This window comes from Halanaerobium congolense (assembly GCF_004366375.1).
In the GTDB taxonomy this organism is placed as follows: domain Bacteria; phylum Bacillota; class Halanaerobiia; order Halanaerobiales; family Halanaerobiaceae; genus Halanaerobium; species Halanaerobium congolense.
The window spans coordinates 1-57,671 of record NZ_SOEF01000018.1 but is presented as its reverse complement, the minus strand read 5'-3'; the positions used below and the strand labels follow the sequence as shown (position 1 = coordinate 57,671).

Sequence of the window (57,671 nt, the reverse complement as noted above, 5' to 3'; positions counted from 1 at the left end):
TTATACGGCTATGGTTAGTGAGCCTAAAAGTCAGATCAGCAGATTGAAAAAAGTCGAGATTATGCAGTTGGCGAATAATTCGCTGCTCTTAGTTTTAGTTACTGATGCTGGAATGGTTAATAATAAAATTATCAATTTAGATCAAAATTTATTAGCTGAAAAGATTTCATATATTAATAATTTTTTGAGTGATAAATTAGAAAACAAATTATTAGCTAATCTAGATTCAAATTATTTAAAAAAAGTTGAGAAAGAACTTATGGCAAGGCTTGACCTTTCTGTTGATTTATTTAAGCAATTTTATAATGAGTTTGAAGGTGCATTTGAACCTGGTGCAGTTAAAGTTTATATAGGAGGGACCTCCTATATTTTAGAACAGCCGGAGTTTAATGATCTGAAAAAAGTTAAAAAAATGCTAAAATTACTTGATCAGGAAGAAATGTTGAATAAAATTATTAACAGTATTTCTGGGACTGATCTTGAAATAAAGATTGGCCAGGAAAATGAAGTGGAAGATATTAAAAACTGCTCTTTGGTTGTAGCTACTTATTATATTTCAAATCGAGCAGTTGGGAAAATAGGAGTTATTGGTCCCACCCGTATGGAATATCCGCGTGTTATTTCATCGGTTGATGTTATTTCAGATATTTTAGGTAAATTAATTTCAAAGGCTAGTGGGTGATAATAATGAATAAAGAAAAAGAAAATATTGATTTAGAGGAAAATTTAAAGTCAGAGAATGAGGAAGCTGCTGAAGTAAATGAAGATCTTAAAGCTCAAACAGCTGCAGCTGATAGCGAGTCAGAAGCAGCAAGCGAGTCAGAAACAGCAGGAAATGAAGGAATACAATTAGAGCTTTCTCGAGAAGAATTGATTGAAGAATTAAGAGAAAAGAATGAAAAAATCGCCGCAATGGATGCTGAAATAGATGATCTATTGAGTAGATTACAGAGATTACAGGCTGACTTTGTTAATTATAGAAAGAGAAGTGAAAAAGAAAAAGCCGAGATGACTACTAGAGGTAAAGTTCAGCTCTGCAGCAGTTTACTGCCTGTGATTGATAACTTTGAACGTGCTCTAAAAGCTGAAGATCAAGAAAATGATTTTTACAGAGGTGTAGAAATGATTTATAATCAACTTGTAAAAAGTTTTGCTGACGCGGGCATTAAAGAGATAGCTGCTCAGGGTGAGGAATTTAACCCTGAATATCACGAAGCAATTATGAGAGTTGAAACAGATGAATATGAAGAAGGTACTGTAACAGAGGTAGTACAGAAAGGTTTTGTTTTAGAGGATAGAGTTATTAGGCCGGCAATGGTTAAAGTGGCTGGATAATAAACTTTTTATCAAATAAATTTAGAATTTATGATTAAATTTTTTGGATTTTTATAAAAACTATTAATGAAAAAATTTATAAACAATTTTATAAGGAGGAATATAAAATGGGTAAAGTAATTGGTATTGACTTAGGTACAACTAATTCTTGTGTGGCAGTAATGGAAGGTGGAGAACCTACTGTTATCCCCAATAAAGAAGGTGCTAGAACTACTCCTTCTGTAGTGGCATATTCTAAAAAAGGAGAAAGAATTGTCGGTGAACATGCAAAACGTCAGGCGGTAACTAATCCTGATCAGACAATTTCTTCAATTAAAAGAGAAATGGGTACAGATTTTACAGCAACACTTAATGGAGAAGAATATACTCCACAGCAAATTTCGGCTATGATTTTACAGAAATTAAAAAGAGATGCAGAAGAGTATTTAGGTGAAGAGATTGAGGAAGCTGTAATTACAGTTCCTGCTTACTTTAGTGATGCTCAGCGTCAGGCAACAAAAGATGCTGGTAAAATTGCTGGTTTAAAGGTAGAAAGAATTATCAATGAGCCGACAGCTGCTTCTTTAGCTTACGGTCTTGATGATAAAGGTGAAGAAACTATTTTGGTATATGATCTTGGTGGAGGTACTTTTGATGTTTCCATCTTAGATATTGGGGATGGAGTCTTCGAAGTTATAGCAACTAACGGTAATAACCACCTTGGTGGAGATGACTTTGACCAGAGAATTATTGATTATTTAGCAGAAGAATTTCAAAATAGAACTGGTATTGATCTCAAGAAAGATAAGATGGCACTTCAGCGCTTAAAAGATGCGGCTGAGAAAGCTAAAATTGAGTTATCAAGTGTTAAGCAGACAAATATTAATTTACCATTTATCACTCAGACTGATGCAGGACCTGAACACTTAGATATTGATTTAACAAGAGCTAAGTTCGAAAGTTTAATCAGTGATCTAGTTGAACAGACAATGGAACCAGCTCGTAAAGCATTGAAAGATGCCGGTATGGATAAATCTGATATTGACGAAGTTATTTTAGTAGGTGGTTCAACTAGAATTCCAGCTGTTCAGGAAGCAGTTAAAAATTTAATTGGTAAAGATGCACACAAAGGAATCAACCCAGATGAAGTTGTAGCAGTTGGTGCTGCAATTCAGGGTGGTATTTTAGCAGGAGATGTAGATGATGTAGTGCTCTTAGATGTTACACCTCTATCTCTTGGTATTGAAACTCTTGGCGGAGTATTTACCAAATTAATTGATAGAAATACAACAATTCCCACTTCCAAATCTAAGATTTTCTCTACAGCAACTGATAATCAATCAAGTGTAGATATCCATGTTCTGCAGGGTGAGAGAAAGATGGCTAAAGACAACAAAACCTTAGGTCGTTTCCAATTAACTGATATTCCACCTGCACCACGTGGAGTACCTCAAATTGAAGTAGAATTTGATATTGATAAAAATGGTATTGTTCATGTTTCTGCTAAAGATAAAGGTACAGGAAATGAACAAAAGATTACCATTAAATCTACAAGTGGTTTATCTGATGAAGAAATAGAAGAAATGGTAAAAGATGCTGAAGAGCATGCTGAAGAAGATAAAAAGCGGGTAGAAAAAATTGAAACTCGCAACGAAGCTGATGCTTTAGTTCATCAAACAGAAAAGACTTTAGAAGATGCTGGAGATAAGGTTGATTCGGCAATTAAAGATAAAGTTGAAGCTGCTAAAGAAGAACTAAAAGAAGTATTGGAAAATGAAGATGCTAAAATTGAAGCAATAAAAGAAAAAATGGAAGCCTTAACTGATGAGTTAACAGAGTTAAGTTCTGAGTTATATTCTCAAGCTGAAGGAGCTCAGACTGGTGCTGGTGCAGCAGGAGCACAGCCAGGATCTGGTCAAGCAGGTCCTCAACCCGGAGCTGGAGCTTCTCAGGCAGATGATAATACAGTTGATGTAGATTTTGAAGAAGTAGATGATGAAGAGAAATAAATTAAGGGAAGAATAGTTCAGTTTAGGGAGAGTATTCCTCTCCCTATAACTGTTTTTCTTTCTTTTTTAGAGAGGTGATTTTAAGATGGCAAAAAATGATTATTACGAACTGCTCGGTGTTGACCGGGATGCCGATCAAAAAGAAATTAAGCGGGCTTATCGTAAGCTGGCCAAAAAATATCACCCTGATATGAATCAGGAAAAAGATACCTCAGAAAAATTTAAGGAAATTTCTGAGGCTTATGAAATTTTAAGTGATCCGGATAAAAGAGCACGCTATGATCAGTATGGACATTCAGGTATTAATGATCAGGACTTTAACTTTGATGATTTTGCTCAGGGTGGTTTTGGTGGTCTTGATGATTTATTTAATATGTTTGGCTTTGGCGGTGGTATGGGTGGCCGCAGAAAAAATGGTCCTCGCCGTGGAGCTGACTTGCAGTATAGAATGGAAATTTCGTTTGAAGAAGCTGCTTTTGGCGGCAAAAAAGAAATTAGAATACCTAGGGAAGAAGAATGTGATCGCTGTGATGGTAGTGGTGCTGAACCAGGTACAGATATAAAGACTTGTCCTGAATGTAATGGTCAGGGTCAGGTTCGTACCAGCCAGCAGACTCCATTTGGTCAATTTACCCAAAGTAGGGTTTGCAGCCGTTGTGGTGGAGATGGTAAAATTGTAGAAGAAGCCTGTCATAAATGTAATGGATCCGGTAAAGTGCGCAAACAGCGAAAACTGACTGTTAATATACCTGCCGGTATAGATACTGGAACCAGACTCAGAATGTCTGGAGAAGGCCAGGTTGGTGAAAAAGGTGGTCCAGCAGGTGACTTATATATTATAATTGATGTACAGGATCATAAAATATTTGACCGTAAAGGTGATGATTTATACTGTGAAGTTCCAATCAGCTTTGTTCAAGCAACTCTTGGTGATAAAATCAAGGTTCCTACTTTAGAGGGTAAGGTACAATTTGATATTCCTGAAGGAACTCAGCCTGGGACAACCTTTAGATTGAAAAACAAAGGCATAACCCATTTAAATGGTTATGGACGAGGAGATCAATATATTAAGGTTAAAGTAATGATTCCTAAGGATTTAGATGATAAGCAGAAAGAACTTTTGACAGAGTTTGCTGAAATAAGTGGTGAAGAAATCAACCCAGAGCATAAAAGTTTTTTAAAAAAGATAAAAGATGCAATTAATATTTAAATTGAGATTTAAAATAGATTATTATTAATTCAACTCTAAACTTTGGAGTGAAAAAAATGCATAGATTTTTTATAGATCAGAGTACTGAAGTTAATGAAAATGTAATTATTTCTGGAAATGACTATAACCATCTTAAAAATTCCCTGCGCCTAAATATAGGTGACAGGGTTATTCTTTCTGATGGTGATGGTTTTGATATGGAAGCTGAAATAACTAGTTTTAGTGAGGATGAAGTTTTTTTGAAGGTTTTAACAAAGGAAAAATCAGGAGTTGAAGCTGGAGTTAAAGTTTGGCTGGCCCAGGGTTTACCTAAAAAGAGCAAAATGGATTTAATAGTGGAGAAGGCAACTGAAATTGGTTTTTCTGGATTAATCCCTTTTGAAAGTAAAAGAACTATTGTTAAATATAATTATAAGAAAAAAGAAAAAAAGAGAAGCCGCTGGCAGAGGGTTGCTGAGGCTGCTGCCAAACAATCAGGTCGAGCTGTTATTCCAAAGATTGAAGAATTTTACAGCAGCAGTCAGCTAAAAAATTTAAAACAAAAATTTGATTATGTATTATTATTATGGGAAAATGAAGAAAATCTTTCACTTAAAAAATTTTTTACAGAAAACAATGTTGAAGCAGCAGCAGAGATTTTAGTAATTATTGGTCCTGAAGGAGGATTTTCGGCGGCGGAAGTACAGCAATTCAAATCCGAACTTGGAGCCCAGATAATCACACTTGGTCCCCGCATTTTAAGAACAGAGACTGCTGGGATAACTGCTTTAACGGCTATTTTGTATGAGAAAGGTGAACTCGGTGATTAGTATGATAAAAAGAGCAGCTTTTTATACCTTAGGTTGTAAAGTAAATCAATATGAAACTGAAGCTGTAATAGATATTTTTATAGATAATGGCTATCAAATAGTTAATTTTTCCGAAAAAGCGGATGTATATATAGTTAACAGCTGTACTGTAACAAATGAAGCAGCTAGGAAAACCAGACAGATAGCCCGGAGAGCAAAACGTCGTTCAGAAGATAGTATTGTTGCAATAGTTGGCTGTTATACACAGGCTTTTCCAGATGAAGTAAGAGATATAGAAGAAATTGATTTTGTAATGGGCAGTAATAATAAAGCTGATATTTTGGACAAAGCCGAAGAAATATTGGCTGGCAAATCAATTGAAAATGATGTCAAAGAATATAAAGAATTAAAAGAATATGAAGAATTGGAACTGAAGAGGCTGACAAATACAACTAGGGCCAATGTCAAGATTGAAGACGGCTGTAATCAGTTCTGCAGTTATTGTATCATTCCTTATGCTCGAGGACCTGTTAGAAGCCGCAAAAAAGAAGATGTTGCAGCAGAGATTAAAAGATTAGCTGAACAGGGTGTTAAAGAAATCATCTTAACCGGAACTCATCTGGGAGCTTATGGTAGTGAAAATGGAAATAATAAAGAACTAACTAAATTAATGGTGGATTTAACTGAAATTGAAAATTTAAATCGAGTTCGTTTAAGCTCAATTGAAGGAACTGAAATTGATAAAGGAATGATGGATTTAATTGCTGAAGAAGATATTTTCTGTCCTCATTTACATTTACCTCTTCAGAGTGGAAGCAACAAGATTTTAGAAGCAATGAACAGGCCTTATACTTTAGAAGAATTTAAAAAAACTGTAGCAGAGCTGAGAAATAGAATACCAGATTTAGCCGTTACAACTGATGTTATTGTTGGCTTTCCAGGAGAGACAGAGGAAACTTTTGCTGAGACATTAGAAGCTGTTAAAGAAATAGGTTTTTCTAAAGTACATGTTTTTCCTTATTCTGCTAGAGAAGGTACACCAGCTGCAGAGATGGAGCAGTTAAATGGCAATTTAGTTAAGGAATACAGTAAAAAACTGCGTTTAGTTAATGAGGCTTTAATGTTGGATTATCAAAAAGAATTTATTGGGCGGGAAAAAGAAGTTTTAATTGAAGAAGTTAGAGATCATACAACAGGTTTATTAACAGGTTATACTGATAATTATCTTAAAATCCTTGTTGATGGTTCAGATGATTTAAAAAATGAATTAGTTAAAGTTAAATTAAAAAAATCAGTTGATCCTTATCATTTAAAAGGTGAAATTATAAAATAGCAGGAATTTTCTTCTTTTAAGAGAATATAATTAATAACTCAAGTATAAAATATGGATTTTAAGTCTATATTGAAATTTAAAGGAGGGATTTTTTTGAAGGATTGTTTATTTTGTAAAATTGCCGCAGGTGAGATGGATACTGATTTTGTTTATGAAGACGAAAAAGTAGTTGTTTTTGAGGATATTAATCCTCAGGCACCTGTACATTTATTAATAGTTCCCAAAAGACATATTTCAGACTTAAATAGTTTAAAGCCTGAAGATGGTGATTTGATCGGACATGTTTATCAAATTGCTAAAAAAATGGCTGCTAAATTTAAAATTGCTGAGTCTGGATATAGATTGGTCAGTAACTGTGGTGACAATGGAGGTCAAACAGTTTATCATATTCACTTCCATCTTTTAGGTGGAAGAGAACTGCAGTGGCCGCCTGGATAGAATCAAATTACTAGAATGGGATAAATAGCTTAACTGAATTATAGATTGGAGTTGTAAAAATGAGCAAACTAAAAGAACAATTAATGGAAGATATGAAAAAAGCAATGAAAGCTAAAGATAAGGAAAGGCTTTCTGTGATTAGAATGACCAGATCAGAGATTAAAAACAAAGAGATAGAAAGCGGAGAAGAACTAGATGATCAAGGAGTAACAGCTGTAATTGCTAAACAGGTAAAACAGATAAAAGATTCACTAGCTGATTTTGAAAAATCAGGCAAAGAAGATGTAATGGAAAAACTGTATAAAGAAATTGAAATTTTACAGGAATATTTGCCTGAACAAATGTCAGAAGCCGAAGTGGATGAACTTGTAAATCAGGTAATCGAAGAAACAGATGCCAAAAATATGTCAGATATGGGTCAGGTTATGGGAGCAATTATGCCTAAAATTAAAGGTAGAGCTGATGGTTCAATGGTTAGTTCAAAAGTAAAAGAAAAGTTGAGTAATTAAATTAATTTCTAAAAAGAAAGGGGAAACCCTTTCTTTATTCCTCTTTATTGGAGGTATCATAATGAAAAAAATAATCTTAATTTTTTTAATGTTTTTATTGATCTTTAGTTTTTATAGTTCAGCAGCTGCAGCAGCTGAAGTTATTCATTTATATTTAAATAGTGAAATTAATAATGCTGAATTTAGCTTTATTAATAAAAATATAACTGAAGCTGAAAACAATAATTCAGACCTTGTAATTCTAGAAATTAATTCACTAGGAGGCTTTGTAAACTCAGCTCTTAAAATAAGAGACAGAATTTTAGAATCAGAAGTAAAAGTTATCAGTTTTGTAAATGGTAGAGCCTGGTCAGCTGCTGCTTTAATTGCTTTGGCAGGTGAAAAACTATATATATCTCCTTCTTCGAGTATTGGAGCAGCAGAAACAAGGCCAAATGAAGAAAAATATATTTCTGCTCTAAGAAAAGAGTTTGCAGCCACTGCAGAAAGAAGAAATAAAAACCCAAAAATTGCTGAAGCTATGGTTGATGCTTCAATGGAAATTGAAGGAGTTATTGAAAAAGATAAACTTCTAACCTTAACAGCAGCTGAAGCTCTTGAATTAGGTATTGCTGATTATAGTGTGTCTTCTTTGGCAGATTTAGCAGCTGCTGAAAATATATCTTTAAATGAGATAACTACAGTAGAAAAAAGTAATTTAGAAAAGATAATGGGGATAATTAGTAACCCCTATGCAAGCTCACTGCTTTTGATTATTGCTTTTTCTGCTTTAATATTTGAAGCTTTAACCCCTGGTTTTGCATTGGGAGGAACTGTTGGTATAATTACTTTATTGATTTTTTTTGCTGGGCATATTTTTACTGGCTCAATTGGAGCAGGGATAGTAATTTTATTTATTATAGGTATTATCCTAATCCTAGCAGAAATTTTTATTATTCCCGGCTTTGGTATTGCTGGAATCAGTGGTATTGCTGTTGTTTTAGCCAGTTTATTCTTCATCTTTCCTAATAGTTCAATTGCAGTTAATGTCTTGTTAGCAGTTGTACTTTTTACTTTAGTTATCGGAATTTTAATGGTTAAAAAATTTGGTACCAGCCGTTTTTGGCAGAAAATATCTTTAGACAATAGTTCTGAAAATTATTTTTCATCAACTTCTAAAAAAGATTATTTAAATCAAGAGGCTGTGACTTTGTCAAAATTAAGACCAGCCGGTACTATAAAAGTAGGGGAAGAAAGGATAGATGCTGTTAGTGAAGGTAGTTTTATCGAAAAAGGGAAAAAAGTTAAAGTAGTTTCGGTATCTGGATCTCGGGTTGTTGTTCGCAAAATATCAGAGGAGGAATAAATTATGGAACTTTTTTCAATATTGATTTTAGCTGCTTTAATTTTATTTTTTGTTTTGCTTTTTTATTTTATACCACTTGGGTTATGGATTTCTGCAACTGCAGCGGGAGTAAAAGTTGGTTTTTTTAATTTAATTGGAATGCGTTTGAGAAGGGTAGTTCCTTCTTCAATTGTAGGTCCAATGATAAAATCTCATAAAGCCGGTAAGGGTTTGAGTAGTGATCAATTAGAGGCCCATTATTTGGCAGGAGGGAATGTTGATCGAGTTGTAGATGCTTTAATTGCTGCGCAAAGAGCAGAAATTGATTTAACTTTTGAAAGGGCAGCTGCTATTGATTTAGCAGGTAGAGATGTTCTGGAAGCTGTTAAAATGAGTGTTAATCCTAAGGTTATTCAGACCCCGATTGTTACTGCGGTAGCTATGGATGGTATCCAGGTAATGGCAACTGCAAGAGTAACAGTTCGAGCTAATATTGAGAGGCTTGTTGGTGGAGCAGGAGAAGAAACGGTTTTGGCAAGAGTTGGGGAAGGAATTGTTACAACAGTTGGTTCAGCCGAATCACATAAAAAAGTATTGGAAAATCCTGATTCTATTTCTAAAACAGTCTTAAATAAAGGTCTAGATTCTGGAACTGCTTTTGAAATCTTATCAATTGATATAGCAGATGTTGATGTTGGTAAAAATATTGGAGCCCAACTTCAGACTGATCAGGCTGAAGCAGATAAGGAGATTGCTCAGGCCAAGGCTGAAGAAAGAAGAGCAATGGCGGTTGCTGAGGAACAAGAAATGAAGGCAAGAGTTCAGGAAATGAGAGCTAAGGTTGTTGAAGCTGAAGCTGAAGTACCTCTGGCAATGGCTGAAGCCTTGAAAAAAGGAAACATGGGAGTAATGGATTATATGAAGCTCAAAAATGTTGAATCAGATACAAAAATGAGAACAAGTATTTCAGAAACTTCAGAAACGGAAACTAAAAATCAAAATGAAAATTAACTTAAAGTAGTTTTGAAAGCTGAGGTGAAATATGCAGGGATTAATATTTATACTTCCAGTCTTTATTATTTTATTTGTCATTTTATTTCAAATTTTTTCGATTATAAAAAAAGTTTTTAGTACTGTAATGAAAAAGTTTGAATTAACTATTGAGCAGGCAGATCAAGATAGCAAAAGAAATTCTAATCAGTCTGATCTAAGTTATGAACAATATGATCAGGAAGAAGTAAAGCAAAGAATTACTGCAGCTGAAAAGGAATCTTTAGCTAAAACAAAGGCAGAGATGTTAAACAAGAATAGTAAAAGTACTGAAAAGCCAAAAAAAGTTGGGAATGTTGATGATAAAAACGAAAAGAAATTTAAAGGAAACAGCAATTCTTTTGCAGAAGCATTTGCTCAATACAATGAGGCAGAAAAATTAGTAATTTATAATGAAATATTATCTAAACCTAAGGCCTTAAGGAAAAATTAATATTAAAAATCATAAAAACTGTGGCCACTCTCCGGCCGCAGTTTTTGTTAAATTTGTTTAAAGATATAAATATGATATAATAAATAAGTAAAAGTACTAAGGAGGAGTTATAATTTGAGTCAAGAAGAAAAGACAATTGAAATCAATGATTATCAGCTTGCCCAAAATTTCTTTGGTCATAATGATCGCAACTTAAGATTACTAGAAGATTTATTGTCTGTAAAATTAAGTGGCCGTGGTAATCAAATAAAAATTAATAATTATAATCAGAATGAAGATATTGATAAAATAATAAAAAAATTACTATCTTTAACAGACAGCAAAGAAGAATTTTCACCAAGAAAATTAAAATATGCAGCTGAACTTTTAAAAAGAAATCCAGCTGTTGATTTAAACAGAATTTATGATGAAGTAGTGCTTGAAAATTACAAAGGTAGAAAAATCAAAGCAAAGACTATGGGTCAAAAACTTTATTTAGAATCAATTAAAAATAGAGATATTGTTTTTTCAATAGGACCGGCTGGAACCGGCAAAACCTATTTGGCTATGGTTATGGCAGTAAAAAGCCTTTTAAATAATGAGATAAATAGAATTGTTCTAACCAGACCAGCTATTGAAGCTGGAGAAAATTTAGGTTTTTTACCAGGAGATATGCAGGAAAAAGTAGATCCTTATCTGAGACCTTTATATGATGCTTTATATGATATTTTGGGTCCTGAAAAATCAAAATTGTATCAGGAAAAAGATATTATTGAAGTTGCACCACTGGCCTATATGAGAGGGAGGACCCTTGATGATTCTTTTGTGATTTTAGATGAAGCTCAAAATACTACTTTAGAACAGATGAAGATGTTTTTGACCAGGATTGGCTTTAACTCAAAAGCCGTAATAACTGGTGATATTACTCAAATCGATTTACCAAGCAAAAAGCGTTCAGGTTTAGCAACTGTTCAAAAAATATTAAAAGATATAAAAGGCATAGATTTTGTTTATTTAACCAGACATGATGTAGTAAGACATGATTTGGTTAAAGAAATTATTAAGGCATATGAAAGTTATGAAAGTGGGAGCTAAAAATGAAATTTATGAAAAAATTAAGAGTTACCCTCCGCAAATGGAGAAGAGAATATCTTGATTTTTCATCTAACAGTTATAAAGTGATTTGGGCTGTGATTTTCTTTCTCCTTATTGCTTTAACTTTAAATCTTGATTTAATTCCAAATCAAGTCGATTTAAGAGCAGGTCAGGTTAGCCAGAATGATATTACTGCTCCAAGAACAATTACTTTTATTGATGAAAGCAGAACTTCTGAATTGAGACAGAGAGCTGCAGATACCGCTCCTCGAGTTTACGAAGAAGATTCTACTGTGGAAGAAGAAGTTTTAAATAAAGTAAATGCTTTATTTGATACTATAAAAAGTGAAAGAGAGTTTTTCTATTTCAATAAGATTAATTTATCAGAGAGTGAAACAGATGAACAAAATGATTCTAGAGTAGAACCAGATCAAAAACAGGGTAATACTGAGAAAAATGTTTTTGGTCAGAATGAAATTGATAATTTAAATGAAGACGAAATAAATGAGATAATTAAGTTAATAAATAGTGAAATAGATCTCGAGATCAGCGATCAAAATTTAGCAAATTTGATAAAATTAACTGATTCTGAATTATCTGAACTTCGCGAAAGGGCTACCAATCTTATTCAAAGTAAACTGCAGAGCCGAATTTTACCATCTGATTTGACTTCTGCCCGTGAAGATTTGCGGCAAAGTGCGATGGAATTAGATATATCAAGAGAAAAAAGGTTAATATTAGCAGATCTGACTGAAAGTGTTATTGCAGCTAATATGTTTTTAAACCAAGAAGCAACTGCAAATAGAAGAGAAGAAGCAATTGCAGAGGTTGAAGCAGTAGAAAAAACTGTGCGCCAGGGAGAAATGATTGTTCGCAAAGGTGATGTAGTTACTGAAGCTGATATTGAAATATTAGAAAAACTAGGATTACAAAAAAGTGGGATTAATTACTACAATATAAGTGGTAGAATATTAATAAGTTTAATTTTAGTTTTGCTGTTGGGCTTTTATTTTTATAAATATCAGCCAGATATTTGGGATGATAACAGCAAACTGCTGCTGATTGAGCTTCTTATCTTTATTGTGGTAGTTTTAGCTAAGATCTTAACCTTATTTCACAATCCTTTTGTAGATTATATGGTGCCAACAGCAATGGCTTCAATTTTATTAACTATTTTAATTGGTAGTGATACAGCACTAATAACAACTTTGTTTATTAGTTTACTAATTGCTCCAATTTATGATATGAACTTTAATATAGTTCTTACCTCCTTTTTGGCTGGATTAATTGGTATTTTCAGTGTATCAAAGGTTAAGGCAAGGGGAGATATAATAAGAGCTGGTTTAAATGTTAGTTTTATCTTAGTGTTTTTAATTGGAGGTTTATCATTACTTCAGCAGAATCAAGATTGGCGTAATCTGATCTGGTCAGTCGGAGGCGGAATAATTAATGGTTTGCTAGTCGGGATATTAGCAAATGGTTTATTACCTTATTTGGAAGATTTATTTAATATGACAAGTTCTGTAAAATTGTTAGAATTATCAAATCCGAGCCAGCCTATTTTAAAGAGAATGCTGGTTGAGGCACCGGGAACCTATCACCACAGTATTATTGTAGGTAATTTAGCTGAAACAGCTGCCGAAGATGTTGGAGCTGATTCTTTACTAGCTAGAGCCGCTGCCTATTATCATGATATTGGCAAATTGAAAAGACCATATTTTTTCTCTGATAATCAATTTGGAGGGGAAAATCCTCATGATAAAACGTCTCCTAACTTAAGTGCTTTAATAATTAAGTCACATGTTAAAGATGGAGTGGAATTAGCTGGCGAGAATGGTTTGCCTTCTAAGATAACTGATATTATAAAACAACATCATGGAACCAATTTAATTTCATATTTCTATCAGCAGGCGCTTCAGGATAATAAGCATGATGATATCGAAAAAAAAGATTTTCGTTATGATGGTCCTAAACCTCAAAGTAGGGAAGCGGCAATAATTATGCTTGCCGATATAACTGAAGCTGCTATTCGCTCTAAAAACTTCAACAAAAACAATCATGATCGGATAGAAGGTTTTGTCAGAGGTTTGGTTAAAGATAAATTAATAGAAAATCAATTAGATCAATCTAATTTAACTTTAACTGATTTAGATACAATAGTTAAAAGTTTCGTTAAAGTTTTAACCGGTATCTATCATCAAAGAGTTGAATATCCTGAGAAACTGCTGAAAGAAATGAAAGGTGGTAATAAAAGTGATTAATGTAGAATTTAATAACCAACAGGATAAAGTTGAAATCCAACAGGAAATTCTGGAACTTCTAAAAAAAGTCGCTGCAACCGCTGCTGAGTTAGAGGGGTACAGCGGCGGTGAAGTTAGTATTGCTTTTGTTAGTAATCAGCAGATAAAGGAATTGAATAATAAATATCGAAATAAAAATGAAGCTACAGATGTTTTATCATTCCCAATTGATGAAGAAATGCTTGGAGATATTATAATATCAGCTAAAAGAGCTGCTGAGCAGGCTGTAGAATACGGCCATTCGTTAAAAAGAGAATTAGCTTATCTTACTGTACATGGGATGCTGCATTTATTTGGTTATGATCATTACAGTAAAGATGAAAAAAATGAAATGCGTCAAAAAGAAGAAAGAGTTTTAACCCAATTAGGCATAAGTAGAGATTAGGTGTTAGGATGTGGATTATTAAAATAATTAACAGCTTCAATCATGCAATAGCAGGTTTGATTCATGCAATCAGAACTCAAAGGAATATGCAAATTCATCTAGTGGCAGCAATTTTTGTTTTAGCTTTTAGTCTTTTATTTGACTTAAGCAGAATTGAGGTGGCTCTGGTGATTATTGCTATTTCATTTGTCATATTTGCTGAATTAATTAATACAGCTGTAGAAGTTATCATTGATATTCTAACCCAGGATTATAGTTTTAAAGCTAGGATTGCTAAAAATATTGGAGCGGCTGCAGTAATTATTGCAGCCGGTAATGCTATTTTTATTGCTTACCTTGTTTTTTTTAAAAAAGCACAGGAATTATCTTTAAATTTAATATTTAACTTAAGACATGAGCCGCTTCATTTGGTCTTTATTAATTTATTTTTGATATTCATAATCGTTATTACCTTGAAGTCAATATTCAGCAGCGGCACACCTTTAAAAGGTGGAATAATTAGTGGCCATACAGCACTTGCAACTTCAGTTGTATTGATTATTTGGTTTTTAACAAAAAGCCTGCTTGCATTTTCATTGGCTTTAACGCTTGCTTTTTTAACCGCGCAGAGCCGATTAGAAGCAGGAACTCATTCTTTAAAAGAAATATTGATAGGTATTTTACTGGGGGGAGTTATTACTGTAATTGTATTTTATTTTTTTAGAATTTGATAATTTAGTTGACTGTGGAGGAGATTTAAAATGTATTTAGAGTTATTTTCATTATTTATATTAATATTATTATCTTCCTTTTTTTCTGGCTCAGAGACTGCTTTTATGTCTGTCAATAGAGTTAAGATTAAGGAAAAGGTTCAACGAGGTGACGAACAAGCAGCTAAGGTTGATAAATTACTGCATGATCAAACTAAGTTATTAACTACTATATTGATTGGTAATAACCTGGTTAATATTGCTGCATCCTCCATAGCAACAGCTTTATCCATAGAATTGTTTGGTAGTAAAGGGGTAGGGATTGCAACTGGTATAGTAACTTTATTAATTTTAATTTTTGGAGAAATAACACCAAAATCTTTAGGAAATAATCATTCAATTAAATATGCTAAAGCAGCTTCAATTCCACTTTATTATTTAGAAATAATTTTATCCCCATTTATTTTTATTTTCACAAAAATTGTTAATTTATTTGTTAAAGATAAAAATTTGATTTCTTCTGCTTTTTTAAGTGAAGAGGAAATCAGGCGTTTTGTTGATGTCAGTCAAAGAGAAGGAGTTATTAAAGAGACAGAGCAAGAAATGATTCAGAGTGTTTTTGAATTTGATGATACTTTAGTTAAAGAAATTATGATACCTAGAATTGATATGGTTTGCATTGAAAAAAATGCATCTTTAAACGAATTGATAAAAATGGGGGTTGAAAAGGGTCATTCCAGGATTCCTGTTTTCGAAGAATCAATTGATAATATTATTGGTTTAATTTATATTAAGGATCTTTTGGAATTATTATTAGAAGAAAGATCAAATATTAATATTGAAGAATTTGTGAAACCAATATACTTTATCCCAGAAGGGAAGCCGATCAATCAGCTCCTATCAGAAATGAAGGAAAGAAAAGAACACATGGCAGTTGTAGTTGATGAATATGGTGGTACAGCTGGCTTAATCACGATTGAAGATTTATTGGAGGAAATTGTTGGAGATATTCAAGATGAATTTGATTTAGAAAAAAGTTATATAGAAGTAATTGATGATAACACTCTGCTGCTTGATGGTAGAGTTGATATTGAAGAGTTAAATGAATATTTGAAAAATCCTTTAGTTGAAAGCGATAATTATGAAACATTAAGTGGGCTGATTTTATATTATTTAAATAGACTTCCGGTAAAAGGAGAGAAACTTGAATTAGAAGATATGACTTTAGTTATTGAAAGTATTATTGACAATAGAATTAGAAAAATCAAGTTGATAAGTAGTGAAGCTATAAAATGTGAAGAAGATTAATATTTATTTAGAGGTGAAAAGATGAAATCAAAGTTATCTATACTGTGGGCTCTACTGCTGATAACATTATTAATTTTAACTGGCTGCAGCTTTTGGAAGGGTGAACCAGCTGAAGAAGCTGAAAAAACACCCCCACAAGAAGAGTTGACCGAGCAGGAACGCGCAGATGAAATTAAAGATTTAGAGGAAAAATATGAGACAGAAATGCCTAAAGAAGAGGCTTATCAAAGTCAGTACGAAACAGTTTCTCCCTTTACAGGGTTGGGGGTTGAGTCTGATTATTACAAACGGGCAGTTGCTGTTTCTATTGAAAACTCACCTGCTGCTAGACCCCAAAGTGGTTTAGATAAAGCAGCATTAGTTTATGAATTTATGCTGGAGGGTGGTATTACAAGGTTTTTAGCTGTTTTCTGGCCTGAAGTGCCAGCAAAGATAGGACCAATTAGAAGTGCCAGACCTGCTTTGATTGATACCTCCCAATTTTATGATGCTTTATTTTTGCATGCAGGAGCCAGCCCCCGCGGATTTGCCCTGCTTGCAGTGAAGGATATTTTACATTTAGATCAATTATATAAAAGTCAATATTTTTGGAGAAGCAGCAAAAAAGCAGCACCACACAACTTATATTCCGGCAAAGAGCCTCTGAAAGATTATTTAGAGAGTCTTTCCGAAAAAGAATATCCGGAACAGTTTAATTTTCTAACTGCTTCGATAACTAGCGATTTTGAAAAAGCTGAAAACATAACAATTGATTATTGGGGCTCTTATTCTGTTCTCTATGAATATAACAGCTTTAATAATAATTATTTAAGGTTTTTAAATAATAGATCAAATCCACATCAGGTAGAAAGTGGTGAACAATTAACAGCAAAAAATATAATTGTTCAGCAGGTAAAGACTTCAACAATAGATGATGCCGGCAGGCAGGATATTGATCTTAATTCAGGTGGCAAAATGCAGCTGTTTAGAGATGGGATGGTTATTAAAGGCAGCTGGGAAAGAAGTAATGGAAAAATTATTTATTTGAACGATGCTGGTGAAGAAATAGAAATCAATCCAGGTCAGACCTGGATTCAAGTGGTTCCTAATGGAACTGAGATCAAGTATTAAAATATATTTAAGTAATTATGTGAGGTGTTTTTAATGGATCAAGAGATTAAAGAAGAAATGTTTAAAAAGGCTTTAGACGCGCAAAAGAATGCTTATGTACCCTATTCTGACTTTCCTTTGGGAGCAGCAGTTTTGACTGAAGATGGATCAATTTATACGGGAGTAAATATTGAAAATGCTTCCTTTAGTTTAACAAATTGTGCAGAAAGATCTGCTGTTTTCACAGCGATTTCAGCAGGCAAAAGAAAAATAAAAGCACTTTTAATAGTTAGTTCTACTGATAAGCCGGTACCTCCCTGTGGAGCCTGTCGTCAGGTCATTAAAGAATTTGCAGATGGAGATATAGAAGTGATTATGATGACTGAATCAGGTAAAGAGCTGACAATGACCAGTACGGAGCTGCTTCCTGGTGCTTTTACTGATGATGATATGGAGAAAAATAATGAGCTATAAATCAGGTTTTGTCACAGTTATTGGTAGACCAAATGTTGGAAAATCGACTTTAATTAATAATTTAATTGGAGAAAAGATTAATATTATTTCTCCCCGTCCTCAGACTACCCGCAACAGTATCAAAGCAATTTATACAGAAGATGACGGACAGATCATCTTTATTGATACACCTGGTATTCATGAACCAAGAAATGAACTAGATAAATATATGCAGGATGAAGCTTACAGCAGTCTTAATGGTATTGATGTAATTATCTTCATTTTGGATGGAAGTACTTACTGGGGTAAAAATGATCAGCTGATTTATAATCAGATAAAAAATAGTGATCAGGAAATTATTTATGTAATGAATAAGATTGATAAAATATCTAATAAAGAATTAATAAAAAAGCAAAAAAGTTACAGCCAAAAAGTTGGTAAAGAAGTTGTACCAATTTCTGCCTTAAATAGTAAAAATACTGATAACTTATTAAAAGAGATTTTCTCAAAATTACCAGAAGGACCTCAGTATTATCCGGAAGACATGATTACAGATCAAATTGAGAGATTTATTTTTGCAGAAATGATTAGAGAAAAAATATTCTATTTAACCAGAGAAGAGGTTCCCTATGGAGTTGCAGTCTTAGTCGAAGAAGTTAAAGAAAGAAAAAATGATGATTATTATATCAGAGCAAATATTTATGTGGAGAAGAAATCTCATAAGGGAATTATTATTGGTAAAAATGGTAAGATGTTAAAGAAAATTGGTCGGGCAGCCAGAAAAGAAATAGAAGATTTGATGCAGACAAAAGTATATTTAGATCTCTGGGTAAAAGTTTTAAAAGATTGGCGCGAAAAAGATAATCTGCTCAAAAGAATGGGTTATAAATAAATTTATTGCAGGACAATGACAAAGTTTGTAGAATAATAATATTGATAAAGCAAAAATACAAGAATTTAAGGAGTGGTTTTTAAAATGGCGATCAAACCTCGTGATATGGCTAAAATGATTGACCATACAAATTTAAGTCCGACAGCAACTGTGGATGATATTAAAAAGTTATGTAAGGAAGCAAAAAAACATGAATTTGCTTCAGTATGTGTAAATCCAATATATGTTCCTTTAGCTGCAAAATTATTAGAAAAAAGTTCAGTTAAGGTTTGTACAGTAGTTGGTTTTCCTTTAGGAGCAAACACAACAGAAGTTAAGTCTTATGAGACCAGAAATGCTATTAAAAATGGTGCTCAAGAGATTGATATGGTAATGAATATTGGTGCTTTTAAATCAGGTGCCTATGAGATTTTTAAGGCTGACATCAAGTCTGTTGTAGATGCTACCAAAAAAGCAGGTGTTAGTTCTGATATTATTGTAAAGGTTATCTTAGAAACCTGTTTCTTAGATGAAGAAGAAATTGTTAAGGCCTGTGAAATTGCTAAAGATGCTGGGGTAGACTTTGTCAAAACTTCTACCGGATTTGGTGATTATGGAGCTAGAGTTGAAGATGTTAGCATTATGCGTAAAACAGTTGGTAGAGATGTTGGAGTTAAGGCATCTGGTGGCATTAAAAACTTTGAGCAAGCTTTAGAAATGCTTGATGCAGGAGCAAATAGAATTGGTGCAAGTTCCGGTGTTACAATTGTAACAGATGGTGAGGAATAATTGGGAGTTGAATTAAGTGGCAACTTTTGAGACAGAAGCATTAGTCTTAAAACAATTTGATTTAGGTGAGTCAGATCGTCTTATTACTTTATATACCAGAGAAAAGGGTAAGCTAAAGGCGGTAGCTAAAGGGGCCCGGAAAGGGAATAAATCTCGTTCCGGACTTGTACTGCCTTTTAGTTACCACAATTTTATTTTATATCAGGGAAAATCACTGGCCAAAATAAATCATATTGAGTCTATTGCAATGAATTCTAAACTAAGAGAAGACTTAGACTATATGGCTTATGCCAGTGTTGTTTCTGAATATATAGAACGGGCCGGGCTGGAAGAAGAAGCTGATCAGGCTCTTTTTTCGCTTTTAGCTGTTATTTTAGAAAAGATGGCCCAGGCTCAAAAAGAAGAACTATTATTTTATTTAACTGTTTTTAAAGCAAAGCTGTTACTTCTCTTAGGAGTAAAGCCAGAAATTGAAAACTGTACTGTTTGCGGAGACAAGGTAAATCTAAATAACTCAACTCCTCTCAGTGTAGAAGAGGGTGGTTCAATTTGTAAGAATTGTTTTAAGAATAATTCATACAAATTCACTTTATTTTCATTAAATGAGATGAGGGCTTTATATAAAATAACCTTTGCTGAGATTTCTCAGTTAAAAGCCGATCAATTTGGAGTGCAGATACTGGAAAAAATTAATGAAGTTACAGAGAAATTTTTAATATATCATCTTGACTTAAAACCTAAATCTTTATCTTTTCTTTATACAATAAGGAAAATGAATAATTAATAAGTTTTAGCCTTGTCCCTGGGATAAGGTTTTATTTTAGTAAAAGCATTTAAAAAGAGTACGAGAGGAAGTGTATTTATGAATTTCCAGAAAATTATATTTTCGTTGGATAAATTTTGGAGTGATCAGGGATGTGTAATTGAACAGCCATATGATATTGAGGTGGGAGCAGGAACAATGAGTCCTTCTACATTCTTGCGTTCATTAGGAGGAGAAGCTTGGAATACAGCTTATGTACAGCCCTGCCGCCGTCCTACAGATGGTCGTTATGGAGATAATCCATATCGTTTACAGCGATATTTCCAATATCAGGTAATTATGAAACCATCACCAGATGATATTCAGGAAATCTATTTAGACAGTTTAAGAGCATTAGGTATTAAACCCGAAAAACATGATATTCGTTTTGTTGAAGATAACTGGGAATCACCAACCCTTGGTGCCTGGGGTTTAGGTTGGGAAGTTTGGCTTGATGGTATGGAAATTACTCAGTTTACATACTTTCAGCAGGTAGGTGGTTTTAAGGCTGATCCGGTGACAGTAGAAATCACTTATGGATTAGAAAGAATAGCAATGTATTTACAAGAAGTAGAAAATGTATATGATCTATGCTGGGTTGAAGGGGTTAAGTATCGAGATATTTATCATCAAAATGAAGTTGAACAGTCAAAATATAATTTTGAAGTAGCAGATATTGACCGCTTATTCCAGATGTTTGATATTTATGAAGCAGAAGCTGAAAATTCACTGGCGGCAGGATTATCACTGGCTGCCTATGATTATACTTTAAAATGTTCACATACATTTAATCTTTTAGATGCAAGAGGAGCAATTAGTGTAACTGAAAGAACACGATTTATCAAGAGAGTTAGGAAACTGGCTCATGAATGTGCAGCCAGCTATTTAAACTCAGGAGATCAGGAGTGATAATGATGGCAAAAAATTTAATTTTTGAAATTGGAACTGAAGAAATGCCTGCTGCTTCAATGCAGAGATTCAGAAAAGATTATTTAAAAACAGCAGAGGCAGTTTTTGACAATAATAATTTAGAGTATCAAATGATGAATGTTTACTCTACTCCCAGAAGATTGGTTCTGGCTGTTGATTCTTTAGCTGAAAAGCAGGACGATAACAAAGAAATTGTAAGAGGCCCAGCTGTTAACATAGCTTTTGATGATGATGGACAGCCAACTAAAGCTGGAGAAGGTTTTGCTCGTGGTCAGGGAGTAGATGTGTCAGATCTGGTGAAAAAAGATGGATATTTATATGCTGAAAAAATTGAAAAAGGTAAGCCGACATCAGATATTTTAGCTGATGTTTTAAAGAAAATTGTGGACCAGGTTCCTTTACCAAAAGCTATGCGTTGGGGTAGTGTAAAGATGGAGTTTATTAGACCTATAAAATGGCTGCTGCTTTTATTTGGTGAAGAAGAACTCGATTTAGAAATAGCAGGAGTAGAAAGTTCTAATTACAGTATTGGTCATCGGTTTTTAAGTGATGGCAAAATAAAAGTTAATGCTGCTGAGGCTTATTTAGATTCTTTAGAAGAAGCTGCGATAATTGTGAAACAGGAAAAAAGAAAAAAATTAATTAAAGATCAGATTTCTAAATTAGATCTAGCTGGTGAAGCTGTTATAAAAGATTCTTTGCTAGCAGAAGTAATTGATTTAATTGAATTTCCCACAGCTTTTAAAGGAAGCTTCTCAGAAGAATATTTGGAGCTGCCAGCCGAAGTTTTAATAACTGCTATGGAAAAACATCAGCGTTATTTTCCAGTTATGAGCTCTGATAACACCTTAGAAGCTGAATTTATTGGTGTCCGTGATGGCGGGACTGATTATCTTGATGAAGTTATTTCTGGAAATGAAATGGTTTTAAAAGGAAGACTAGATGATGCTCAATTTTTCTTTGCTGAAGATCAAAAATATGGATTTTTAAATAGAACTGAGGATATTAAAGATATAGTTTTTCAAAAAGATATAGGTAGTGTTTATCAAAAGGTGCAAAAATTACAAAAAATAACTGCTGAAATTGCTGAGATTTTAGACTTTGATTCAGCTAGAAAAAAAATGGCTGTTAGAGCGGCAGAACTATGCAAAAATGATTTAGCTACAGAAATGGTAAATGAATTTGCAAACCTTCAGGGCTTAATGGGTAAAGAATATGCTCTTTTAGAGGGTGAAGCTGAAGAAACTGCTCAAGCAATTTTTGAACATTATTTACCACGTTTTGCAGGTGATAAATTACCAGAGACTAAGAGTGGAACTGCTTTAGCTTTGGCAGAAAAACTATTTAATCTAAGCAGTCATTTTTTACTCGGAAATATTCCTAGTGGTTCACAGGATCCATTTGCTCTTAGAAGACAGGCAACCGGTCTGCTGAGAATTGTTTTAGATAATAAATTAAAGATTAATATTGAGCAGGTTATTAAATCTACAATGGAAATTGTAGAAATTAATTTGAAAAATTTAGATACAGCAGTTTTTGAATTAAAAGAATTTATCAAACAGCGTCTTGAAAATTTACTTGCAGAAGAAAGTGTTCGTTACGATATAATTAATGCAGTTATTAATGTTAATGACCAAAATCTGCTTGATGTTTATCAAAGAGCACACAAATTAATGGAGTTTAGATCAGATAATTCAGATTTATTTGTTGATTTGATAAGAGGTCTGGTTCGGGCTAAAAACATCAGTGACAAGGCAGAAAATAAATTAGAAGTTGAGGCAGGATTATTAGTAGAAGATGAAGAAAAAGAATTATATGAGGCTGTTAATCAACGAGCAGGTAAAATCAAAGAGTTTTTCGCCTCAGATCAGTATCAGCAGGGATTTTATCTTTTAGTAGAATTAAAAGAATTTGTTGATGCTTTCTTAGACAGTGTAATGGTTATGGTTGATGATCAAAAATTAAAAAATAACCGCTTGGCTTTATTGAGCTGGATAGCTGGATTAATGGTAGAGGTTATGGATATTGAAGAAATAGCCTTAGACTAAAATAATTAAACGGGGTGAGTATTGTGAGTAAGGATCAGATAGTTGCTTATATTATTTCAGATTGCACTGGTAAGACAGCTAAAAATTTAATGGAGTCTACTGCTGGACAGTTCCCAAATTGTGAAGTGGAAATGAAAACATTCGCTTTTGTACGATCAATTGAAAAAATTACTGAGGTATTAAAACAGGCTAAAGAAGAAAATGCAATTATTGCCTATACTTTTGTTAAAAGTAACATGAGAAAGCATTTAAATCAATTGGCTGAAAGCTATGGTTTGAAATATGTTGATATGATGGAAAAACCTTTAGGAATTGTTTCTGAAAGATTAGATACTGCCCCAAAAGAAGAATTTGCACTTAAATACCAGTTAGATGATGCATACTTTAAAAGAATTGAAGCTATGGAATTTACACTTCAATTTGATGATTTAAATGAGTCAAAAGGATATGAAGAAGCTGATATAGTTTTAGTTGGAGTTTCCAGAACTTCTAAAACTCCTCTTTCTGTTCATTTATCTTATCTTGGCTATAAAACTGCAAATGTACCCCTGGTACCAGAGGTTGATGTTCACCCAGCTGTTTTAGAAAACAAAGATAATAAAGTGGTTGGTTTAACAATTGATCCTAAATTATTAAATGATATCCGTATTGAAAGATTAAAAAAAATGGGACTTGGAGATGATGCAACTTATGCAGCTAAAGAGAGAATTGACGAAGAATTTAAATATGCTGATTCAATCATGAAAGAAATTGGTTGTCCGGTTATAGATGTAACAGATAAAAACATTGAGGAAACTGCTGTAGAAGTACTTTCGTATTTTGAAGATTAGGAGCTGATATTATGTTTTCCAGAGTAGAGCAGTTGGAATGGGAGAAAGAGAAACTTTCACCTGCTGCTTGTTTAAGTTCTGAAAGTAAGGGACGATTAAAAAAAGAAGATAATTGTGATATCCGAACTATTTTTCAGCATGATAGAGATAGAATTATTCACTCTAAAGCTTTCAGGAGGTTAAAGCATAAAACACAGGTCTTTATAGCACCTGAGGGAGATCATTATCGAACTAGACTAACTCATACTCTGGAAGTATCACAAATTGCACGAACTATTGCCCGGGCTCTAAAATTGAATGAAGATTTAGTTGAAGCTATTGCCTTAGGGCATGATCTTGGACATACACCCTTTGGTCATGCCGGTGAGGCAGCTTTAACTGAAATTACCGGGGAAGAGTTTAATCACAATATTCAGAGCTTAAGAGTTGTAGATCTTATTGAAAAACGGAGCAGCGGCAGCAGAGGCCTAAATTTAAGCTTAGAAGTTAGAGATGGTATTTTAAATCATACAGGTCCTGATGAACCAATTACTTTAGAAGGTCAAATTGTTAGAATAGCAGATCGAGTGGCATACATTAATCATGATATTGATGATGCACTAAGAGCTGGTATTATTAAGCAGTCTGATTTACCAGCTGATTCAATTGATATTCTTGGTGAAACTCATTCCCAAAGAATAGATGTAATGGTTAGAGATTTAATTAATACAAGCTGGGAGCCGTCAGAGATAAAGCGTTCAGCTGAGGTTGAATATGCAACAGAAAAATTAAGAGATTTTCTCTTTGAGAATGTTTACATTGGTTCAGAAGGTAAAAGTGAGGAAGGTAAGGCTAAAAGGCTGTTGAAACTTTTATATGAATTTTTTATGGAGAATATAGATAATATTCCAGATGAATACTTGGAATTTGAAAAAAATCATAAACAGGCTGTAATTGATTATATTGCAGGGATGACTGACCGCTATGCAATTAATCTAGGTCGGAAATTTTTTATACCAACTCCCTGGTTCGATAACAACTAAAAAATAATTAACATGAACTTATAATTTTACTTTATTAAATAAATGCAGGATAAAACTTGTTTTTAGAGAAATATAATTACAACAGTATTTGCTTTAATTATTATTTATTGCTAAAATAATATTTTGAAATAAGATTAAGGTCAGGGTGGATAAATTGACCAGATATTCAGATGAGTTTATAGATGAATTAAAAGAGAATGTTGATATTGTTGATTTGATTTCAGATTACTTGGAGTTGAAAAAAACAGGAAATAGATATAAAGGTTTATGCCCTTTTCACAGTGAAAAAACTCCTTCATTTTTTGTTAATCCAGATAATAACTTTTATCACTGTTTTGGCTGTGGAGCGGGGGGAGATCCCATTAATTTTGTGATGGAAATAGAAAACTTAACCTTTATAGAATCGGTTAAAATGCTTGCTGAAAGATCTGGTATGGAATTGCCAGATATGACTAATCAGCAGCGCCAGGTTTATAAAGAGCGAGAGGAACTTTTTTCTTTAAATAAACTGGCTGCTCGTTTTTATAATTATCTTTTGACTGAGACAAATATGGGTGAGAAAGCACTCAAATATTTGAATGATAGAGGATTTACTAAAAAGGATATTAATAAATTTAACCTTGGTTATGCAGCTGACGAATGGCAGCTTTTATTGAATTTTTTAAAGAAAAAAAACTTCAGTCTGCATTTAATAAAAAAGGCTGGTTTAATCAGTGAAGGAAAAAACAATTCCTATTATGATAAATTTAGGAATAGAGTTATGTTTCCTATATTCAATAATAGAGGCGAAGTAATAGCATTTGGTGGGAGAATATTAGAAAGCGAAGATAATTATGGACCTAAATATTTAAATTCTCCTGAAACTAAAATTTTCAGTAAAAAGAAAAATTTATATGGTTTACATTTGGCAAAAGATTCAATCAGAAAAGCAAACAGCTGTATTATTATGGAAGGTTATACTGATGTAATCCAGGCACACAAAAATGGATTTGAAAATTCTATAGCTTCTTTAGGTACGGCTTTTACAGAAGAACAGGCAAAATTAATTAAGAGGTATGCAGAAAATGCCTATATCGCCTATGATGCTGATACAGCAGGCAATAAAGCTACTCTTAGAGGTTTAGATATTTTAAATGAGCTTGGAATTAACGTTAAGGTTATTGAACTTGAAGAAGGTAGTGATCCAGATCAGCTTTTAAAACAGGAAGGTCCAAATGTTTTTAATGATTATCTTGAAAAGGCAGTTAGTTTAATAGATTTTAAAATAAATATGATTGTGAAGGATAAGAATCTTTCAGAACCAGGAAGCAGAAAAAAAATTTTAAGATCAATTATTGAACTTTTAAGTGAAGTTGAAGATGATTTGGAAAGGGAAATATATATCGAAAGAGCTGCTCTTAAAACAAATTTCAAAGAAAATGTTCTTGCTCAAGAAGTTGAAAAAGAATTTAAGAAAAACAGGAATAATAAAAGTAATAGGGAAAATAAAAATAGACAAAAAGAAAAAAAATTTGACTTATACTCACAATTATCATATTATCAAAAAGTTGAAGAAGAAATACTTGCTCATTTTATCAGTAATCCATCTTTGAGAGAAGAATTAGCTAATAGAATATCTAAAAATGATTTTAATGGCAGAACTGCTCAATTGGCAGAACATTTATTTACTGGTCCAGTGATAAGTAACTCTATTCGTTTTGAAAAAGTTAAAGAGGGCTTGGAAGAAGAACTTTTATCTTACTGGTCAGAAATTTTGGTTAAACAGGATAATTCTTTAAATAGAGATAGAATTTTAGAACTTGCTGATTATTTAAGTTCAAAAAGGGTTGCTAAAAACAAAGAAAAATTATGTAGATTACTCAGCAAAAAAGAATTAAGTTTAGATAAATTGAATCGAATTTTATTAACGTTTTATAGTCTGAATTATAATATTGAAAGGAGGGACTAAAGTGGCTGAAAAAGAAATGAGTCCTGCTAAAATAGATGAAGTTAAGGGTCTTGTAAGTCGGGGAAAAAAAGAGGGCGAACTAACTTATGAAGAAATTATGGATGCCCTTGAAGACATTGATTTAGATTCTGAAGATATAGAAAAAATATATGATATTTTTAGTGAAATGAATATAGAAGTAGTAAACTCTAAATTAGAAGATAATAGTGAAGATGAAGATGATGATAGTGGTCTTGATCTCAGTGTTCCTAAAGGTGTAGGTATAGATGATCCAGTAAGAATGTATTTAAAAGAAATTGGTAAAGTTGATCTATTAACTGCAGCCGAAGAAGTTGAGCTTGCTAAACGAATAGAACAGGGTGATGAGTGGGCTAAACAGCAGTTAGTAGAAGCAAATTTAAGACTTGTAGTGAGTATTGCTAAAAAGTATGTTGGTCGCGGAATGCTTTTTCTTGATTTAATTCAAGAAGGTAATATGGGACTAATGAAGGCAGTAGAAAAGTTTGATTATACTAAAGGATACAAGTTTAGCACCTATGCTACCTGGTGGATTAGACAGGCTATAACTCGTTCTATCGCTGATCAAGCTAGAACAATACGAGTGCCTGTTCATATGGTGGAGACTATTAATAAACTGATCAGAGTTTCCAGGCAACTACTGCAAGAAAAAGGTAGAGAACCAAAAGCTGAAGAGATTGGTGAGGAAATGGATATTTCTGCTGAAAAGGTAAGAGAAATTATGAAAATTGCTCAGGAACCTGTTTCTTTAGAAACACCAATTGGAGAGGAAGAAGACAGTCACCTTGGTGATTTTATTGAAGATGTAGATTCTCCTGCACCTGCTTCTGCAGCTTCTTATATTCTGCTTAAAGAACAGCTAGATGGAGTTTTGGACACTCTTACTGACAGGGAAAAGAGAGTACTGGAACTTCGATTTGGAATAGAAGATGGACGGCCAAGAACTTTAGAAGAAGTAGGAAAAGAATTTGGAGTGACCAGAGAAAGAATCAGACAGATTGAGGCTAAAGCACTGCGCAAGTTAAGACATCCAAGCCGCAGTAAAAAATTAAAGGATTATCTAGAATAATAAAGAAAAACTTTGCATTTTTTAGAAATGAAGAGTTATTTCTAAATTATTGATATTATAAGCTGCAAAAAAATACAAATAGTTCTTGACCTAATCCGATTTATATCATATAATTATTTTTGTCGTCACAAATTAATTAAATTTGTAGAGGGCCCATAGCTCAGTTGGTCAGAGCAACCGGCTCATAACCGGTTGGTCCCAGGTTCGAATCCTGGTGGGCCCACCAGAATATTAACACCCTGTTCTTAATCAGAGCAGGGTTTTTTATTTATAATCAATAAATGTTCATGAAAAATAAATACTTATAAAATAAGGGGGCTTTATTATTATGGTTAAAGCAGCAGAAATTATACAGTTAATGGGAAGAATTGCTCCAAGAGAGCTGGCAGAAGACTGGGATAATGTTGGCTTACAAGTTGGAGATATTAACCAGGAAGTAAAAAATGTTTTGATAGCACTTGATTTTAATCAAGCAGTTTTAAATGAGGCATTAGAAAAAAATTGTCAATTGATTATTACTCACCACCCTTTTATTTTCAATGGTATAAAATCAATTAATACTCAAAATGAAACTGGAAAATTAATTTTTGATCTAATAAAAAATGACATTATCTTATTTTCTGCACATACTAACTTAGATGTTGCTGAAGGTGGATTAAATGATTATTTAATTAACAAATTAGATGTTGAAAATATTTCTTTATTGAAAACTACTAAAAGCAAAAATTATCATAAACTGGTAACATTTATTCCTGAAAATGATTTACGAAAAGTGAGAGATGCTGTTTATGCAAAAAGGGCTGGAGAGTATAAAAATTACAGCCACAGCGGCTTTTATCAGGAAGGAACTGGCAATTTCAAACCCTTAGAAAAGGCTGAACCTCATTTGGGAAAAAAGGGTGTTTTAAATGAGGTAAATGAGTACCGTTTTGAAGTAATTGTTGCAGATAATAAATTAGATCAGGTAGTTAAAGAACTTTTAAAAGTTCATCCTTATGAGGAGCCTGCCTGGGACTTATATGAGCTGGAAAATTTAAAAACTGAAAAAGGAATTGGTAGAATAGCTGATTTGAAAGCTGAAATTGAATTACAGCCATTTTTAAATGAGGTAAAAGAGGTATATGATTTAGATGTTATAAAAGTAGTAAAATCCAAAAACAAACTTAAAAGAATTGCTCTCTGCAGTGGTAGTGGGGCAGATTTTATTAAAGATGCCTATTATCAGGGAGCTGACTTGTATTTGACAGGAGATGTTAAATATCACGAAGCACAGATAGCAGAAGAATTGGGAATTAATTTGGTTGATTTTGGTCATTATGGGAGCGAAAAGTTTGTAAGAGAGTTATTAGTTGAGAGGTTAAAAAATGAAGCTTCTACTAAATTATTAAAAACGATTAACTTCTATAAATCAGAGCTTAAGACCAGACCTTGGGATTATCAGTAGTCACTATTATTCTAGTGTTTTTAACTTGAGTGAAATGCTTGACATATTATAAAACTGGTGGTATACTTTATATGGTAAAAAAATAAGTTAACCAGATGATCGCATCATTAATGATGAGGAAAGTCCGAGCTCCACAGGATAGGATGCCGGGTAACGCCCGGTGGAGGTAACTCCCAGGCTAGTGCCACAGAAATATACCGCCTTATTTAATTAAGGTAAGGGTGAAAAGGTAAGGTAAGAGCTTACCGGGTTTCAGGTAACTGGAATGCCAGGTAAACCCCATCTGGAGTAAGTCCAAATAGGGAGATGTAAGAGTGATCCGCTTTTCTCCGGGTAAGGACGCTTGAGAGTTCAGGTAACTGTTCTCCTAGATAGATGATCATTTAATACAGAACTCGGCTTATAGGTTAACTTATTTTTTTATTATATTTTTAATTTTTATAAAAATCAAACAAAGGGGTGTTGAGATGGAGAAAGCAGTAATAAATGCAATAGACTATATTGATGAGGCAGTAAACAAATCAGAGCAATTAACTAACTACTCTCCTGAAATTAGTAGTAAAGTATTAGACAATAGGATAATAACACTCGAAGGCTATATAAGGTACATAGAAAGGGAAACGATACCCGTGCTTGAAAATCTGCTAGAAATGCTTGAGGAGGCTAATGATGGTTGATCAGATATATTATAAGGTACAGTACCCGTTAAAAAAAGCAATCGATGTTATGAAAGAATTAGATGATTTAGATCTTAATATTTTAAAAAAAGATTTGAACAATTATGATCAGAAAAAAATTAATAACTTTTTAAATAGTTGGAATAATGGCGGCAGAGATAAAATAATTTCCCTAATAAATGACTTAAGATCTCAGCAGTAAGAATTTCAAACCATAGCTATTGGCTGTGGTTTTTAATATTTAAAGCTGCTAAAACTCTTAATAGACTATAGTTATTATTAATTGCTAATAACGCTAAAAAAAATACTTAAATATAACAATAATACTTATATTATCGCTTATAATACCTATATTCTCTTTAAAAATCCCTGTTTAAACTCTAAGATATAGTTAGAGGTGAAGTAAATGCAAACAGAGGATTTAGGCAAAAAAATTAAAAAATATCGAATAGTCCAGGATTTAACTCAAGAAGGTCTTGGAGAAAAAGCGGGTCTGCATTATACTTACATAGGACAAGTGGAAAGAGGAGAAAAAGAACCGTCTCTTAAAGCTTTAAACAAAATTGCTGAAGCTTTAGAGATAGGCGTAGATAAGCTGTTAATAAATTACAATCTGAGTTCTGGTGTCACTATTCAGATTTCAAATATAACTGATTTGCTTTTAGATCGCAGTCAACAAGAGTTAGAGATGATCTATACCCTACTTGAAAATTTAATTGAGATTATTGATACCCAGGCTAATATTGAAAAAAAGGAATAATTATGGTACAATAAACTGCAAACTGATTTTTAAGATTGTAATTTGATTTAAGGAGGGTTATTATATGGCCGGACATTCTAAGTGGGCTAATATAAAGCATAAAAAACAAAAGGAAGACAAAAGACGAGGTAAGCTGTTTTCAAAATTAAGTCGTAAAATTGCAGTTGCTGCTAGAGAAGGTGGCGGTGATCCTGAGATGAATTCAGATCTCAGAATGGCTATTCAAAAGGCTAAAGATAATAATATGCCTAATGATAATATTGAAAGAGCAATTAAACGCGGAACTGGTAATTTAGAAGGTATAAGTTACGAATCCTTTGTTTATGAAGGATATGGTCCGGGTGGGGTTGCATTATATTTAGATATTATGACTGATAATAGAAATAGGACTGCTTCAGAGGTGCGCCATATTCTCGATAAAAATGGTGGTAATCTGGGTTCTAATGGCTGTGTAGCCTGGATGTTTCAGCGAAAAGGGGAATTGGTAATTGATTTAAATGAATTTGAAGTTGGTGAAGAAGATCTTTTATTAGAAGCTTTAGAAGCTGGGGCAGAAGATTTAGAATATGGTGCAGAGGAAGCAGTAGTTTATACTGATCCTTCCAATTATGAATCAGCTCGTGAAGCTTTAGAAGAAGCTGGTTATGAATTTGAATCTGCTGATTTAGCTATGGTTCCAGATAATGAAGTTACTCTGGATAAAAGTGATGCAAAAAAGATGTTGAGATTAATGGACCAGTTAGAAGATCATGATGACATTCAAGATGTTTATTCTAATTTTAATATACCAGAAGATATTAGAGACGAAATTGAAGCAGAAGAAGATTAATTAATATTTTAATTTAATTTTAACAATTTTGTTATAAAATAAATTTAGATTTTAATAAGGGCACTGGATAACAGTGTCTTTATTTTTTTGTTTTTACAATTCCAATTTATATGATATAATTATTTCAAACATTAGTTTGAATGGGGTGTGGAATTTGCGAATTTTAGGTATTGACCCAGGTCTTGCTACAATTGGTTATGCTCTAGTAGATAAAAAAACAAATCATTTTGAAGTTTTAGAGTATGGAGTTATCAAAACTTCGGCGGATAAAGAAGATATAGAACGGTTAGAAATAATTCATAGAAATATTGAAGCATTGATCAAAGAATTTAAGCCAGAGCAAATGGCAGTTGAAGAATTATTTTTTAATAAAAATGTAAAGACTGCAATTGCTGTAGGACAGGCTAGAGGAGTAATTTTATTAGCCGGTTCTCAGGCTGGTATAAAGGTGGCAGAATATACTCCTCTGCAGATAAAACAGGCAGTTGTGGGTTATGGTAGGGCTGATAAAAAGCAGGTGCAGCTGATGGTAAAATCATTGTTAAATCTATCTGAGATTCCAAAACCAGATGATGCAGCTGATGCACTGGCAATTTCAATCTGTCATGGTCATGTTTACAGTGCTCATTCTGGATGGGAGGAAAGATTATGATTGGCTATTTAGAGGGAGAAGTCATAGATTCTGAATTTAATAAAATAATTTTAGAGATTAACGGGGTTGGTTATGAATTAGAGCTTGCCGGTTTTAAAAATCAACCTTTAGTTGGAGACAAGATAGAAGTCTATACATATACTTATGTTAGAGAAGATGCTTTAAAACTATTTGCTTTTCCTGAAAAAATGGGTAAAGAATTATTTGAAATTTTAATAACTGTCAATGGTATTGGTCCAAGTGCTGGGTTAAATATATTAAATACAATGCCCGCTCCCAGATTTGTTAGTGCAATTATGCAAAAAAATGAGGTAGTACTAAAAGAAATATCAGGTATTGGCCCAAAAACTGCACAAAGATTAATTCTGGAACTGCAGAGCAAATTAGAAGAATTTGCGTATCTTCAAAATAGTTCTAATGACTCTACTGCTGGAGCTGCAGCTGATGAGGACCGACAGGATGTGATAGATGCTCTTACTGCTTTAGGTTATAAAATTTCTGAAATAAACAAAGCTTTAAGAGAGGTTAAATATGAAGATGATATTAATGTTTCTGAAAAAATAAGATTAGTTTTAAGTCAACTTGGTAAGGAGAGATAATAATGGAAAATGAAAGACGCGTTGTTTCTCCTAAAAAGAAAAAAGATGATAATTCTGTTGACAAAGGTTTAAGGCCTTTAAGTTTAGGAGAATATATTGGCCAAAACAAAACAAAGGAAAAACTAAAGATTTTTATTCAGGCAGCTCGAGATAGAGAAGAGGCTCTTGACCATGTTATGCTCTATGGACCACCTGGGCTGGGTAAGACTACTCTTGCAAATATCATAGCAAATGAGTTAAATGTTAATATTCATCAAACTTCTGGCCCGGCAATCGAAAGGCCTGGCGACTTAGCCTCGATATTAACTAATCTGCAGCCGAGTGATGTTTTATTTATAGATGAAATCCATCGATTAAATAAAATGGTAGAGGAAGTTTTATATCCAGCAATGGAAGACTACTGTTTGGATATAATTATTGGAAAAGGACCTAGTGCGCGTTCAGTCAGGCTTGATCTTGCTCCTTTCACCTTAGTTGGAGCCACAACTAAAGCCGGCAGACTTAGCTCACCACTTAGAGATAGATTTGGTGTTATAAATAGATTGGAATTTTATAATCAGGAAGAACTGCAGGAAATTATTACTAGATCTGCTGAGATTTTAGATGTTGATATAGTAGCTCATGGAGCTTTAGAAATTGCCCGCCGCTCCCGTGGTACTCCTAGAATCGCTAATCGACTCTTAAAAAGAGTTAGAGACTTTGCAGAAGTTAAAGCAGATGGTATAATTAATAGGGAAGTTGTTGATTCTGCGTTAAAACTACTCGAAATTGATGAGCTGGGGCTGGATAGAATTGATCACAAATTATTAGAAACTATAATGCTTAAATTTAGAGGTGGTCCTGTAGGATTAAATACTTTAGCTGCTGCCATTAGTGAAGAAACGGAAACGATAGAAGATGTCTATGAACCATATCTGCTGCAGCTTGGTTTTTTAGAAAGAACTCCAAGAGGACGTACTGCAACTACAAAAGCTTACCAGCATCTAAATATTGAGCAAAATTTAGAATAATTATTAGGAAAAGTTAATGGTTTTGGAGGTTATTTTTAAATGAAAGTAGAAGAATTTGATTATCATCTTCCGGAAGAATTAATAGCTCAAAAGCCACTTCCAAAAAGAGATGAATCGAGATTGATGGTTTTAAATCCTAAGCAAAATAAAATAGAAGAAAATGTTTTTAAGAATTTAAAAAAATTTCTAGATCCCGGTGACATGATTATTATGAACAACAGTCGGGTAATTCCAGCCAGATTATATGGAGCTAAAATCCCAACTGGTACAGAAATTGAAGTATTATTATTAAATGAATTAACAGAAGGGCGTTGGGAAGTTTTAGTGAGGCCTGGACGTAGAGCTAAAAAAGGTGTTAAGATAAACTTCAATGATATTTTGAAAGCTGAGGTTGTGGAATATACTGATTTTGGTGGTAGAATTGTTGAATTCAGCTGGGATGAAAACAATTATGATTTTGAAGAGATTTTGAATCAGCTAGGAGAAATGCCCCTTCCTCCATATATCAATGAAAAATTAGATGATCCTGAGCGTTATCAAACTATTTACAGCAAAAAGAAAGGTTCTGCTGCTGCTCCAACAGCAGGTCTTCATTTTACAGAAAATCTTTTAAATGAGCTCCAGGACTATGGTATTATTTTGGATTATATAACACTTCATGTAGGTCTGGGGACTTTTCGACCTGTAAAAAGTGAAGAAATAGAAGATCATGAAATGCATGAGGAATATGCAGAAATCTCTGCAGAAACGGCTGCTAAAATTAAAGAAGTTAAAGCTAGAGGCAGTAAAGTAATTGCAGTTGGTACTACAGTTACTCGAACTTTAGAATCTGCTGCTCAAGATGGTGGGTTAAGTGAATATAAAGGTTGGACCGATATTTTTATTTATCCAGGTTATGAGTTTAAAGTAATTGATTCGTTAATTACTAATTTTCATTTACCTAAATCCACGTTATTAATGCTTGTTTCAGCTTTAGCTGGTAAAGACTTTATTTTGTCAGCTTATAAAAAGGCTGTAGAAGACAAATACAGATTTTTCAGCCTTGGAGATGCAATGTTGATCTTAAATAGGAAGGAAGATTAGTTTGTTTGATTTTGAATTACGTAAAGAAAATAAGAAATCAGAGGCAAGATTGGGTGAAATTACAACTGACCACGGTAAAATCGAAACACCGATTTTCATGCCGGTAGGAACACAGGCTACAGTTAAAGCCATGTCTTCTAGAGAATTAAAAGAAATTGGCTCCCAAATTATACTTGGTAATACTTATCATCTTTATTTACGACCTGGTGATGAATTAATTGCTAAGGCTGGAGGTCTGCATCGATTTATGAATTGGGATCGCCCAATTTTAACTGATAGTGGAGGTTTTCAAGTTTTTTCACTGGCAAATTTACGAGAAATTGAAGAAGAAGGTGTTTATTTTCAATCACATCTAGATGGCTCAAAACACTTTATTTCTCCTGAAAAATCAATGCAGATCCAGCAGAATTTAGGTTCTGATATTGTGATGGCATTTGATGAATGTCCACCTTATCCAGCTGAGAAAGAGTATGTAGAAAACTCTTTAAATAGAACTTTACGCTGGGCAGAAAGATGCAAAAAAGAAATGGAAAGTGCAGAAGGCCAGGCTTTATTTGGTATAATCCAGGGTGGTGTTTATCCAGAATTGAGACAGCAGAGTGTTGAAGAAACAACCAAGCTTGATTTTCCAGGTTATTCAATTGGTGGTTTAAGTGTGGGAGAGCCAAAAGAAAAAATGTATAAAATGTTAGAGCACACGACTCCTCTAATGCCTAAAGACAAGCCCCGTTATTTAATGGGAGTTGGAACTCCCGAAGATTTAATTGAGGGGATTTATCATGGAATAGATATGTTTGATTGTGTAATGCCGACTAGAATTGCCAGACATGGGCAAATATTTACTCATGTAGGCAGAAAAACAATTAGAAACGCAACCTACAAAGAAGATTTTAGTCCTTTAGATTCAGAATGTGACTGTCATGTTTGTCAAAACTACAGCCGTGGTTATGTGAGGCATTTACTTAAAAGAAATGAAATTTTGGGAGTAAGACTGACTACTTATCATAATTTGTATTTTATGTTAAAATTATCAGAAGAAATAAGAGAAGCAATCAGCAATGATAATTTCATCAACTTTAGAGAAAAGTTTTATAGTAAATATGAACTAAAATAGATATTATTTGAATTCTTTTTAAAATAATATTTCCCTTTTAGCAGGAATATCATATTTATTGTTGAAATAGTTATGAGAGAAAAAAATTAATTAGGAGAGGATAGTAAATGGAATATTTATATGCAATTTTACCATGGGTCTTAATTTTCGGTATTTTTTGGTTCTTTTTAATTAGACCTCAGCAGAAACAGAAAAAAGAACATCAGAATATGTTAGATAATTTGGCTATTGGTGATAAGATAGTTACTATTGGCGGCATTAAAGGAAAGATTATTAAAATCAATGATAATAATATTAGAATCAGAGTTTCTTCTAATGTTGATATTGATTTTATAAAAAATGCTATTTCAAGAGTAGAAGAAAAAAACAGCAGTAAAAAAGAAGAGATTACAGAAAAAAATGAGAATGATAAATAATAACTGATTAGCTAGGAACTGGGGGAAATAATGTGAAAAGTGCAGTCAAAGAGTTTTTGCAATCTTTAGTGATAGCCGGTATACTGGCCTTCTTTATTATTACATTTGTTGCCCAGTCATTTGTGGTAGATGGAAGGTCAATGGCTAATACTCTTCAGGATGGTGAGAGATTATTTGTTAATAAGTTTATTTATAGATTTCATCCACCGGAAAGAGGAGATATTATAGTTTTTGCACCTAAGGGCTCACCAGATCAGAAATATATTAAAAGAGTTATTGGAAAACCGGGTGATACTGTTTATATTAAAGATGGTTCTACCTATGTAAATGGTGAGGCTTTAGAAGAAAATTATTTACCGGAAAGAATGATTGGAGACTTTGGTCCTTATGAGGTACCAGAAGAAAGGGTTTTTGTATTAGGTGATAATCGAAATCACAGTGCTGACAGTAGGTTTAGCAGTATTGTTGGATTTGTAGAATATGATGATATTTCAGGTAAGGCTTTCTGGGTTTACTGGCCGCTAACTGAGATGAGGGTGATAGATCACCAAGAATATAATTTGTCATTTGAAAATTAATTGTTTATTGTTAGGAGGACATTTATTTAATGAGGTATAAACAAAAAAGAAGAATTAAGTTAATTATTATTTTAGCAATAATGGCCTTTGCTGCTTTTTTATACTTTCAGCATGGGATTAATTTGGGACTTGATTTACAGGGAGGAGCCCACATAGTTTTACAGGCTCAACCAACAGAAGAAAGAGAAATAAACGACACGGTTATGTCAGGGATTCAAAGTGTAATTGAACGTCGAGTTAACCAGTTGGGTTTAACTGAGCCCTTAATTCAGCGGCAGGGAAGTGATAGGATTATTGTAGAACTGCCAGCTGTTGATAGTCCAAACGAGGCTATTAATACTATTGGACGTACTGCAATGCTGACCTTTAGAAATTCTGCTGGAGAAGTATTGATGACTGGAGAAGCGGTTAAAGATGCGAGAGCAGATCACGATCAGTATGGAAGACCTGTTATTGCTTTTACTTTAACTGATGAAGGTTCTAAACAATTTGCAAATATAACCAGACAATATATTGGGGAAAAGATTGGTATTTATTTAGATGATGAAAGATTGACTAATCCAACAGTTCAAGCTGTAATTGAGGAAAGAGGACAAATTACAGGTTATGAATCAATACAGGCTGCAGAAGAAGATGCTATTTTAATTAGAGAAGGGGCATTACCGGTACCTGTAGAAGTAATTGAAACTAGAACAGTAGGACCAACTTTAGGTTCAATTTCTATTCAAAAAAGTATTAAAGCTGGACTAATTGGTCTACTTTTAGTTGCTATTTATATGGTTTTTTATTACAGATTCCCAGGTGTTTTAGCTGCTGTAATTCTAGCAATCTATGGTTTAATTTTAATGGGAACAATGGCTGGTCTACAGGCTACCCTAACTTTACCAGGTATTGCTGGTTTGATACTTTCCATCGGTATGGCAGTTGATGCTAATATTATTATTTTCGAACGAATAAAAGACGAATTGAAATCAGGAAAAACACTCAGAGCAGCAATTGATTCTGGTTTTAAGAGAGCATATACAACTATCATTGATGCTAATGTAACTACTATTATGACTGCTCTTATTCTGGCCTATTTTACTAGTGGTACAGTAAGAGGTTTTGCTGTAACACTTGGTATAGGTATTATTGTCAGTATGTTTACTGCCTTCTTTGTAACAAGGAATGTAATTGATATTTTTGCAGGTAGTAAATTATTACGTGAAAATAAATCTTTCGGGGTCAGAAAGGGGTAATAAAGTGGATATTTTAGGAAAAAGAAAATTATGGTATACAATTTCTACTACAGTAATTGTAATTGGTTTATTATTTTTAATGATAAATGGTTTAAATTTAGGTATTGACTTTAATGGTGGAACATTAATGGAATTTAGTTTTGCTGAGAATGTTACGTCAGAAGAAGTAAGAGCTGTTTTGGAAAGAATAGAAATAGCAGAGGACAGTAAAATTCAGCAGTCTGAATCTGCTGGAGAACATGGTGTAATCATCAGAGCTAAGACTTTAGAATCTGAAGAAATTGTTACTGTAGATAATGCAATTAGGGAGGAGTTTCAATCTGCAGAAATGTTAAGAACGGAAATGGTTGGTCCAACTATTGGTAGAGAATTAAGAATTAATGCTCTACTGGCAATGATTGCAGCTTCTATCGCTATAGTTGCTTATATCAGTTTTCGTTTTGAATTCAGATTTGCAGTTGTTTCTATAATTACTTTAATGCATGATGTTTTAATAACCCTAGGTATTTTTGCTATTTTAGGTCGAGAGGTTAATACACCTTTTGTAGCAGCATTATTAACTATAGTTGGTTATTCTATTAATGATACTATTGTTATTTTTGATAGAATTCGTGAAAATATGAAGTTAATGCATAAAGTTCCGTTTATAAAACAGGCTAATACTGCAGTTGTTGATACTTTACCAAGATCCATTAATACTTCAATAACTACTTTAATTACGATTTTAGCCATTTATTTCTTTGGAGGAGCTTCAATTCAGACATTTATGTTAGCTCTCTTTATTGGAATGTTTGCTGGAACTTATTCTTCAATCTTTGTAGCCAGTCCTTTATTGGTCACCTGGCAGGAAAGAATCAGCAAATAATAACTAGAAAATACTCAAGACTATAACCCCTCCTTAAGCTTGGAGGGGTTTCTAACTTTAAAAAAGGCTGTGATAATATGGATATGAACTTACCCAAACACTACCGGCATTTTCAACGTTATAGTGAAATCGCACAAATTCTTGTTAAAAATGGGCTTGGTTTTATAATTTCTCAGCTAGAATTGAATAAATATTTACCATTTAGAAAGCGAATAAATACTGCTGAAAGACCTACAGGTAAAATGCTTGCTGTTAAAATCAGAGAAGTCCTGCAGGAGCTAGGTCCTGCTTATATAAAATTGGGACAGCTGCTGAGCACAAGAGCAGATGTATTTCCTCCGACTTTCATTACAGAAATGAGAAAACTACAGGATAAGGTTCCACCAGAAGAATTTGAAGTTATAGAAGAATTCTTAAAAAATGAGTTAGGTTCTAAATACGAAGAAGAAATAATAAAAATTGAAAAAGAAGCCGAAGCAGCTGCCTCAATCGGGCAGACTCATAAAATTATACTCAAAAATAATAAATCTGCGATTATGAAAGTAAAGCGGCCTGGAATTGATAAAAAAATTAGTGTTGATGTTGAGATAATGGAAAACCTTGCTAAACAAGCGGCTGAACGGAATTTATTTAATTCGATTATTAGACCGGTAGAAATTATTAACGAGTTCAAAAGAACTATTAAAGATGAGCTAAATTTCAAAGGAGAAATGGCAAATATTATTCGATTTCGCAGTGATTTTGCTGATAATCCTTATATAACAGCTCCGGAAGTGTTTTCTGAGCTTTCAACAGTTAATGTTTTAATTATGGAAGAAATTAGGGGGACTAAATTAAGGGATGTTGATCAAAGTCATCCTCATAACAAGTTTATTGCAGAACTTGGAGCCAAAGCTTTAATGAGACAGGTTTTAATTAACGGGTTTTTTCATGCTGATCCGCATCCTGGAAATATTTTTATCACAGGTGAAAAAACAATAGCTTATGTTGATTTTGGTATGGTTGGGCGAATTACTGAAGAAGATAGAGATTTAATGGCATTACTTTTTTATGCGTTAATAAACAAAAAAATAAATATTTTGATGGATGTAATTTTAATTTTAGGTGAAAAACCTGATAATTTTAATCGAAGAAGATTTCAACTTGATATGGAAAAGATTCTGGATAGATATTATGGCAGTGATCTTTCAAATATTGAAATAAAAGCTGTATTTGAAGATTTACAATATTTTATTTATGAACATCAAATTAGAATGCCTCAGGATTTCTTTCTGCTTTTTAGGGCTATAGCCGTTAGTGAAGGAGTAGGTCAAGATTTAGATCCAGACTTTAATGTTGTAGAAGTTGGGAAAGATTTCATTAATGATATTTTAGATGATAGAATTCAACTAGAGAAAATAATTTCTCGAGTTGGAACGGAGATTTGGAAATTTGGCCGAAAAAAACATGAACTAAATAATCAGCTTAAATCATTTTTAAGTAAACTAGTTGAAGATGATTTCACAATCAATTTTAGACATACTAATTTGGAAAATTTGATTTCAAGGCTCGATATTATTTCAAACCGTTTATCTATGAGTTTAATAATTGCTTCTTTAATAATTGGATCAACATTACTAATTCAGACAAATATGGAGCCGCGCATTTTTAATATTCCACTGCTTGGCTTTATTGGTTATTCATTTGCAGGTGTTTTAGGTTTATTACTGGTTATTTCAATCTTTAGATCTGGAAAATATTAAATTAATTATAAGTATTGGTGATATTTAATGGAGAAAATATGGAAACTAAATTTTTATCAAGAAGATACAAAGCTAAATATAGACCGACTTTTAGCTGAAAGAGGTATTGTAACAGAAACAGAAAGAGAAATATATTTAAATTCTGATTTAAAATATTTAAGTGATCCTTTTTTATTACCTGGAATGAAAAAAGCTGTTAAAAGAATCAAAAGAGCAGTAAAAAATAATGAAAAAATTTTAATCTATGGAGATTATGATGTTGATGGAATAACCTCAACTGCAGTTTTATTTAGATTTTTTAAAAAAGTATATAACATAGATTTAGAATATTATCTTCCTGACAGAATAAAGGATGGTTATGGGTTAAATATTAAATCTTTGACAAAAATAATTAAGGAAAATATTGATTTAATTATAACTGTTGACTGTGGAATTACTGCTTTCAAAGAAGCTGAATATCTTGCAGAAGAGAAAGTAGATTTAATAATCACTGATCACCACACCCCTTCAAATCAATTACCTAAAGCTGAAGCGGTAATAAATCATCACCTGGTTGAAGCTGAAAATTATTTTGCTTCAGAGATTGCTGGGGTTGGAACTGCTTATAAACTAACTCAAGCTTTAAATCCGAAAAAAGTCAAAGAAATGAATAAAGAATTAATACCGATAGTTGCCCTAGGAACAGTTGCAGATATTGCTCCTTTAAAAAATGAAAATAGAATCTTGGTTAAAAACGGTTTAGAAATGATCAAAGAGGACCAAGTTCTCGGTCTAAAAATTTTAATTGAAGAATTGAAACTTAAAAAGCAAAATCTAAGTGCAGGTCAAATTGGATTTATTATTGCTCCACCATTGAATGCTGCAGGTCGGATTGATGATGCTCAGCAAGCATTAAAGCTTTTAATTAGTGAAGATTTGGAAGAAATTAAAAATATTGCACAAAAGTTAATCAAAATTAATAAAAAAAGGCAGCAGCAGGAAGAAAAAATTTATCAAGAAGCAGAAAGTAAGATTAAAAATATTGATTTGGAAACTGAAAAGTCAATAATATTAGCTGATTCAAATTGGCACTCGGGAATAATTGGGATAGTTGCTTCAAGATTATTAGAAAAATATAACTTACCTGTTATTTTATTTGCAGTCGATGAGGAAAAATCAACAGCTAAAGGTTCAGCCCGGAGTATTTCTTCTTTGAATATTTACCAGGCTTTAGAATACTGCCAGTCTAAAGTAATTAAGTTTGGTGGCCATAAAGCAGCAGCAGGGCTTAGTATTGAGTTTGATAAGATTGATTGTTTTAAAAATAAATTTAAGGAATATCTTTTGCAAAATTTGGCAGAGGAAGATTTTCTGAAAAACAAAAAAATTGATCTAAATTATGATGTTTCAAAACTTAATAAGGATCTTATCTCTACTTTGGAGCAATTCAAGCCTTTTGGTGTAGCAAATCCAGCTCCTAAATTTCTTTTTCAAAATTTGAAAAGCAAAAAGTGTTATCAAATGGGTAAAGAAAATAAGCATCTTAAAATTTATTTGGAAAATGGAATTGAGGCTGTTGCCTTTAACTTAGGTGATCAAGCTGTTCAACTAGCTTCTGGCGGATTTGATTTGATAGCTCAACCTGAAATTAATTGCTGGCGGGGTAAAGAAAATATTCAGTTAAAAGTTGATGACTATCGGTTAACTGATAACCCAAAAGCGGCCCTGGTCTTTGAAAAAAACAACTATTCTTTTTATGATTATAGAAACAGTGGAGATAAAAGGTTAAATTTAGATAAATTGCTGTCTAATAAGGTTGTTGGAAAAGCTGCAGTCTACATTAGTCACAAAAAAGAAAAAGCACACTTTGAGACAAAATTTGAAAGCCATTATTTTTTTGGCAGCAGTTATAATTTTCAAAGTGATTTTTCTCATTTGATTTTTTATTCACTTCCATTTTCACTGCAGCAATTTACTGAAATAATAAATAATTACCATCTTAATAGAGAAAATAAAATGATAAAAGTTATATTTATATTTGGAAATTCTGATATTAAGTATAATTCAAAAGTAATAGAATTTCTTAAGCGGCAGGAGCAGGCAGCAAATTCCAAAAATGAATTGGACTTTAAAGGCTCAGTACGATATAATAAATTATCCAGGCGAATGGATAATTTTATTAAATTTAAAGATATAGTTTTTAAAAATAATCTATTTGACCTGATTGCAAATGTATCTAATTTTAAGGAGGATAAAAATGAATCTTAGTGATAAAATAAGAAACATTCCCGATTTCCCAAAGGAAGGAATTTTATTTAAAGATATAACACCTCTTTTGAGGGATAAGGAGGCACTTAAAGAAGCCATTGAAAAAATGGCGGATATGTTTAGAGATTATGATATTGATTATGTGGTAGGTATTGAAGCTCGAGGTTTTTTAGTTGGGACACCACTGGCAATAGAACTTGATAAGGGTTTTATTCCAATTAGAAAACCAGGCAAATTACCACATAAAGTATTAAAAAAATCATATGAATTGGAATATGGAAAAAATGAAATTGAAATACATAAAGATGCAGTAAATAAAGGGGATAAAATTTTACTTGTGGATGATTTACTTGCTACTGGAGGAACTACTCTTGCTGCAACAGAAATGGTAGAAGAACTAGGTGGAGAAGTTGTTGGTTGTGCATTTTTATTAGAACTCGATGCACTTGATGGCCGGGAAGTTTTAAAAGATTATGAAGTTAAGTCACTCTTAATTGAGTAATTTTTGTTTTTAGATAACTAAAGGAGTATAAATATAGATGGAATTAGATACCTTATTAGATAAAATAAAATTATATATGGATGATCCAGATTTGGATATGGTCAGAAAGGCTTACAAATATGCGGATAGAGCTCATAAAGAGCAGTATCGTGTCTCGGGTGAGCCTTTTGTAGAGCATCCTCTTGGTGTTGCCATAATTCTTGCTGATTTAGAACTTGATATTGTATCAATAGTATCATCATTACTGCATGATGTTGTTGAAGATACGGGTATTACCAGTGAAGAAATTGAAAAAGAGTTTGGAGAAGAAGTGGCTCACATTGTGGATGGAGTCACAAAATTAACAAGAATGCAGTTTAAAACAAAAGCAGATCAGCAGGCTGAAAGTTTGCGCAAAATGTTTGTAGCTATGGCAGAAGATATTAGAGTTGTATTGATAAAACTTGCTGATAGACTGCATAATATGAGAACTCTTAATTATCTAAAAAAGGAAAAAAGGAAGGAAAAATCTAAAGAAACTCTAGAAATTTATGCTCCACTTGCTCACCGACTGGGGATGTCTAAGATTAAGTGGGAATTAGAGGATTTAGCTTTCAGATATTTAAAACCTGAAATGTATTATGAAGTTTCTCATAAAGTACAGGCTAACCGTAAACAGCGAGAAAAAGATATCCAGGAGGCGATAGAAACTTTAAAATCTACTTTAAAGGATCATGATATTGAAGCTGAAATATATGGTCGTCCAAAACATCTTTACAGCATTTACAATAAAATGAGCCGCAAAGAAGTGGAATTTGATGAAATTTATGATTTAACAGCTGTCAGGGTTTTGGTTGAAAATGTGAAAGAATGTTATGAGGTGCTTGGTATTATCCATGAAATATGGAAACCAATGCCTGGTAGATTTAAAGATTATATTGCAATGCCTAAATCTAATATGTATCAATCACTACACACAACAGTTATTGCCCCTAATGGAGATCCCTTAGAGGTTCAAATTAGAACTTATGAGATGCATAAAACTGCAGAATATGGAATCGCCGCTCACTGGAGATATAAAGAGGGCAAGGTTGGGGATGAGAAGTTTGAAGAAAAATTATCCTGGCTGAGAAGACTGTTGGAATGGCAGAAAGATCTTCAGGAACCCCAGGAATTCATGGAAACCTTAAAGATTGATCTTTTCGAAGACGAAGTTTTTGTATTCACCCCCGAAGGAGATGTGGTGTCACTGCCTAGAGGAGGTACACCAGTAGATTTTGCCTATCATATTCATACTGAAGTAGGGCATCGTTGTGTTGGAGCGAAAGTTAATGGGAAGATTGTTCCTCTAGAATATAAACTTAAAAATAGTGATATAGTAGAAATATTGACCTCTAAAAAAAGTAATGGTCCATCTCGAGATTGGTTAAATTTTGTTAAAACCTCTAAAGCCAGAAGCAAAATCAAACACTGGTTTAAAAAGCAGCGTCGAGATGAGATAATAGAAAAAGGACATCGGATCTTAGATGAATATCTTGATAAATATAATATTGTAATAAGTGAAAAAGTAAAAGAGAAAGAACTAAAAAAAATAACAAAAGAACTAGGTAGAAAAGATGTTGATGATTTACTAGAAGAACTTGGTTACAGTAACATTAGTCCCAAACAGGTTGTGAGAAAATTTAAGGATTATGAACCTGAAAAAGACTTAGAAAAGAAACAAACATCGAGTCAGCAGAAGTCCACTTCTGTTGATAAAGGTGTATCTGTTAAGGGTATGGAAGATATGTTGGTTAGAATGGCAAAATGCTGTAATCCTGTACCTGGTGATGATATTGTGGGTTATATTACCAGAGGTAGGGGTGTTTCAGTTCATAGAGCAGATTGTAAAAACTTAAAAAATCTGGCTGATAGTGAACCGGAAAGAATTATAGAAGTTAGCTGGGAACTTGGTAGGACTGAGTCTTATCAGGTTGATTTAAGAATTGATGCAGTCAATAAAAGTGCTCTACTTAATGATATAACTCATATTATTAAGGAAGAAAAAATAAATTTATTATCAGTGATGGCTCGGACTAGTGACCAAAATAGGGCTGTAATTAATTTATCTTTAGAATTGAGTTCAACAGAGCATATGTATGATATAATGAAAAAAATTGAGTCAATATCAGGTGTTCTTAATGTAAGTCGGGCAAAACCGGCTTAAATAAGGAGTGAAATTTGATGCGAGCAGTCGTTCAGCGTGTAAAAAGTGCAAAAGTTGAAGTTGATACTGAGATAACCGGAGAAATTGACTCCGGTTTATTAGTGTTTTTAGGAATAGGCAAAGAAGATGATCAAAAAGATGCAGATTATTTGTTAGAGAAAATAATTAATTTGAGAATATTTGAAGATGATGAAGATAAGTTGAATTTATCTGCCTTAGATTTAAATAAGGATATAATGCTGGTTTCTCAATTCACCTTATTTGGTGACTGCCGCAAGGGTAGGAGACCTAGCTTTTTTGAGGCCGCACCACCAGCTGAGGCTGAAAAATTATATGGTTATTTTGTGGAGCAAGCAAAAAAATCTGAATTGAAAATTGAAACGGGTAAATTTCAGGCTATGATGGATGTTAAATTAGTTAATGATGGCCCGGTGACAATTTTAGTTGATAGTAAAAAAAATTTTTAAAATTTAGAATAGGTGAGAGTATGGAATTAAAAGAATTTACTGTTGGAGAATTGATGTCTAAAAGTTATATTATCTCTGAAAATGGAAATGCACTTATAATTGATCCTGGAGCTGAAGGAGAAAAACTATATAATTATCTGCAGGAAAATGGTCTAATACTTAAATATATTATTAATACTCATGGTCATTTTGATCACATAGCTGCAAATCAATATTTAAAGGAGAAGACTGGTGCTGAAATATTGGGCCATCCTAAAACAAATCCAAAATTAAAAGATCCAAACTTAAATTTATCCCAGATGTTTATGCGCCAGCAGATCATGTCACCTGGTCTTGATAAAACACTAAATGATGATGAGATAATAAAATTCGAAAATTTAACACTTAAAATTATTTATACACCTGGCCATAGTGAAGATGGGATTTCAGTTTATATAGCAGAAGAAAAAATCTTATTTCCAGGTGACTGTATTTTTGCATCTGGAGTTGGAAGAACTGATTTAAGTGACAGCAGTTTTCAGCAGCTGATTAATTCGATAGAAGAAAAACTATTTTCTCTGCCTGAAGATACTGTTTTTTATCCAGGTCATGGACCGAAGGGTACTATCAGTACTTTTAAAAATAGGGTCTGGCCTGCTGTAAAATAAGTTTTATTCTTATTCACAGGGGTTTGACATCTAATTTTGAATAGGTTAAAATTAAATCGGATTATTTTATGTCTTACTATATATTTTATTAAATTTATGATATAAGAGAGGAGAGTGTAAGGTTTGTTTGATACTTTACGCGACAATAGTAGAATTATTGTTTATATTGTAGTCGTTGCTTTTGTTGTTTCTGGAGGTTTTATGGGTTATGGTGCTTATTTAAATAATCAAGGTGGTGGGGGACAAGCTCCCAATCAGAGTCCATCTGTTATTGCTGAAGTAAATGGTATGGAAATTTCTCAACAGGAATATTTTTCATTTTTACAGCAGCAGGCTCCACAATCTAATCTCAGCAGTAGTCAAATCATTCCATTTAGATATAATGTTTTGAATGCTCTTATTGAAAGAAAACTGATCATGGATCAGGCAGAAAAACTGGGAGTTAATGTAAAGGTTTCAGAATCTGAAGTGGATAAAAATTATCAGAACATTTTAGACCAGAATAAAATGACAGACCAGGAGTTGGCTGATGCATTGGCTGAACAGGGTTATACAATTGGCCAATTAAGAGAAGACATCAAGTCAAATTTAGAAGATAGTAAAACTATAACAAAGACTATTGAACAGGGGATTCCAGAAGTTACTGTTAGTGATCAAGAAATTCAAGAACTTTACAATCAAAGATATCCTCAAAGTGAAAATGAATCAGAAAATCCAACAGCTGAAAATAATACTGCAGAAACTGAGAAACCAGAATTAGCTGAAGTAAAAGAAAATTTAGAAACTGAAATTAGAAATCAGAAACGAAATCAGGCTGTTAATAACTGGTTAAAAGAATTAAAATCAAAGGCAGAAATAACTATTAATGAACCTGTTTTAAGTGCCTATCATGCTTTAGAAAATGAAAATTATAATCAGGCTGTAGAAGAGTTCAAAACTTTTGTTGAACAGGAAGAAACAGATGCTATTTTCTATAGTTATTTAGCTCAGGCATATGAGGGTCAAAATAACTATGATCGAGCTGAGGAAACATATAAAACAGCGATCAAATCATTTCCTGAGAATAATGAATTAAAATTTAATTATGCTCAATTTTTAGCTGAACAAGAAAAAAATGATAAGGCAATTGCCTTATTAGATGAAGTGGCTGCTGGCGCTGAAGATGATTTTATGACCTATTATCAGCTGTTTATGCTTTACAGTCAACTCGGAGCTGAAGAAAAAGCACAATCTGCTATCGAAGAAGTGCAAAGAATAAGTCAAAATATGCAGCAAAACCAGGAAAATGTCGAAATTGATGCTAAAAAAACTGAAGAATTTCAGGAAGAAGCTGAACAGCTAGAAGAAGATCTGGAAGTTGAGGCTCCTTTGGAAACAGAAAATAATAATTAAATCATTGTAAGTTCTTAGCAAAATTATGAATCTATCAGTTCGCTCTATAATAGAGTTGAGCTGGTAGATTTTCTAAAACTAAAAGAATAAAAACTAAAAGGAAATAATAGTAGGTGAATTTAAAAATGAAGTTTAATGCTCCAAGAGGAACTAATGATATACTACCACCAGATACTTTGAAATGGCAGTATATTGAAAAGAAAACACATGAGATATTTTCAAACTATAATTATCAGGAAATTAGAACTCCAATCTTTGAATATACAGAACTTTTTCAGCGAGGTATTGGAGAAGTAACTGACATTGTGGAAAAAGAAATGTATACTTTCGCAGATAAGGGTGGCAGAAGTATTACTTTAAGACCTGAAGGAACTGCTTCTGTAATTAGGTCATTTTTAGAAAATAAAATTTATGGTCAGGCTCAGCCGACTAAATATTATTATATTGGACCTATGTTTAGATATGAAAGACCACAATCTGGCAGATTTAGACAGTTTCATCAGCTCGGTGTTGAAGCAATAGCTTCTAATGATCCGGCTTTAGATGCAGAGATTATTTCTCTGGGTATGCGTCTGCTGCAGGATTTTGGCCTAGATGATTTAGAACTGCATTTAAACAGTGTAGGTTGTGGAGAGTGCAGACCTGTATATGTTGAAAAGTTAAAAAAATATCTTATTAAAAACAAAGATCAATTATGTGATAATTGTCAGAGCAGAATTGATCGAAATCCCCTGAGGGTTTTGGATTGCAAAAATGAAAGCTGTCAAAAAGTAATCAAAGATGCACCTAAAATTACAGATAATCTCTGTGATAGTTGTGCTGATCACTTTGATGAGGTACAGGAATATCTTGATATTTTAGATCTTGATTATACAATTAATCCGCTTTTAGTAAGAGGTTTAGATTATTATACAAATACAGCTTTTGAAATTAAAGATAATGCTTTAGGTGCTCAGGACACTGTTTTTGGTGGAGGCCGCTATAATGGTCTGGCTGAAGAAATAGGAAATAGGGATCTACCGGGTATTGGATTTGCTTTAGGAATTGAGAGATTGTTACTTTCTCTGGAAGCAAAGGACATTCAGCTGCCTGTAGAATCAGGTGTTGACCTTTACATAACAGTAATTGGTGACAAAGCCAAAAAAGAATCTTTTAAACTTCTTGATAAGTTAAGAAGTAAAGGATTTAAAACTGAAATTGATTATTTAGGTCGAGGTGTGGGTTCACAGATGAAATCAGCAGATCGAATGAATGCTGAATATACTATAATCATTGGTGAAGATGAATTAAATAATAACTCTGCTACAATTCGCAATATGAAAAGTGGAGATGAAAAAGAAATACAATTAAGCAATTTATTAGAAGAAATGAAGAAGCTAGTAGATAAGGAGGAATTATAAGATGGGTGAAACAATAAAAGATTTAAAGAGAACCCACCTTTGTGGAGAAGTGACTATAGAGGATAATGAAAATAAAGTAACAATCATGGGTTGGGTACAAAAAAGAAGAGATCACGGTGGAGTTATTTTCGCCGATATCAGAGACCGTTCTGGAATAGTACAGGTAGTTTTTAATCCTGATTCTGGTAAAGAATTATTTGATAAAGCTGATTCTCTTCGTTCAGAATATGTTGTTGCTATTACAGGTAAAGTTGAGCCAAGACCTGAAGGTAATGTAAATCCAGAACTTCCAACAGGTGAAATTGAAATCAAAGCTGAAGAGTTAAGGGTTTTAGATGCTGCTGAAACTCCACCAATTCAGATTGAAGATAATATTGATACTGGTGAAGATGTAAGATTAAAATATAGATACTTAGATTTAAGAAGACCTAAAATGACAAAGTTAATGGGTCTTAGACACCAGATTACTAAAACTACCAGAGACTACCTTGATAATAATGGCTTCTGGGAAATAGAAACTCCAATTTTAACTAAGAGTTCACCTGAAGGAGCAAGAGATTATCTAGTGCCTAGTCGAGTTAATCCTGGTCAGTTTTTTGCTTTACCACAATCTCCTCAAATTTTCAAACAACTGTTAATGGTTTCAGGGATGGAAAAATATTTTCAGATAGCACGCTGTTTTAGAGATGAAGATTTAAGAGCAAACAGACAGCCAGAATTTACTCAAATTGATATGGAAATGTCTTTTGTAAATCAAGAAGAGGTAATGGAAATTACCGAAGGATTAATGAAAGAATTATTTGCAGTTGGTAATATAGAAGTTCCAGCTAAAATCAAGAGAATGTCCTATCAAGAAGCAATGGACCGTTTTGGTTCAGATAAACCTGATCTGCGTTTTGCCATGGAACTTAAAGATTTATCTGAAGCTGTTAAAGATAGTGATTTTAATATCTTCAGCGGTACTGTCAGCAGTGGTGGTCAGGTAAAGGGTATTAACTTTAAAGGAGGAGCTGATTCTCCTCGAAGTACTATTGATGGTTTTGAAGAATATGTAAAAATGTTTAAAGCTAAAGGTTTAGCCTGGATGGCATTAAGAGAAGATGAACTTAAATCCCCAATAGCTAAATTCTTATCTGATCAGGAAATTGAAGATATTAAAGAAGTTATGGATGCGGAAACAGGAGATTTATTATTAATTGTTGCTGATAAAGCTTCAGTTGTTGCTTCAGCACTTGGTAATCTGCGTTTGAAAATTGCCAGGGAAAATGATTTAATTCCAGAAGAAGTTTACGAATTTGTCTGGATTGTAGATTTCCCATTATTCGAATATGATGAGAATGAAGATCGTCTGGCTGCACTTCACCATCCATTTACAGCACCAATTGATTCTGATATTGAAAAATTAGACAGTGATCCGGCTTCTGTAAAATCAAAAGCTTATGATCTTGTTTTAAATGGTGAGGAATTAGGTGGGGGAAGTATTAGAATTAATAACCATAAGCTTCAGGAAAAAGTTTTTTCTGCTTTATCCATTAGTGAAGAAGAACAGCAGGAAAAATTTGGTTATTTACTGGAAGCTTTTGATTATGGAACTCCACCTCATGGTGGAATAGCTTTTGGTCTTGACCGTTTAATGATGATTGTTGGCCGAACAGACTCAATTAGAGATGTAATTGCCTTCCCTAAAACACAAAAGGCAACATCACCTCTAACAAATGCACCTTCTGTAGTCGATAAAAAACAGCTGCAGGAATTAGGAATTTCTATCCGTTCTTAGTGAAAGCGCAGGCTTTTTTGCTTGCAGCCACAGCAGAAATATGTTATATTATTTATAGAAAAGTAAATATCATCTGCCGTGTTCGATAATGATTAAACATTTTGACCAACACTTAGACATAGGGAGCCTGGAACTCTACCTGCGGCGTAGAAGCCTTAGATGGACCTATAAACCAGGTAGGAGGGCACCCACTTGGCAGACAGGGATCAAAATTCCAAATCAACCGGCACGGCGGATGAGCTTTTAGCTAACCTAAATAAGGTTAGCTTTTTTATTAGCTGTTAATAATTAGATAGTAAGATAAAATTATATTGTCTATATATACTGTTATTTATTTTTGCAGTGAAATATTTTTTCTGCTATTATAGATTTAGAATTGAATAAATAAAAATTACTTTTATCTGGGGTGCTTTTCATGAATAAAAAAGAAGAATTAAGAAAAAAATATTTAAATGAAAGATCTAAAATGTCTGCTGTAAAAATTAACAAATGGAGTAAAAAAATTAAAAATAAATTTTTAGAACTTCCAGAATTAAAAAATGCTAAGAAGGTGATGGCTTATGCTTCTATGCGGAAGGAAATCGAAACTTTTGAGCTGTTAGAAGAATTATTGAATCAAGGTTATTTGTTATATTTACCTTATACCCGCAGAGATGTTGTTGATCTCGGAACTGCAAAAATAAATGATTTAGATCAAGATCTGAAAGATGGAGTTTTTGGGGTTCAGGAACCTATTAAAAGGATTAGAGATGAAGAGGTTCCAGATGATTTTGACATAATAATTGTTCCAGGAGCTTGTTTTACTGCTGAAGGATATCGGATAGGATATGGTGGAGGCTATTATGACAGTTTTTTGACTAAACATGCTAACAATGCATTGAAAGTAGGCTTTTCATATGATTGTTTTATAGTAGATTCTATCCCAGCAGAAGCACATGATGTCCCTGTTGATATAATTATTACTGAAAAAAGAATTATTAACACAAAATAATCGAGGTGAAAATATGAATCTTTTTGAAAACACTAATGTTAAAAAAGATAATAATGATCGTCCTTTAGCTTATAGAATGCGACCTCGATCTTTAGATGAATTTTATGGACAGGAAGAAATTGTTGGAGATAACAAATTATTAAGCAGGGCTATTAAAGCTGATCGCTTACAATCTCTAATTTTTTATGGACCACCAGGCACTGGGAAAACAAGTTTAGCTCAGGTGATTGCTAACCAAACTGAAGCAGAGTTTGTTAAATTAAATGCAGTCACATCAGGTGTCAAAGATATACGAGAGGTTATAAAGAAGGCTAAATCTAATCGAAATTTATATAATAATAAAACGATTCTTTTTATTGATGAAATTCACCGCTTTAATAAATCACAGCAGGATGCATTACTACCATCAGTTGAAAATGGAACTGTAATTATGATTGGAGCTACTACTGAAAATCCTTATTTTGAAGTGAATTCACCTCTTTTATCTCGCTCACGTATTTTTCGTTTAGAAAAACTTAAATCAAAGCAGGTTCTTTCTATTTTAGAAAAGTCATTAGAAGATGAAAAACGAGGTTTGGGTAAATTAAATGTGAATATCTCAAACAGAGATCTTCAGTTTATTGCTGAATTGGCAGACGGAGATGCAAGAGTAGCTTTAAACACATTAGAATTGGCTGTTTTAACAACTCCAGCTAATAGTGATGGAATAATAAATTTAAATACGGAAATTATTGAAGATTCGATGCAGAAAAAAATTTTAAATTATGATCGCTCAGGTGACAATCATTATGACATAATTTCTGCTTTTATAAAAAGTATGAGAGGTTCAGATCCTGATGCAGCCATATATTGGTTAGCGCGAATGATTGTTAGTGGCGAAGATCCAAAATTTATAGCACGGAGAGTAGTAATTCATGCAGCAGAAGATGTGGGTATGGCTGACCCTACCGCCTTAATAATTGCTGAATCTGCTGCCAGAGCTGTAGAACAAATTGGTTTTCCTGAAGCTAAAATTCCTTTAGCTGAGGCAGTTATTTATATTGCTTCTGCTCCAAAAAGCAATTCTGTGGTTAAGGCAATTAACAGTGCAGTAGATTATGTAGAAAATAATAAAGCAGGTTCTGTGCCTGCTCATCTTAAAGATAGTCATTATGCTGGTGCCTCAGATTTAGGACATGGAATAGAGTATAAATATCCTCACAGTTATCCTAAAAATTATATAGAACAAAATTATTTACCAGAAGATATGCAGTCAGTCTCTTTTTATGAACCGGGCAAAATGGGAAGAGAAAAAAAGACAGCTCAATTTTTAAAGTATTTAAGAAATGAAAACGGAACTGAGGATGATTAATAATGCCCAATTCTAAAAATAAACCTGCTAAAAATATGGAAATAAGAAATCAGGTTAAAGATAGTAAGTTTTATGGAAGTATTTTTGCTGTAGAAAATAGAGAAGAAGCAGAAAAAAGAATTTTGGAAATAAAAGATAAATATTCAGATGCCACACATAATGTCTCTGCTTTTAGGGTTGAAGCTGATAAACCAGATCAGGATCCAATTGAATATTTTGATGATGACGGAGAACCATCAGGATCTTCAGGCCCCCCTATTTTAGAAGCTATCAAAGGAGCAGAACTTATAAACACGGTTCTTATAGTAACAAGATACTTTGGTGGGACAAAACTTGGGATTGGTGGTCTGATCAGAGCATATGGTGATACTGCAAGATTAGCCATTGAAGCAGCCGGTATAAAAAAGTTAAATGAGTTTTATCAAATAAAAGTAGGAACTTCTTTTGCTAAAATTGGTATTGTTTTAGGTCAATTAGAGGCATTAAAAGCTGATATAAAAGATACAGAATACAATAATCAGGGAGCTGTTGTGAAAGCTATTATTCCAACAGCTATCAAGGAAAAGCTAAAAAATGTACTAAAAGAAAAGACAGCAGCAGATTATAGTTTAACTATAATTAAGAGTATATTTAAATAATCTTGATATTATTGGGAATCCACATTGACAGCGTTTTTGTCATATGTTAAAATTAATTGAAAGTTGATTATTGATGTCAAGTTTATATGAGGTGAAAATATGAGAGTATCAACGAAAGGTAGATATGGTTTAAGAGCATTGGTAGATTTAGCTGAACATGATGAAGGGAAGGCAATACCAATTCGTGAAATTTCTGAAAGGCAAAATATTTCAGAACAATATTTAGAACAATTATTTGCTACATTAAGGAAAGCAAAAATAGTCAAAAGTGTCCGAGGTGCTCATGGTGGTTACATGTTAAACTATGATCCGGAAGATATTACTGTTGCTGATGTTATTACAACTTTGGAAGGCCCTATTGCTCCAGTTGACTGTGTTATAGAAGAGGATTTCTGTAATTATATTGATAAATGTGTTATCCATGGTTTGTGGTCAGAATTAGCAGATGCCATCAATGGTGTTATTGAAAATATGACCTTAGCTGATTTAAGAGATAAAGCAGTTCAGGAAAAACAGAGAGAAAAAGAATTAGAAAAAGAAAAGTTAGAGGCAAAATAAATGAAGAATATTTATCTTGATCATGCCGCAACAACTCCAGCTGCTGAGGAAGTTATTGAAGCGATGAAACCTTTTTATAATGAGATTTATGCGAATCCAGCAAGTTCTCATTTCCCTGGGCAAAAGGCAGCTGCTGCTCTTGAGGATGCTAGAGAATCAGTGGCTGAATTAATTGGAGCCAAAAAAGCTGAAGAAATTGTTTTTACTGCTGGAGGCACAGAAGCGGATAATCTTGCTCTAAAAGGGGCAGCAATGGCAAATTCTGAAGAAGGAAAGCATATTATAACTACTGCAGTCGAACATCATGCTGTTTTAAAAAGCTGTGAATATTTAGAAAAGCATTTAGGATTTGAAATTACTCAGCTTGGTGTTGACCAGGAGGGTTTTGTTAATCCGCAGGAATTAAAGGATAACATTAGAAATGATACAATTTTAATTTCTGTGATGGCAGCTAATAATGAAATAGGTACAATACAGCCGATAAAGGAATTAGCTGCTGTTGCTAGAGAAAATAATATTATTTTTCATACAGATGCTGTACAGATAGCTGGTCAGTTAAAAATAGATGTAAATGATATGAATGTGGATTTACTTTCTCTTTCTGCACATAAATTTAATGGGCCAAAAGGTATTGGGGCTCTTTTTGTACGTAAAGGAATAGAATTAGTACCCCAAATCTCTGGTGGGAGTCAAGAAAGAAAGAGACGAGCTGGGACAGCTAATTTAACTGCTGCTGTCGGCATGGGTAAAGCAGCTGAGATTGTTTCTACGAATTTAGATAAAAAAATAACTAAGCTATGTTCACTTCAAGATTATTTTATTAAAGAGTTATTTTCTAATTTTGATGAGATAAAATTAAACGGGCCTCGCGAGCAGCGTCTGCCGGCAAATGTGAATATTTCTTTTAAGAATTTAGATGCAGAATCAATATTGTTTAATTTAAGTTTAAATAATATTGCTGCAGCAGCAGGTTCTGCCTGTGCATCTGGATCTTTAAGTGTTTCACATGTGTTAAAGGAAATTGGATTAAAGAAAGAATATGCTAAAAGTGCTGTTAGATTTTCGCTTGGTTTTTCTAATACCAAAGAAGAAATTGATTATGTTGTTCAGAAATTAAAAGAAATTATTGAAAGATTGAAGTCACTACAATAAGAATAAATTTTATAAGGGTGTAAAGTAATGAAAAAAGTAATGATTGCAATGAGTGGTGGTGTTGATAGTTCAGTTGCCGCTGCATTATTAAAAGAAGAAGGTTTTGAAGTAATAGGTGGAACAATGCATATTTTTCCTGACTATGAAGAAGCTACTGATCGGGAAGATCACTGCTGTTCTTATTCTGCTGTTAGAGATGCCAAAAGAGTAGCTCAAAAATTAGATATTCCTCATTTTGTATTTAATCTACAGGATGAATTCCAGGATAAAGTTATTGACTACTTTGTTGATGAATACAGTAGAGGTAGAACCCCTAACCCATGTGTGATGTGTAATCGGGAAATAAAGTTTGAGGCTCTGCATAGGAAGGCAATAGAAATTGGTTGTGATTATATTGCTAGTGGTCATTATGCAAAAATAGAAAAAGAAAATGGCCGCTATATTCTCAAAAAAGGTTTAGATGAAAACAAGGATCAAAGTTATATGCTTTATGTTTTAAATCAAAAACAGCTAAGCCAGACACTTTTTCCTTTAAGTGAATATACAAAAGATGAAATTAGAGCCAAGGCTAAGGAATTAGGTTTTGAAATTCATGATAAGGCAGAAAGTCAGGAAATCTGTTTTGTGCCTGATGATGATTATGTCAGGTTTTTAGATGCTAATTATCCTGAAATTTCAAAAGAAGGACCAATCTTAGATAATGAAGGAAACCAGGTTGGGACTCATAATGGTTTATCCCATTATACAATTGGGCAGCGTCGGGGATTAGGAATTTCTATGGGCTATCCTATTTATGTTACAGAATTAGATTATAAAAATAACGCTGTAATAGTTGGCAAAGATGATGCAGTTTATAGTGATGGTTTAATTGCGGAAGATCTTAATTTTATTCTTTTTGAAGATATCGATGGGCGGATGGAAGTAGAGGCACAAATTCGGTATAACAGTTATCCGGTTAAAGCTTATATTGAAAAATCAGCTGATGATGAATTGAAAGTTGAGTTTGAAGAAGCTCAAAGAGCTGTCACACCAGGCCAGTCAGTTGTTTTTTACCTTGGTGAGCTGGTTCTTGGTGGAGGAATTATTAAAAAAAGTTTTTAAAACTCTTGACAAAATGAAAAAGCCTTGATAAGATAATAAACGTCGCACAGAAAGTTAATTTCTTTTTTAGGAATTAATATTCAAGGCTTTTAAAATATTTTCTAAAAAGTTCTTGACAAAGTGAGGCGCGGTTGATAAGATATTAAATGTCGCTGATAAAAAAACGCGGCAAAAACAAAAGAAGAAGATTTTGTGAACCTTGAAAATTAAACAGCAAGCCAAC

General features: G+C 33.1%; 56 protein-coding genes, 1 tRNA gene and 2 other RNA genes (1 of these 59 running past the window's edge). All 59 read left to right on the top strand.

The window, feature by feature from the left end; all coding sequences use genetic code 11:
• Positions 1-682: the 3' portion of a heat-inducible transcriptional repressor HrcA gene (gene hrcA, locus C7954_RS07845; protein WP_243833659.1), read on the top strand. It extends 368 nt beyond the left edge of the window; 682 of the gene's 1,050 nt are visible here — the last part of the coding sequence; the start codon falls outside the window, past its left edge; the stop codon is at positions 680-682.
• Between the two features lie 5 nt (positions 683-687).
• Entirely contained in the window at positions 688-1,335 is a 648-nt protein-coding gene (gene grpE, locus C7954_RS07840; RefSeq protein ID WP_073159145.1) for a nucleotide exchange factor GrpE, read from the top strand.
• Between the two features lie 107 nt (positions 1,336-1,442).
• Complete coding sequence (dnaK, locus tag C7954_RS07835) at positions 1,443-3,323, top strand: molecular chaperone DnaK (RefSeq protein ID WP_073159147.1); 1,881 nt, start codon at positions 1,443-1,445, stop codon at positions 3,321-3,323.
• 85 nt (positions 3,324-3,408) lie between these two features.
• On the top strand, positions 3,409-4,533 hold the full coding sequence (gene dnaJ / locus C7954_RS07830) for a molecular chaperone DnaJ (protein ID WP_073159150.1): 1,125 nt from the start codon (positions 3,409-3,411) through the stop codon (positions 4,531-4,533).
• 56 nt (positions 4,534-4,589) lie between these two features.
• Complete coding sequence (locus tag C7954_RS07825) at positions 4,590-5,342, top strand: 16S rRNA (uracil(1498)-N(3))-methyltransferase (protein WP_073159152.1); 753 nt, start codon at positions 4,590-4,592, stop codon at positions 5,340-5,342.
• 1 nt (position 5,343) lies between these two features.
• The gene (gene mtaB / locus C7954_RS07820; RefSeq protein ID WP_134059342.1) at positions 5,344-6,654 is read left to right on the top strand and encodes a tRNA (N(6)-L-threonylcarbamoyladenosine(37)-C(2))-methylthiotransferase MtaB; all 1,311 of its coding nucleotides are present in this window, start codon (positions 5,344-5,346) and stop codon (positions 6,652-6,654) included.
• Between the two features lie 93 nt (positions 6,655-6,747).
• Complete coding sequence (locus tag C7954_RS07815) at positions 6,748-7,092, top strand: histidine triad nucleotide-binding protein (protein WP_073159154.1); 345 nt, start codon at positions 6,748-6,750, stop codon at positions 7,090-7,092.
• Between the two features lie 59 nt (positions 7,093-7,151).
• Positions 7,152-7,601, top strand: coding sequence for a GatB/YqeY domain-containing protein (locus C7954_RS07810; RefSeq protein WP_073159156.1), 450 nt, complete (start codon positions 7,152-7,154; stop codon positions 7,599-7,601).
• 61 nt (positions 7,602-7,662) lie between these two features.
• Positions 7,663-8,946, top strand: a complete 1,284-nt coding sequence (locus tag C7954_RS07805) for an NfeD family protein (RefSeq protein ID WP_073159158.1) — start codon at positions 7,663-7,665, stop codon at positions 8,944-8,946.
• A gap of 3 nt (positions 8,947-8,949) precedes the next feature.
• A complete protein-coding gene (gene floA, locus C7954_RS07800; RefSeq protein ID WP_073159160.1) occupies positions 8,950-9,936 on the top strand; it encodes a flotillin-like protein FloA in 987 nt (328 codons plus the stop codon).
• Between the two features lie 31 nt (positions 9,937-9,967).
• Complete coding sequence (locus C7954_RS07795; RefSeq protein WP_110300902.1) at positions 9,968-10,408, top strand: hypothetical protein; 441 nt, start codon at positions 9,968-9,970, stop codon at positions 10,406-10,408.
• A 114-nt stretch (positions 10,409-10,522) separates the two neighbouring features.
• Entirely contained in the window at positions 10,523-11,482 is a 960-nt protein-coding gene (locus C7954_RS07790; protein WP_134059333.1) for a PhoH family protein, read from the top strand.
• A gap of 2 nt (positions 11,483-11,484) precedes the next feature.
• Entirely contained in the window at positions 11,485-13,743 is a 2,259-nt protein-coding gene (locus C7954_RS07785; protein ID WP_134059330.1) for an HD family phosphohydrolase, read from the top strand.
• Entirely contained in the window at positions 13,736-14,167 is a 432-nt protein-coding gene (ybeY, locus tag C7954_RS07780) for an rRNA maturation RNase YbeY (protein ID WP_073159168.1), read from the top strand. Before C7954_RS07785 ends, ybeY begins: the two co-directional genes overlap by 8 nt.
• Before the next feature lie 8 nt (positions 14,168-14,175).
• Positions 14,176-14,877, top strand: coding sequence for a diacylglycerol kinase (locus tag C7954_RS07775; protein WP_073159170.1), 702 nt, complete (start codon positions 14,176-14,178; stop codon positions 14,875-14,877).
• Positions 14,878-14,907: 30 nt separating this feature from the next.
• On the top strand, positions 14,908-16,164 hold the full coding sequence (locus tag C7954_RS07770; protein WP_089655233.1) for a hemolysin family protein: 1,257 nt from the start codon (positions 14,908-14,910) through the stop codon (positions 16,162-16,164).
• Between the two features lie 21 nt (positions 16,165-16,185).
• Positions 16,186-17,274: a DUF3048 domain-containing protein gene (locus C7954_RS07765; RefSeq protein WP_133618217.1), complete on the top strand. Its 1,089-nt coding sequence runs from the start codon at positions 16,186-16,188 to the stop codon at positions 17,272-17,274.
• Positions 17,275-17,307: 33 nt separating this feature from the next.
• On the top strand, positions 17,308-17,727 hold the full coding sequence (locus C7954_RS07760; RefSeq protein ID WP_073159176.1) for a cytidine deaminase: 420 nt from the start codon (positions 17,308-17,310) through the stop codon (positions 17,725-17,727).
• Positions 17,717-18,598 carry a GTPase Era gene (gene era / locus C7954_RS07755; RefSeq protein WP_073159178.1) on the top strand — a complete coding sequence of 294 codons (882 nt, stop codon included), beginning with the start codon at positions 17,717-17,719 and terminating at the stop codon, positions 18,596-18,598. Before C7954_RS07760 ends, era begins: the two co-directional genes overlap by 11 nt.
• Before the next feature lie 84 nt (positions 18,599-18,682).
• Complete coding sequence (gene deoC, locus C7954_RS07750; protein WP_073159180.1) at positions 18,683-19,366, top strand: deoxyribose-phosphate aldolase; 684 nt, start codon at positions 18,683-18,685, stop codon at positions 19,364-19,366.
• A 16-nt stretch (positions 19,367-19,382) separates the two neighbouring features.
• Entirely contained in the window at positions 19,383-20,150 is a 768-nt protein-coding gene (gene recO, locus C7954_RS07745) for a DNA repair protein RecO (RefSeq protein ID WP_073159182.1), read from the top strand.
• Between the two features lie 78 nt (positions 20,151-20,228).
• Positions 20,229-21,077 carry a glycine--tRNA ligase subunit alpha gene (locus C7954_RS07740; RefSeq protein WP_073159184.1) on the top strand — a complete coding sequence of 283 codons (849 nt, stop codon included), beginning with the start codon at positions 20,229-20,231 and terminating at the stop codon, positions 21,075-21,077.
• A gap of 5 nt (positions 21,078-21,082) precedes the next feature.
• A complete protein-coding gene (gene glyS, locus C7954_RS07735) occupies positions 21,083-23,146 on the top strand; it encodes a glycine--tRNA ligase subunit beta (protein ID WP_089722819.1) in 2,064 nt (687 codons plus the stop codon).
• 23 nt (positions 23,147-23,169) lie between these two features.
• Positions 23,170-23,976 carry a pyruvate, water dikinase regulatory protein gene (locus C7954_RS07730; protein WP_134059327.1) on the top strand — a complete coding sequence of 269 codons (807 nt, stop codon included), beginning with the start codon at positions 23,170-23,172 and terminating at the stop codon, positions 23,974-23,976.
• An 11-nt stretch (positions 23,977-23,987) separates the two neighbouring features.
• Positions 23,988-24,998: a deoxyguanosinetriphosphate triphosphohydrolase gene (locus C7954_RS07725; protein ID WP_089655242.1), complete on the top strand. Its 1,011-nt coding sequence runs from the start codon at positions 23,988-23,990 to the stop codon at positions 24,996-24,998.
• 145 nt (positions 24,999-25,143) lie between these two features.
• Complete coding sequence (dnaG, locus tag C7954_RS07720; RefSeq protein ID WP_420841479.1) at positions 25,144-26,946, top strand: DNA primase; 1,803 nt, start codon at positions 25,144-25,146, stop codon at positions 26,944-26,946.
• A 16-nt stretch (positions 26,947-26,962) separates the two neighbouring features.
• On the top strand, positions 26,963-28,033 hold the full coding sequence (gene rpoD / locus C7954_RS07715) for an RNA polymerase sigma factor RpoD (RefSeq protein WP_200769805.1): 1,071 nt from the start codon (positions 26,963-26,965) through the stop codon (positions 28,031-28,033).
• Between the two features lie 149 nt (positions 28,034-28,182).
• Positions 28,183-28,259, top strand: a tRNA-Ile gene (locus tag C7954_RS07710).
• 102 nt (positions 28,260-28,361) lie between these two features.
• Positions 28,362-29,477: a Nif3-like dinuclear metal center hexameric protein gene (locus C7954_RS07705; RefSeq protein WP_134059321.1), complete on the top strand. Its 1,116-nt coding sequence runs from the start codon at positions 28,362-28,364 to the stop codon at positions 29,475-29,477.
• 83 nt (positions 29,478-29,560) lie between these two features.
• Positions 29,561-29,896, top strand: an RNA gene (gene rnpB, locus C7954_RS07700) — RNase P RNA component class A.
• 48 nt (positions 29,897-29,944) lie between these two features.
• Entirely contained in the window at positions 29,945-30,154 is a 210-nt protein-coding gene (locus C7954_RS07695) for a hypothetical protein (protein ID WP_073159198.1), read from the top strand.
• Complete coding sequence (locus tag C7954_RS07690; RefSeq protein ID WP_073159200.1) at positions 30,147-30,356, top strand: hypothetical protein; 210 nt, start codon at positions 30,147-30,149, stop codon at positions 30,354-30,356. The genes C7954_RS07695 and C7954_RS07690 overlap by 8 nt, the downstream gene beginning before the upstream one ends.
• Before the next feature lie 204 nt (positions 30,357-30,560).
• On the top strand, positions 30,561-30,914 hold the full coding sequence (locus tag C7954_RS07685) for a helix-turn-helix domain-containing protein (RefSeq protein WP_089655248.1): 354 nt from the start codon (positions 30,561-30,563) through the stop codon (positions 30,912-30,914).
• 64 nt (positions 30,915-30,978) lie between these two features.
• Complete coding sequence (locus tag C7954_RS07680; protein ID WP_073159203.1) at positions 30,979-31,743, top strand: YebC/PmpR family DNA-binding transcriptional regulator; 765 nt, start codon at positions 30,979-30,981, stop codon at positions 31,741-31,743.
• Positions 31,744-31,897: 154 nt separating this feature from the next.
• Complete coding sequence (gene ruvC / locus C7954_RS07675) at positions 31,898-32,395, top strand: crossover junction endodeoxyribonuclease RuvC (protein WP_073159205.1); 498 nt, start codon at positions 31,898-31,900, stop codon at positions 32,393-32,395.
• Positions 32,392-32,994, top strand: coding sequence for a Holliday junction branch migration protein RuvA (gene ruvA / locus C7954_RS07670; RefSeq protein ID WP_073159207.1), 603 nt, complete (start codon positions 32,392-32,394; stop codon positions 32,992-32,994). The genes ruvC and ruvA overlap by 4 nt, the downstream gene beginning before the upstream one ends.
• A 2-nt stretch (positions 32,995-32,996) precedes the next feature.
• Positions 32,997-34,004 (top strand): Holliday junction branch migration DNA helicase RuvB, encoded by a 1,008-nt coding sequence (gene ruvB / locus C7954_RS07665; protein WP_073159209.1) that lies wholly within the window; start codon positions 32,997-32,999, stop codon positions 34,002-34,004.
• Positions 34,005-34,043: 39 nt separating this feature from the next.
• The gene (gene queA, locus C7954_RS07660) at positions 34,044-35,087 is read left to right on the top strand and encodes a tRNA preQ1(34) S-adenosylmethionine ribosyltransferase-isomerase QueA (RefSeq protein ID WP_073159211.1); all 1,044 of its coding nucleotides are present in this window, start codon (positions 34,044-34,046) and stop codon (positions 35,085-35,087) included.
• Between the two features lies 1 nt (position 35,088).
• On the top strand, positions 35,089-36,201 hold the full coding sequence (gene tgt, locus C7954_RS07655) for a tRNA guanosine(34) transglycosylase Tgt (protein ID WP_081374575.1): 1,113 nt from the start codon (positions 35,089-35,091) through the stop codon (positions 36,199-36,201).
• A gap of 107 nt (positions 36,202-36,308) precedes the next feature.
• Positions 36,309-36,617 (top strand): preprotein translocase subunit YajC, encoded by a 309-nt coding sequence (yajC, locus tag C7954_RS07650; protein WP_073159216.1) that lies wholly within the window; start codon positions 36,309-36,311, stop codon positions 36,615-36,617.
• 32 nt (positions 36,618-36,649) lie between these two features.
• Positions 36,650-37,195, top strand: coding sequence for a signal peptidase I (lepB, locus tag C7954_RS07645; RefSeq protein WP_073159218.1), 546 nt, complete (start codon positions 36,650-36,652; stop codon positions 37,193-37,195).
• Positions 37,196-37,224: 29 nt separating this feature from the next.
• Positions 37,225-38,433, top strand: a complete 1,209-nt coding sequence (gene secD, locus C7954_RS07640; RefSeq protein ID WP_073159220.1) for a protein translocase subunit SecD — start codon at positions 37,225-37,227, stop codon at positions 38,431-38,433.
• 4 nt (positions 38,434-38,437) lie between these two features.
• Positions 38,438-39,298, top strand: coding sequence for a protein translocase subunit SecF (gene secF / locus C7954_RS07635; protein WP_089655252.1), 861 nt, complete (start codon positions 38,438-38,440; stop codon positions 39,296-39,298).
• A 77-nt stretch (positions 39,299-39,375) separates the two neighbouring features.
• The gene (locus C7954_RS07630) at positions 39,376-41,040 is read left to right on the top strand and encodes an AarF/UbiB family protein (RefSeq protein ID WP_134059318.1); all 1,665 of its coding nucleotides are present in this window, start codon (positions 39,376-39,378) and stop codon (positions 41,038-41,040) included.
• 27 nt (positions 41,041-41,067) lie between these two features.
• Entirely contained in the window at positions 41,068-43,287 is a 2,220-nt protein-coding gene (recJ, locus tag C7954_RS07625) for a single-stranded-DNA-specific exonuclease RecJ (protein ID WP_134059315.1), read from the top strand.
• Positions 43,277-43,789, top strand: a complete 513-nt coding sequence (locus C7954_RS07620) for an adenine phosphoribosyltransferase (protein ID WP_073159228.1) — start codon at positions 43,277-43,279, stop codon at positions 43,787-43,789. The genes recJ and C7954_RS07620 overlap by 11 nt, the downstream gene beginning before the upstream one ends.
• A gap of 37 nt (positions 43,790-43,826) precedes the next feature.
• The gene (locus C7954_RS07615) at positions 43,827-45,974 is read left to right on the top strand and encodes a RelA/SpoT family protein (RefSeq protein WP_134059312.1); all 2,148 of its coding nucleotides are present in this window, start codon (positions 43,827-43,829) and stop codon (positions 45,972-45,974) included.
• A 17-nt stretch (positions 45,975-45,991) separates the two neighbouring features.
• Positions 45,992-46,441: a D-aminoacyl-tRNA deacylase gene (gene dtd / locus C7954_RS07610; RefSeq protein WP_089655255.1), complete on the top strand. Its 450-nt coding sequence runs from the start codon at positions 45,992-45,994 to the stop codon at positions 46,439-46,441.
• Between the two features lie 20 nt (positions 46,442-46,461).
• On the top strand, positions 46,462-47,088 hold the full coding sequence (locus C7954_RS07605) for an MBL fold metallo-hydrolase (protein ID WP_134059309.1): 627 nt from the start codon (positions 46,462-46,464) through the stop codon (positions 47,086-47,088).
• Between the two features lie 123 nt (positions 47,089-47,211).
• The gene (locus tag C7954_RS07600) at positions 47,212-48,480 is read left to right on the top strand and encodes a SurA N-terminal domain-containing protein (protein WP_134059306.1); all 1,269 of its coding nucleotides are present in this window, start codon (positions 47,212-47,214) and stop codon (positions 48,478-48,480) included.
• 125 nt (positions 48,481-48,605) lie between these two features.
• The gene (hisS, locus tag C7954_RS07595; protein WP_073159238.1) at positions 48,606-49,880 is read left to right on the top strand and encodes a histidine--tRNA ligase; all 1,275 of its coding nucleotides are present in this window, start codon (positions 48,606-48,608) and stop codon (positions 49,878-49,880) included.
• A 1-nt stretch (position 49,881) separates the two neighbouring features.
• Positions 49,882-51,657, top strand: coding sequence for an aspartate--tRNA ligase (gene aspS, locus C7954_RS07590; RefSeq protein WP_073159241.1), 1,776 nt, complete (start codon positions 49,882-49,884; stop codon positions 51,655-51,657).
• 67 nt (positions 51,658-51,724) lie between these two features.
• Positions 51,725-51,899, top strand: a non-coding RNA gene (gene ssrS, locus C7954_RS07585) — 6S RNA.
• 173 nt (positions 51,900-52,072) lie between these two features.
• Positions 52,073-52,648: a 5-formyltetrahydrofolate cyclo-ligase gene (locus C7954_RS07580; RefSeq protein ID WP_089655261.1), complete on the top strand. Its 576-nt coding sequence runs from the start codon at positions 52,073-52,075 to the stop codon at positions 52,646-52,648.
• Between the two features lie 13 nt (positions 52,649-52,661).
• On the top strand, positions 52,662-53,999 hold the full coding sequence (locus C7954_RS07575; RefSeq protein ID WP_073159246.1) for a replication-associated recombination protein A: 1,338 nt from the start codon (positions 52,662-52,664) through the stop codon (positions 53,997-53,999).
• Between the two features lie 2 nt (positions 54,000-54,001).
• On the top strand, positions 54,002-54,637 hold the full coding sequence (locus tag C7954_RS07570; RefSeq protein ID WP_073159249.1) for an IMPACT family protein: 636 nt from the start codon (positions 54,002-54,004) through the stop codon (positions 54,635-54,637).
• A gap of 99 nt (positions 54,638-54,736) precedes the next feature.
• Positions 54,737-55,195: an RrF2 family transcriptional regulator gene (locus C7954_RS07565; RefSeq protein WP_073159251.1), complete on the top strand. Its 459-nt coding sequence runs from the start codon at positions 54,737-54,739 to the stop codon at positions 55,193-55,195.
• Complete coding sequence (locus C7954_RS07560) at positions 55,196-56,347, top strand: cysteine desulfurase family protein (protein ID WP_073159254.1); 1,152 nt, start codon at positions 55,196-55,198, stop codon at positions 56,345-56,347.
• 27 nt (positions 56,348-56,374) lie between these two features.
• Positions 56,375-57,448 (top strand): tRNA 2-thiouridine(34) synthase MnmA, encoded by a 1,074-nt coding sequence (mnmA, locus tag C7954_RS07555; protein WP_073159256.1) that lies wholly within the window; start codon positions 56,375-56,377, stop codon positions 57,446-57,448.
• Positions 57,449-57,671 lie beyond the last annotated feature (223 nt).

Excerpts from the sequence above, each read along its gene's own strand:
- C7954_RS07620 (WP_073159228.1), top strand. The coding sequence starts at position 43,277 with ATGAATCTTAGTGATAAAATAAGAAACATTCCCGATTTCCCAAAGGAA.
- queA (WP_073159211.1), top strand. The coding sequence starts at position 34,044 with ATGAAAGTAGAAGAATTTGATTATCATCTTCCGGAAGAATTAATAGCT.
- C7954_RS07705 (WP_134059321.1), top strand. The coding sequence starts at position 28,362 with ATGGTTAAAGCAGCAGAAATTATACAGTTAATGGGAAGAATTGCTCCA.
- C7954_RS07775 (WP_073159170.1), top strand. The coding sequence starts at position 14,176 with ATGTGGATTATTAAAATAATTAACAGCTTCAATCATGCAATAGCAGGT.
- era (WP_073159178.1), top strand. The coding sequence starts at position 17,717 with ATGAGCTATAAATCAGGTTTTGTCACAGTTATTGGTAGACCAAATGTT.
- ruvB (WP_073159209.1), top strand. The coding sequence starts at position 32,997 with ATGGAAAATGAAAGACGCGTTGTTTCTCCTAAAAAGAAAAAAGATGAT.
- ruvA (WP_073159207.1), top strand. The coding sequence starts at position 32,392 with ATGATTGGCTATTTAGAGGGAGAAGTCATAGATTCTGAATTTAATAAA.
- C7954_RS07580 (WP_089655261.1), top strand. The coding sequence starts at position 52,073 with ATGAATAAAAAAGAAGAATTAAGAAAAAAATATTTAAATGAAAGATCT.
- mtaB (WP_134059342.1), top strand. The coding sequence starts at position 5,344 with ATGATAAAAAGAGCAGCTTTTTATACCTTAGGTTGTAAAGTAAATCAA.
- C7954_RS07630 (WP_134059318.1), top strand. The coding sequence starts at position 39,376 with ATGGATATGAACTTACCCAAACACTACCGGCATTTTCAACGTTATAGT.
- C7954_RS07570 (WP_073159249.1), top strand. The coding sequence starts at position 54,002 with ATGCCCAATTCTAAAAATAAACCTGCTAAAAATATGGAAATAAGAAAT.
- dtd (WP_089655255.1), top strand. The coding sequence starts at position 45,992 with ATGCGAGCAGTCGTTCAGCGTGTAAAAAGTGCAAAAGTTGAAGTTGAT.
- C7954_RS07725 (WP_089655242.1), top strand. The coding sequence starts at position 23,988 with ATGTTTTCCAGAGTAGAGCAGTTGGAATGGGAGAAAGAGAAACTTTCA.
- C7954_RS07605 (WP_134059309.1), top strand. The coding sequence starts at position 46,462 with ATGGAATTAAAAGAATTTACTGTTGGAGAATTGATGTCTAAAAGTTAT.
- C7954_RS07680 (WP_073159203.1), top strand. The coding sequence starts at position 30,979 with ATGGCCGGACATTCTAAGTGGGCTAATATAAAGCATAAAAAACAAAAG.
- mnmA (WP_073159256.1), top strand. The coding sequence starts at position 56,375 with ATGAAAAAAGTAATGATTGCAATGAGTGGTGGTGTTGATAGTTCAGTT.
- C7954_RS07575 (WP_073159246.1), top strand. The coding sequence starts at position 52,662 with ATGAATCTTTTTGAAAACACTAATGTTAAAAAAGATAATAATGATCGT.
- C7954_RS07615 (WP_134059312.1), top strand. The coding sequence starts at position 43,827 with ATGGAATTAGATACCTTATTAGATAAAATAAAATTATATATGGATGAT.
- hisS (WP_073159238.1), top strand. The coding sequence starts at position 48,606 with ATGAAGTTTAATGCTCCAAGAGGAACTAATGATATACTACCACCAGAT.
- deoC (WP_073159180.1), top strand. The coding sequence starts at position 18,683 with ATGGCGATCAAACCTCGTGATATGGCTAAAATGATTGACCATACAAAT.
- C7954_RS07825 (WP_073159152.1), top strand. The coding sequence starts at position 4,590 with ATGCATAGATTTTTTATAGATCAGAGTACTGAAGTTAATGAAAATGTA.
- dnaK (WP_073159147.1), top strand. The coding sequence starts at position 1,443 with ATGGGTAAAGTAATTGGTATTGACTTAGGTACAACTAATTCTTGTGTG.
- floA (WP_073159160.1), top strand. The coding sequence starts at position 8,950 with ATGGAACTTTTTTCAATATTGATTTTAGCTGCTTTAATTTTATTTTTT.
- C7954_RS07795 (WP_110300902.1), top strand. The coding sequence starts at position 9,968 with ATGCAGGGATTAATATTTATACTTCCAGTCTTTATTATTTTATTTGTC.
- C7954_RS07760 (WP_073159176.1), top strand. The coding sequence starts at position 17,308 with ATGGATCAAGAGATTAAAGAAGAAATGTTTAAAAAGGCTTTAGACGCG.
- C7954_RS07810 (WP_073159156.1), top strand. The coding sequence starts at position 7,152 with ATGAGCAAACTAAAAGAACAATTAATGGAAGATATGAAAAAAGCAATG.
- C7954_RS07690 (WP_073159200.1), top strand. The coding sequence starts at position 30,147 with ATGGTTGATCAGATATATTATAAGGTACAGTACCCGTTAAAAAAAGCA.
- C7954_RS07770 (WP_089655233.1), top strand. The coding sequence starts at position 14,908 with ATGTATTTAGAGTTATTTTCATTATTTATATTAATATTATTATCTTCC.
- secD (WP_073159220.1), top strand. The coding sequence starts at position 37,225 with ATGAGGTATAAACAAAAAAGAAGAATTAAGTTAATTATTATTTTAGCA.
- grpE (WP_073159145.1), top strand. The coding sequence starts at position 688 with ATGAATAAAGAAAAAGAAAATATTGATTTAGAGGAAAATTTAAAGTCA.
- C7954_RS07565 (WP_073159251.1), top strand. The coding sequence starts at position 54,737 with ATGAGAGTATCAACGAAAGGTAGATATGGTTTAAGAGCATTGGTAGAT.
- recJ (WP_134059315.1), top strand. The coding sequence starts at position 41,068 with ATGGAGAAAATATGGAAACTAAATTTTTATCAAGAAGATACAAAGCTA.
- C7954_RS07805 (WP_073159158.1), top strand. The coding sequence starts at position 7,663 with ATGAAAAAAATAATCTTAATTTTTTTAATGTTTTTATTGATCTTTAGT.
- glyS (WP_089722819.1), top strand. The coding sequence starts at position 21,083 with ATGGCAAAAAATTTAATTTTTGAAATTGGAACTGAAGAAATGCCTGCT.
- C7954_RS07765 (WP_133618217.1), top strand. The coding sequence starts at position 16,186 with ATGAAATCAAAGTTATCTATACTGTGGGCTCTACTGCTGATAACATTA.
- yajC (WP_073159216.1), top strand. The coding sequence starts at position 36,309 with ATGGAATATTTATATGCAATTTTACCATGGGTCTTAATTTTCGGTATT.
- C7954_RS07560 (WP_073159254.1), top strand. The coding sequence starts at position 55,196 with ATGAAGAATATTTATCTTGATCATGCCGCAACAACTCCAGCTGCTGAG.
- dnaJ (WP_073159150.1), top strand. The coding sequence starts at position 3,409 with ATGGCAAAAAATGATTATTACGAACTGCTCGGTGTTGACCGGGATGCC.
- C7954_RS07685 (WP_089655248.1), top strand. The coding sequence starts at position 30,561 with ATGCAAACAGAGGATTTAGGCAAAAAAATTAAAAAATATCGAATAGTC.
- C7954_RS07785 (WP_134059330.1), top strand. The coding sequence starts at position 11,485 with ATGAAATTTATGAAAAAATTAAGAGTTACCCTCCGCAAATGGAGAAGA.
- aspS (WP_073159241.1), top strand. The coding sequence starts at position 49,882 with ATGGGTGAAACAATAAAAGATTTAAAGAGAACCCACCTTTGTGGAGAA.
- C7954_RS07695 (WP_073159198.1), top strand. The coding sequence starts at position 29,945 with ATGGAGAAAGCAGTAATAAATGCAATAGACTATATTGATGAGGCAGTA.
- rpoD (WP_200769805.1), top strand. The coding sequence starts at position 26,963 with ATGAGTCCTGCTAAAATAGATGAAGTTAAGGGTCTTGTAAGTCGGGGA.
- C7954_RS07740 (WP_073159184.1), top strand. The coding sequence starts at position 20,229 with ATGAATTTCCAGAAAATTATATTTTCGTTGGATAAATTTTGGAGTGAT.